The sequence below is a fragment of the Delftia deserti genome (genome assembly GCF_042653485.1).
GTDB classification, from domain to species: Bacteria; Pseudomonadota; Gammaproteobacteria; order Burkholderiales; family Burkholderiaceae_C; genus Comamonas; species Comamonas acidovorans.
The window spans coordinates 5,281,730-5,337,685 of the sequence record NZ_JBHSIH010000001.1 but is presented as its reverse complement, the minus strand read 5'-3'; the positions used below and the strand labels follow the sequence as shown (position 1 = coordinate 5,337,685).

Annotated in this window: 50 protein-coding genes (2 of these 50 only partly in view); 23 read left to right on the top strand and 27 right to left on the bottom strand. The window is 66.2% G+C overall.

The features are described 5' to 3' along the window. The 3 genes in view from ACFPFG_RS25280 to ACFPFG_RS25270 are tightly spaced (at most 17 nt apart) and all read right to left on the bottom strand, a layout consistent with a single transcriptional unit that may run on beyond the window. Positions 1-304 carry the beginning of an ABC transporter ATP-binding protein gene (locus ACFPFG_RS25280; RefSeq protein WP_012207150.1) on the bottom strand. The gene continues 491 nt to the left of window position 1, outside the view, so 304 of the gene's 795 nt are visible here — the first part of the coding sequence; it begins with the start codon at positions 302-304; its stop codon lies beyond the left edge, outside the window. 17 nt (positions 305-321) lie between these two features. Further along, a complete protein-coding gene (locus ACFPFG_RS25275; protein WP_013800924.1) occupies positions 322-1,401 on the bottom strand; it encodes an ABC transporter permease subunit in 1,080 nt (359 codons plus the stop codon). Positions 1,402-1,411: 10 nt separating this feature from the next. Next, on the bottom strand, positions 1,412-2,341 hold the full coding sequence (locus tag ACFPFG_RS25270; protein WP_012207152.1) for a branched-chain amino acid ABC transporter permease: 930 nt from the start codon (positions 2,339-2,341) through the stop codon (positions 1,412-1,414). A 305-nt stretch (positions 2,342-2,646) separates the two neighbouring features. Here ACFPFG_RS25270 and ACFPFG_RS25265 point away from each other — a divergent pair, with 305 nt between their 5' ends. Beyond that, positions 2,647-2,994 (top strand): GFA family protein, encoded by a 348-nt coding sequence (locus tag ACFPFG_RS25265; protein ID WP_183019929.1) that lies wholly within the window; start codon positions 2,647-2,649, stop codon positions 2,992-2,994. On the opposite strand, the gene ACFPFG_RS25260 is transcribed toward ACFPFG_RS25265, so the two are convergent. Together ACFPFG_RS25260 and ACFPFG_RS25255 are read right to left on the bottom strand one after the other, a co-directional pair. Then, entirely contained in the window at positions 2,973-3,608 is a 636-nt protein-coding gene (locus tag ACFPFG_RS25260) for a 2-hydroxychromene-2-carboxylate isomerase (RefSeq protein WP_183019930.1), read from the bottom strand. The two genes, ACFPFG_RS25265 and ACFPFG_RS25260, sit on opposite strands and share 22 nt — an antisense overlap. An 80-nt stretch (positions 3,609-3,688) precedes the next feature. Next, positions 3,689-4,417 carry an SDR family oxidoreductase gene (locus tag ACFPFG_RS25255; protein ID WP_183019931.1) on the bottom strand — a complete coding sequence of 243 codons (729 nt, stop codon included), beginning with the start codon at positions 4,415-4,417 and terminating at the stop codon, positions 3,689-3,691. 90 nt (positions 4,418-4,507) lie between these two features. On the opposite strand from ACFPFG_RS25255, the gene ACFPFG_RS25250 reads away from it, so the two are divergent. Then, positions 4,508-4,957 (top strand): winged helix-turn-helix transcriptional regulator, encoded by a 450-nt coding sequence (locus ACFPFG_RS25250; RefSeq protein ID WP_183019932.1) that lies wholly within the window; start codon positions 4,508-4,510, stop codon positions 4,955-4,957. Between the two features lie 32 nt (positions 4,958-4,989). On the opposite strand, the gene ACFPFG_RS25245 is transcribed toward ACFPFG_RS25250, so the two are convergent. Continuing rightward, positions 4,990-6,294, bottom strand: a complete 1,305-nt coding sequence (locus ACFPFG_RS25245; RefSeq protein ID WP_012207157.1) for a replication-associated recombination protein A — start codon at positions 6,292-6,294, stop codon at positions 4,990-4,992. 442 nt (positions 6,295-6,736) lie between these two features. On the opposite strand from ACFPFG_RS25245, the gene brnQ reads away from it, so the two are divergent. After that, positions 6,737-8,050: a branched-chain amino acid transport system II carrier protein gene (gene brnQ, locus ACFPFG_RS25240; protein ID WP_312372756.1), complete on the top strand. Its 1,314-nt coding sequence runs from the start codon at positions 6,737-6,739 to the stop codon at positions 8,048-8,050. Here the strand turns inward: brnQ and ACFPFG_RS25235 are convergent. The 3 genes from ACFPFG_RS25235 to ACFPFG_RS25225 all read right to left on the bottom strand — a co-directional run bounded on the left by ACFPFG_RS25235 (position 8,037) and on the right by ACFPFG_RS25225 (position 12,761). Continuing rightward, complete coding sequence (locus ACFPFG_RS25235; RefSeq protein ID WP_197955314.1) at positions 8,037-9,563, bottom strand: methyl-accepting chemotaxis protein; 1,527 nt, start codon at positions 9,561-9,563, stop codon at positions 8,037-8,039. The two genes, brnQ and ACFPFG_RS25235, sit on opposite strands and share 14 nt — an antisense overlap. A 169-nt stretch (positions 9,564-9,732) precedes the next feature. Beyond that, entirely contained in the window at positions 9,733-10,368 is a 636-nt protein-coding gene (gene lolA / locus ACFPFG_RS25230) for an outer membrane lipoprotein periplasmic chaperone LolA (protein ID WP_183019935.1), read from the bottom strand. 29 nt (positions 10,369-10,397) lie between these two features. Then, entirely contained in the window at positions 10,398-12,761 is a 2,364-nt protein-coding gene (locus tag ACFPFG_RS25225) for a DNA translocase FtsK (RefSeq protein ID WP_183019936.1), read from the bottom strand. Positions 12,762-13,022: 261 nt separating this feature from the next. Here ACFPFG_RS25225 and trxB point away from each other — a divergent pair, with 261 nt between their 5' ends. The 3 genes from trxB (at position 13,023) to rpmG (ending at position 14,668) form a co-directional block, all read left to right on the top strand. Further along, a complete protein-coding gene (gene trxB / locus ACFPFG_RS25220) occupies positions 13,023-13,976 on the top strand; it encodes a thioredoxin-disulfide reductase (RefSeq protein ID WP_034396780.1) in 954 nt (317 codons plus the stop codon). A gap of 267 nt (positions 13,977-14,243) precedes the next feature. Further along, on the top strand, positions 14,244-14,477 hold the full coding sequence (rpmB, locus tag ACFPFG_RS25215; RefSeq protein ID WP_012207163.1) for a 50S ribosomal protein L28: 234 nt from the start codon (positions 14,244-14,246) through the stop codon (positions 14,475-14,477). Between the two features lie 20 nt (positions 14,478-14,497). Beyond that, positions 14,498-14,668, top strand: coding sequence for a 50S ribosomal protein L33 (gene rpmG / locus ACFPFG_RS25210; RefSeq protein ID WP_012207164.1), 171 nt, complete (start codon positions 14,498-14,500; stop codon positions 14,666-14,668). 75 nt (positions 14,669-14,743) lie between these two features. On the opposite strand, the gene ACFPFG_RS25205 is transcribed toward rpmG, so the two are convergent. After that, positions 14,744-16,228 (bottom strand): aminotransferase-like domain-containing protein, encoded by a 1,485-nt coding sequence (locus tag ACFPFG_RS25205; protein ID WP_380108738.1) that lies wholly within the window; start codon positions 16,226-16,228, stop codon positions 14,744-14,746. A 212-nt stretch (positions 16,229-16,440) separates the two neighbouring features. On the opposite strand from ACFPFG_RS25205, the gene ACFPFG_RS25200 reads away from it, so the two are divergent. Further along, positions 16,441-16,809 carry a hypothetical protein gene (locus ACFPFG_RS25200; protein ID WP_380108736.1) on the top strand — a complete coding sequence of 123 codons (369 nt, stop codon included), beginning with the start codon at positions 16,441-16,443 and terminating at the stop codon, positions 16,807-16,809. On the opposite strand, the gene ACFPFG_RS25195 is transcribed toward ACFPFG_RS25200, so the two are convergent. Both ACFPFG_RS25195 and ACFPFG_RS25190 read right to left on the bottom strand, forming a co-directional pair. Next, positions 16,784-18,007 carry a DesA family fatty acid desaturase gene (locus ACFPFG_RS25195; RefSeq protein WP_380108734.1) on the bottom strand — a complete coding sequence of 408 codons (1,224 nt, stop codon included), beginning with the start codon at positions 18,005-18,007 and terminating at the stop codon, positions 16,784-16,786. The genes ACFPFG_RS25200 and ACFPFG_RS25195 overlap by 26 nt on opposite strands. Before the next feature lie 115 nt (positions 18,008-18,122). Then, positions 18,123-19,451 (bottom strand): RsmB/NOP family class I SAM-dependent RNA methyltransferase, encoded by a 1,329-nt coding sequence (locus ACFPFG_RS25190; protein ID WP_380108732.1) that lies wholly within the window; start codon positions 19,449-19,451, stop codon positions 18,123-18,125. Between the two features lie 92 nt (positions 19,452-19,543). On the opposite strand from ACFPFG_RS25190, the gene ACFPFG_RS25185 reads away from it, so the two are divergent. Beyond that, positions 19,544-19,816: a DUF1653 domain-containing protein gene (locus ACFPFG_RS25185; RefSeq protein ID WP_183019941.1), complete on the top strand. Its 273-nt coding sequence runs from the start codon at positions 19,544-19,546 to the stop codon at positions 19,814-19,816. A gap of 7 nt (positions 19,817-19,823) precedes the next feature. On the opposite strand, the gene purN is transcribed toward ACFPFG_RS25185, so the two are convergent. Continuing rightward, positions 19,824-20,402 (bottom strand): phosphoribosylglycinamide formyltransferase, encoded by a 579-nt coding sequence (gene purN, locus ACFPFG_RS25180; RefSeq protein ID WP_012207170.1) that lies wholly within the window; start codon positions 20,400-20,402, stop codon positions 19,824-19,826. Positions 20,403-20,500: 98 nt separating this feature from the next. On the opposite strand from purN, the gene ACFPFG_RS25175 reads away from it, so the two are divergent. The 3 genes from ACFPFG_RS25175 (at position 20,501) to ACFPFG_RS25165 (ending at position 23,731) form a co-directional block, all read left to right on the top strand. Then, positions 20,501-21,184 carry a YceH family protein gene (locus ACFPFG_RS25175; protein ID WP_197955306.1) on the top strand — a complete coding sequence of 228 codons (684 nt, stop codon included), beginning with the start codon at positions 20,501-20,503 and terminating at the stop codon, positions 21,182-21,184. 114 nt (positions 21,185-21,298) lie between these two features. Continuing rightward, the gene (locus tag ACFPFG_RS25170) at positions 21,299-22,480 is read left to right on the top strand and encodes an acyl-CoA dehydrogenase family protein (RefSeq protein WP_096913863.1); all 1,182 of its coding nucleotides are present in this window, start codon (positions 21,299-21,301) and stop codon (positions 22,478-22,480) included. A 135-nt stretch (positions 22,481-22,615) separates the two neighbouring features. After that, complete coding sequence (locus tag ACFPFG_RS25165; protein WP_183019943.1) at positions 22,616-23,731, top strand: acyl-CoA dehydrogenase family protein; 1,116 nt, start codon at positions 22,616-22,618, stop codon at positions 23,729-23,731. A gap of 109 nt (positions 23,732-23,840) precedes the next feature. On the opposite strand, the gene uraD is transcribed toward ACFPFG_RS25165, so the two are convergent. Then, positions 23,841-24,389, bottom strand: coding sequence for a 2-oxo-4-hydroxy-4-carboxy-5-ureidoimidazoline decarboxylase (gene uraD, locus ACFPFG_RS25160; RefSeq protein ID WP_183019944.1), 549 nt, complete (start codon positions 24,387-24,389; stop codon positions 23,841-23,843). A gap of 79 nt (positions 24,390-24,468) precedes the next feature. Next, positions 24,469-25,401 carry a LysR family transcriptional regulator gene (locus ACFPFG_RS25155; protein WP_197955303.1) on the bottom strand — a complete coding sequence of 311 codons (933 nt, stop codon included), beginning with the start codon at positions 25,399-25,401 and terminating at the stop codon, positions 24,469-24,471. Between the two features lie 130 nt (positions 25,402-25,531). Here ACFPFG_RS25155 and ACFPFG_RS25150 point away from each other — a divergent pair, with 130 nt between their 5' ends. From ACFPFG_RS25150 to ACFPFG_RS25135, 4 genes are read left to right on the top strand one after another with little or no spacing between them, the layout of a single operon-like run. Beyond that, the gene (locus ACFPFG_RS25150) at positions 25,532-26,872 is read left to right on the top strand and encodes an MFS transporter (RefSeq protein ID WP_183019946.1); all 1,341 of its coding nucleotides are present in this window, start codon (positions 25,532-25,534) and stop codon (positions 26,870-26,872) included. Between the two features lie 11 nt (positions 26,873-26,883). Beyond that, a complete protein-coding gene (locus ACFPFG_RS25145) occupies positions 26,884-27,435 on the top strand; it encodes a hydroxyisourate hydrolase (RefSeq protein ID WP_232245728.1) in 552 nt (183 codons plus the stop codon). A gap of 51 nt (positions 27,436-27,486) precedes the next feature. Then, complete coding sequence (gene uraH, locus ACFPFG_RS25140; RefSeq protein WP_183019947.1) at positions 27,487-27,822, top strand: hydroxyisourate hydrolase; 336 nt, start codon at positions 27,487-27,489, stop codon at positions 27,820-27,822. A gap of 24 nt (positions 27,823-27,846) precedes the next feature. After that, positions 27,847-28,353, top strand: a complete 507-nt coding sequence (locus ACFPFG_RS25135; protein ID WP_183019948.1) for a nucleoside deaminase — start codon at positions 27,847-27,849, stop codon at positions 28,351-28,353. Positions 28,354-28,365: 12 nt separating this feature from the next. Here the strand turns inward: ACFPFG_RS25135 and ACFPFG_RS25130 are convergent, their stop codons facing one another. The 3 genes from ACFPFG_RS25130 to ACFPFG_RS25120 all read right to left on the bottom strand — a co-directional run bounded on the left by ACFPFG_RS25130 (position 28,366) and on the right by ACFPFG_RS25120 (position 32,060). Beyond that, positions 28,366-29,313 carry a bestrophin family protein gene (locus ACFPFG_RS25130; protein ID WP_183019949.1) on the bottom strand — a complete coding sequence of 316 codons (948 nt, stop codon included), beginning with the start codon at positions 29,311-29,313 and terminating at the stop codon, positions 28,366-28,368. 123 nt (positions 29,314-29,436) lie between these two features. After that, positions 29,437-31,068, bottom strand: coding sequence for an IPTL-CTERM sorting domain-containing protein (locus tag ACFPFG_RS25125; RefSeq protein WP_380108727.1), 1,632 nt, complete (start codon positions 31,066-31,068; stop codon positions 29,437-29,439). Between the two features lie 290 nt (positions 31,069-31,358). Next, entirely contained in the window at positions 31,359-32,060 is a 702-nt protein-coding gene (locus ACFPFG_RS25120; RefSeq protein ID WP_183019951.1) for a response regulator transcription factor, read from the bottom strand. 168 nt (positions 32,061-32,228) lie between these two features. Here ACFPFG_RS25120 and ACFPFG_RS25115 point away from each other — a divergent pair, with 168 nt between their 5' ends. The 3 genes from ACFPFG_RS25115 to ACFPFG_RS25105 all read left to right on the top strand — a co-directional run bounded on the left by ACFPFG_RS25115 (position 32,229) and on the right by ACFPFG_RS25105 (position 37,722). Then, positions 32,229-34,235 carry a sensor histidine kinase gene (locus ACFPFG_RS25115; RefSeq protein ID WP_183019952.1) on the top strand — a complete coding sequence of 669 codons (2,007 nt, stop codon included), beginning with the start codon at positions 32,229-32,231 and terminating at the stop codon, positions 34,233-34,235. Next, complete coding sequence (locus ACFPFG_RS25110; RefSeq protein ID WP_183019953.1) at positions 34,223-36,292, top strand: sensor histidine kinase; 2,070 nt, start codon at positions 34,223-34,225, stop codon at positions 36,290-36,292. Before ACFPFG_RS25115 ends, ACFPFG_RS25110 begins: the two co-directional genes overlap by 13 nt. A 113-nt stretch (positions 36,293-36,405) precedes the next feature. Then, on the top strand, positions 36,406-37,722 hold the full coding sequence (locus tag ACFPFG_RS25105) for a methyltransferase domain-containing protein (protein ID WP_197955300.1): 1,317 nt from the start codon (positions 36,406-36,408) through the stop codon (positions 37,720-37,722). Between the two features lie 21 nt (positions 37,723-37,743). Here the strand turns inward: ACFPFG_RS25105 and ACFPFG_RS25100 are convergent, their stop codons facing one another. Beyond that, positions 37,744-38,352 carry an HNH endonuclease gene (locus ACFPFG_RS25100; protein ID WP_197955298.1) on the bottom strand — a complete coding sequence of 203 codons (609 nt, stop codon included), beginning with the start codon at positions 38,350-38,352 and terminating at the stop codon, positions 37,744-37,746. A 160-nt stretch (positions 38,353-38,512) separates the two neighbouring features. On the opposite strand from ACFPFG_RS25100, the gene ACFPFG_RS25095 reads away from it, so the two are divergent. From ACFPFG_RS25095 to ACFPFG_RS25080, 4 genes are all read left to right on the top strand, one after another. After that, entirely contained in the window at positions 38,513-39,562 is a 1,050-nt protein-coding gene (locus ACFPFG_RS25095) for a bifunctional riboflavin kinase/FAD synthetase (protein WP_380108723.1), read from the top strand. Between the two features lie 105 nt (positions 39,563-39,667). After that, positions 39,668-42,523, top strand: a complete 2,856-nt coding sequence (ileS, locus tag ACFPFG_RS25090) for an isoleucine--tRNA ligase (protein WP_380108721.1) — start codon at positions 39,668-39,670, stop codon at positions 42,521-42,523. A 20-nt stretch (positions 42,524-42,543) separates the two neighbouring features. Next, positions 42,544-43,059, top strand: coding sequence for a signal peptidase II (gene lspA / locus ACFPFG_RS25085; RefSeq protein WP_183019959.1), 516 nt, complete (start codon positions 42,544-42,546; stop codon positions 43,057-43,059). Between the two features lie 258 nt (positions 43,060-43,317). Then, the gene (locus ACFPFG_RS25080) at positions 43,318-44,982 is read left to right on the top strand and encodes a Na/Pi cotransporter family protein (protein ID WP_183019960.1); all 1,665 of its coding nucleotides are present in this window, start codon (positions 43,318-43,320) and stop codon (positions 44,980-44,982) included. A 6-nt stretch (positions 44,983-44,988) separates the two neighbouring features. Here ACFPFG_RS25080 and ACFPFG_RS25075 read toward each other — a convergent pair whose 3' ends face one another. Together ACFPFG_RS25075 and ACFPFG_RS25070 are read right to left on the bottom strand one after the other, a co-directional pair. Beyond that, entirely contained in the window at positions 44,989-45,822 is an 834-nt protein-coding gene (locus ACFPFG_RS25075) for an NUDIX hydrolase (protein WP_312372724.1), read from the bottom strand. Then, positions 45,819-46,799 (bottom strand): quinone oxidoreductase family protein, encoded by a 981-nt coding sequence (locus ACFPFG_RS25070; RefSeq protein ID WP_183019962.1) that lies wholly within the window; start codon positions 46,797-46,799, stop codon positions 45,819-45,821. The genes ACFPFG_RS25075 and ACFPFG_RS25070 overlap by 4 nt, the downstream gene beginning before the upstream one ends. A 139-nt stretch (positions 46,800-46,938) precedes the next feature. On the opposite strand from ACFPFG_RS25070, the gene ACFPFG_RS25065 reads away from it, so the two are divergent. Continuing rightward, entirely contained in the window at positions 46,939-47,850 is a 912-nt protein-coding gene (locus ACFPFG_RS25065) for a DMT family transporter (protein WP_312372720.1), read from the top strand. Here ACFPFG_RS25065 and ACFPFG_RS25060 read toward each other — a convergent pair. The 6 genes from ACFPFG_RS25060 to tfpB all read right to left on the bottom strand — a co-directional run. Continuing rightward, positions 47,825-50,575 (bottom strand): bifunctional diguanylate cyclase/phosphodiesterase, encoded by a 2,751-nt coding sequence (locus ACFPFG_RS25060; RefSeq protein WP_380108718.1) that lies wholly within the window; start codon positions 50,573-50,575, stop codon positions 47,825-47,827. The two genes, ACFPFG_RS25065 and ACFPFG_RS25060, sit on opposite strands and share 26 nt — an antisense overlap. Positions 50,576-50,761: 186 nt before the next feature. Further along, on the bottom strand, positions 50,762-51,559 hold the full coding sequence (locus tag ACFPFG_RS25055; protein ID WP_197955289.1) for an SDR family oxidoreductase: 798 nt from the start codon (positions 51,557-51,559) through the stop codon (positions 50,762-50,764). Between the two features lie 162 nt (positions 51,560-51,721). Further along, positions 51,722-53,038, bottom strand: a complete 1,317-nt coding sequence (locus tag ACFPFG_RS25050) for a DUF3422 family protein (RefSeq protein ID WP_312372716.1) — start codon at positions 53,036-53,038, stop codon at positions 51,722-51,724. A 153-nt stretch (positions 53,039-53,191) separates the two neighbouring features. After that, a complete protein-coding gene (locus ACFPFG_RS25045; RefSeq protein WP_183019967.1) occupies positions 53,192-54,703 on the bottom strand; it encodes a tripartite tricarboxylate transporter permease in 1,512 nt (503 codons plus the stop codon). Between the two features lie 15 nt (positions 54,704-54,718). Then, complete coding sequence (locus ACFPFG_RS25040; RefSeq protein WP_183019968.1) at positions 54,719-55,207, bottom strand: tripartite tricarboxylate transporter TctB family protein; 489 nt, start codon at positions 55,205-55,207, stop codon at positions 54,719-54,721. Between the two features lie 196 nt (positions 55,208-55,403). Then, on the bottom strand, positions 55,404-55,956 hold the 3' portion of the coding sequence (gene tfpB, locus ACFPFG_RS25035) for a type IV pilus assembly ATPase TfpB (RefSeq protein WP_312372713.1). The gene runs 1,250 nt beyond the window's last position; the window shows 553 of its 1,803 coding nt (coding positions 1,251-1,803); its start codon lies off the right edge, out of view — the gene reads right to left on this strand; the stop codon is at positions 55,404-55,406.

Genomic DNA, 55,956 nt, shown 5'->3' with positions numbered 1-55,956 from the left:
CGGCAAACAGCCGGATGTTCTGGAAGGTGCGCGCAATGCCGGCCTTGGCCACCTTGTGTACGGCCGAGGGCTCGTAGGCCTTGCCGGCCAGCTCGAAGCTGCCGCTGTCGGGCGTGTACAGGCCCGTGATCACGTTGAAGAAAGTGGTCTTGCCCGCGCCGTTGGGACCGATCAGGCCGTAGACCTGGCCCCGGCCGATGGTCATGCCCACATCGGACAGGGCCTGCAGTCCGCCAAAGCGCTTGGAAATGCCCGAAACCCTGAGCACCGGGGAGGTGGAGCCGTTGTCTGCCGTGTTCGCCATCTGCGTTGTCTCCATGCTCAGGACTGGTGCGGCAGGTTCTTGCCATGCTCGGGCGACGGCCACAGGCCGCGCGGACGCATCAGCATGATGACGATCATGGCCAGCGCGATCAGCAACTGGCGCAGGATGGAGGCGTCAAGCCGCCCGTCGGTCATCTGCTGCAAGGGACCGGCCACATAGCGCAGCACCTCGGGCAGGGCCGACAGCAGCACCGCCCCCAGGATCACGCCCGGCAGATGGCCCAGGCCGCCCAGCACCACCATGGCCACGATCATGATGGACTCCATGAGGCTGAACGACTCGGGCGAGACGAAGCCCTGGAAGGCCGCGAACATGGCGCCCGAGACACCACCGAAGGAAGCGCCCATGCCGAAGGCCAGCAGCTTCATGTTGCGCGTGTTGATGCCCATGGCCTTGGCGGCGATCTCGTCCTCGCGGATGGCCATCCAGGCACGGCCGATGCGCGAGTCCTGCAGGCGCCAGCAGATCACGATGCTGACCAGCACCAGGAAGAGGAACAGGTAGTAGTACAGCGTGACCGAGCTGATGTCGTAGCCGAAGATCTCCTGGCGCTTGGCCAGGTCCAGGCCCAGAATTTTCACCGAGTCGATCTGGCCTATGCCCTTGGGGCCGTTGGTGATGTTGACCGGCTGGTCCAGGTTGTTCATGAAGATGCGGATGATCTCGCCGAAGCCCAGCGTGACGATGGCCAGGTAGTCCCCGCGCAGCTTGAGCACCGGGATGCCCAGCAGTATTCCCGTGATGCCCGCCAGCAGCGCCGCCAGCGGTATCACCAGCCAGATGGAGGTATGCAGCCCGTCAGGGAACATGGCGGCAAAGCCCTCGAAGGTCTCCGCCAGATGCGGCGAGGCCATCAGCGCGAACATGTAGGCGCCCACGGCGTAGAACGCCACGTAGCCCAGGTCCAGCAGGCCTGCATAGCCCACCACCACGTTCAGGCCCAGTGCCAGCAGCACATAGAGCAGGGCCAGGTCGGCGATGCGCACCCAGGCATTGCCGAAGTACTGCAGCACCAGCGGCAGCACCATCAGCGCCAGGCCGCCCAGAATCCATTGCACGGTCTTCTTGCTGTTCATGCGGGTCTCCTCAGGCGCGGTCGGCCACACGCTCACCCAGCAGGCCCGAGGGGCGCAGCGTCAGGATGATGATGAGCACGATGAAGGCGAAGATGTCGGTGTAGTGGCTGCCCAATACGCCACCCGTGAGGTCGCCGATGTAGCCCGAGCCTATGGACTCGATCAGCCCCAGCAGCATGGCGCCGACCACGGCACCGGCCAGGTTGCCGATGCCGCCGAACACGGCCGCCGTGAAGGCCTTGAGCCCCGGCAGAAAGCCCATGGTGTGGTGGGCCGTGCCGTAGTTGGAGGCGTACATGATGCCCGCGATGGCCGCCAGCACGGCGCCGATGATGAAGGTGGCCGAGATCACCACGTCGGGCTTGACGCCCATCAAGGCCGCCACGCGCGGATTCTCGGCCGTGGCCCGCATGGCGCGCCCGAGCTTGGTGTAGTTGACCAGATAGGTCAGCGATGCCAGCGCGATCGCCGTGACCACCAGCACCAGGATCTGGGTGGGCGTGATCACCGCCGTGCCGATCTCGAAGGGCGTGCTCGGCAGCAGCGTGGGATAGGCCTTGTAGTTGGGCTTCCAGATGATCATGGCCAGCGTCTGCAGCAGCAGCGAGACACCGATGGCCGTGATCAGCGGCGCCAGGCGCGGGCTGCTGCGCAGGCGGCGGTAGGCCACTTTCTCGATCACGAAATTCAGTGCCGCGGCCACCACGCAGGCGATCACGGTCGCCAGCAGCAGGATCAGCCAGCCCGGCGCACCGGGCATGGCCTCCTGCATCAGGCCTATGCAGCTCCAGCTGGTCAGCGCGCCGACCATGAGCACCTCGCCATGGGCGAAGTTGATGAGCTGGATGATGCCGTACACCATGGTGTAGCCCAGGGCGATCAGGGCGTACATGCTGCCCAGGACCAATCCGTTGATGACCTGCTGAAGCAGTATGTCCATATGCGCTCTCCCCTTTAGTCCAGGATGGAGACATTCAGCGTGCCTCGCATCCAAACGAACGGAGCCAGCAATGCCATGGTGGTGGAAGCTCTCCCGCCGCATCCTGGCTTGTGGCCCGGAAACCGCAGGGGATTGGCGATTCTAGGCACCCCCTGGCGGCCTGCAACGCCTTGTTGCAGCGGGGTTTCCCGAGGCTTTACAAGCCACGTGCTCTTATGTAGCACTGCAGCAATTTGCCGTAGCCAGCATGAACTCCTACCATCAACGGCAGTGCCGCCAGCCCGCGGCGGCCACGGAGAACCCCGATGAAATACCACGGCAGCTGCCACTGCGGCGGCATCGCTTTCGATGTGGAAGGCGAACTCACCCAGGCCATGGCCTGCAATTGCTCCATCTGCTCGCGCAAGGGCGCCCTCATGTGGTTCGTGCCCCGCGAACAGCTGCAACTGAGCACGCCCGAGGAGCAGATGCGCACCTACACCTTCCACCGGCACCTGATCCAGCACCGCTTCTGCCCGACCTGCGGCATCCATCCGTTCGGCGAGGCCATCGACCCCCAGGGCCGGCACATGGCGGCCGTCAACGTGCGCTGCCTGGAAGGCGTGGACCCCGAGGCGCTGCGCACCACGCGCTACGACGGGCGATCGGCCTGAGGCTGGCTGCAGGCCCGCAGCGCTTGCTCCTCCACATCGCGCAGGCGGTCCTTGCCGAAGTAGATCTCGTCGCCAACAAAAAAGGTGGGCGATCCGAAAGCGCCACGGTGGAAGGCCTGCTCGGTATTTGCCAGCAGCCTGGCCTTGACCTCGGGCGTCTGGCTTGCGGCGATCAGGGCCGGGGCGTCCAGGCCCGCCCCGGACAGCTCGGTGCCGATCACCTGGGCATCGTCCATCTTGCAGCCCTTCTCCCACATGCTGGAGAACACCGCATCCACATAGCGCTCGAAGCAGCCCAGGCCCTGCGCCGCCACGGCCCCGCGCATGATTTGCAGGGTGTTGACGGGAAAGTGCGGATTCATCCGGAAGCGCGTGAGCCCATGGCTTTGCACGAAACGCTGCAGTTCCAGCGCCTCATAGGCGCGCTTGTTGGGAATATCGGCATTCGCCTCGGCCGGCGAGCGGTTGTTGGCCAGCTTGAACAGGCCGCCCAGCAGGACCGGCACATAGTCGAAGCGTATGCCGCTGCGCGCCTCGATTGCGGGGATGACCTGGTGGCAGAGATAGGCGTTGGGGCTGCCGAAGTCGAAGAGGAATTGCACGTTGGGGTTCATGGCGCGGCCTGCATCAAATGGGATGGAGCATCGAAGCGAAGGGGCTGAAGGGGCTGAAGGTGCGGAAAGGGCTGAAGGGCCTACCAGGACTCCATCCAGGGGCGGATTTCGGTTTCATGCGTCCAGGCATCGCGCGGCTGCTGGTGCAGTTGCCAGTAGAGGTCGGCGATGTGGTCGGGATTGAGGATGCCGTCCTGCTGCTTGAGGGCATAGCGCTCGGGAAAATTGGTCCGGATGAACTCCGTGTCGATGGCGCCGTCGATCACGGGATGGGCCACATGGATGCCCTTGGGCCAGAGCTCGCGCGCCATGCTCTGGGCCAGCGCACGCAGGCCGTGCTTGGCACCGGCAAACGCCGCAAAGCCCTCGCGCCCGCGCAGGCTGGCCGTGGCACCCGTGAAGAGGATGGTGCCCCGGCCGCGCGGCAGCATCACCCTGGCCGCCTCCCGCCCCATCAGGAAGCCGGCGAAGCACGCCATCTCCCAGACCTTGAAGTAGACGCGCGCCGTGGTCTCGGTGATGCCGAAGCGCACGTTGGCGCCGATGTTGAAGACGGCGACCTCGATGGGTGCGATCTCGGCCTCGATCTTCTGCACCAGGGCCACCATTTCCTCTTCCTTGCGCGCGTCGCTGCCAAAACCATGGGCCTGGCCACCGGCGGCGCGGATCTGTTCGACCAGGGGCTGGAGCTTGTCCGCGTCGCGGCGCGTGACGCAGGCGATATAGCCCTCGCGCGCAAAACGCCGGGCGATGGCGCCGCCCGTGGCGTCGCCAGCGCCGATCACGAGAATGGCTTTCTTGTCGGTCATGGGATCTCCGTGGATGATTGGTCAGTTCATTTTTTGAACCCAATGCACGGTAGGTTTAAAATCAGAACCCGTCAAGCGGGGAACTGCCCAATGAAATGGAACGAACTGGAAGAGGAGCGCTGCTCCATCGCACGCACGGTCTCGGTCATCGGCGACCGCTGGACACTGCTGGTGCTGCGCGACTGCTTTCTGGGCGTACGCCGCTTCGATGAATTCCTGGGACGCCTGGGCATTTCACGCCCCATGCTGTCGGACAGGTTGGCCAGGCTGGTCGAGGCAGGCGTGCTCAAGAAGGTGGCCTACCAGGAGGCGCCCATGCGGCATGAGTACCGTCTCACGCCCAAGGGGCTGGACCTGCATCCGGTGGTCATGGCCATCGTGCACTGGGGTGATGTACACATGTCCGGCGAGCAAGGCCGGCCCCTGCTGCACCGGCATACGGTGTGCGGCCACACGTTCGACCCCCTGGTCGTCTGCTCGGAGTGCCACGCCCCCCTGCACGCGCGGGACGTGGCGGTGGAGCCCGGCCCGGGCGCCTAGTCCCGGCACCGGCCCGCCCTCACCGGCTTCGGCTATGCGCCGCCAGCCTCTTCGTCCCACTTGCGCAGCACGGCCAGCTTCTCGCCGATCTTGATTTCCAGGCCCCGGGGCACGGGCTGGTACCAGCCCGGCTCAGCAATGCCCTCGGGCAGGTAGGTCTCGCCGGCCGCGTAGGCGTTGGGCTCATCGTGCGCGTAGCGGTATTCATGGCCGTAGCCCAGCTCCTTCATGAGCTTGGTGGGCGCGTTGCGCAGGTGCACGGGCACCTCGCGGCTCCTGTCCTGCTTCACGAAGGCCCGGGCCTTGTTGTAGGCGTTGTAGCCGGCGTTGCTCTTGGCGGCCATGGCCAGGTAGATGACGGCCTGGCCCAGCGCCAGCTCGCCCTCGGGGCTGCCCAGGCGCTCATAGGTCAGGGCCGCGTCGTTGGCGATCTGCATGGCGCGCGGGTCGGCCAGGCCGATGTCCTCCCAGGCCATGCGCACGATGCGCCGCGACAGGTAGCGCGCATCGGCCCCGCCATCGAGCATGCGCGTGAGCCAGTAGAGCGCGGCATCGGGATGAGAGCCGCGCACGGACTTGTGCAGGGCCGAGATCTGGTCGTAGAAGTTGTCGCCGCCCTTGTCGAAGCGCCTGGCATTCAAGGTCAGCGCGTTCTGCACGAACTCGGCATCGATCCGCGTGACGCCCGCAGCGCCGGCCGCCGTCTGGCATTGCTCCAGCAGGTTCAGGAAGCGCCGGGCATCGCCATCGGCATAGCCGACGATGGTGTCGCGCGCCAGGTCGTCGAACTCCAGGCCGCCCAGGGCCTTTTCCTGCGCCCGCAGCAGCAGTTGCCTGAGTTCATCGTCGGTCAGCGACTGCAGCACATAGACCTGAGCGCGCGACAGCAGGGCCGAGTTCACCTCGAAGGACGGGTTTTCCGTGGTGGCGCCGATGAAGGTCACCAGCCCGCTTTCCGCATAGGGCAGCAGCGCATCCTGCTGGGACTTGTTGAAGCGATGGATCTCGTCCACGAAGAGGATGGTGTGCCGGCCCATGGCCAGGTTCTGCTGCGCCTGCTCCATGGCCGCGCGGATGTCCTTGACCCCGGAGAACACCGCAGACAGGGCGATGAACTCGCACTTGAAGGCCGTGGCCGTGAGCCGGGCCAGCGTGGTCTTGCCCACGCCGGGCGGCCCCCAGAAGATCATGGAGTGCGGCTTGCCCGACTGGAAGGCCAGGCGCAGCGGCTTGCCCTCGCCCAGCAGATGGGACTGGCCCACGACCTCGTCCAGGGTCTTGGGCCGCAGGGCTTCGGCCAGTGGTGCGGAGGGCTCCTGGGTGAACAGATCAGCCATGGGCCAGCTCCGTCGCAGGCAGCGCCGCGCAGAAGGCGTTCGGCAGCCCATGTGCCGGATTCGCTGCCGAGGGGAACAGATGCAGTTGCAAAACCATGACGCCATTGTCCACGCCATGGCGGCAGCGGGTGCGCCAGCCCCTGATGCCTGTACCTGGCCGCGGGGGATGAAGCCATGGATCGCCAGCCGGTAGCCTGGCCATCGCCTGCAGGCATGTCACTCACATGACAGGAATGGTTTGCATGCATCTCATCAAGAGCAATCACTGACATTTTTCACCCGCTTCGGGCCACCGCCCTAAAATGCTGCCCTTTGCGGAGCCGGCCGCGCGGCATGCGCGGCCATCGGGCCTGCGCCATTGCTGCCCCATCGCTCCGCGCCTCCCACCGTTTCCGGAACTGCCTGCCATGCGGCAAGGCAGGACCTTTTCATTTCTGCATCCATGCAAACACTCAAGACCCGGGACCTTATCGCCCTAGGCTTCATGACCTTTGCGCTGTTCCTCGGCGCGGGCAACATCATCTTTCCGCCCATGGTCGGCCAGGGCGCCGGCGAGCACGCGGCCGCTGCGGCCACGGGCTTTCTGCTGACGGGCGTGGGCCTGCCGTTGCTCACCGTGGTGGCGCTGGCGCGCGTGGGCGGCGGGCTCGATGCGCTGACCTCGCCCGTGGGCCGCAAGGCCGGCATGGTGCTGGGCCTGCTGATCTATCTCATCCTCGGCCCGCTGTTTGCCACGCCGCGCACGGCCACCGTGTCGTTCGAGATGGGCTTTGCGCCCTTCGTGGGCCACAGCAGCACTGCGCTGTTCATCTACTCGGCGGTGTACTTTGTGCTGGTCATGGGCCTGTCCCTGTTCCCCGGCAAGCTGATCGACACCATCGGCAAGCTGATCACGCCGGTGCTGATCCTGGCCCTGGTGGTGCTGGGTGCCGCCGCCGTGCTGCTGCCGGCCGGTGCCGCCACCAGCGCCAGCGGCGACTACCTGGTCGCGCCCCTGACCGAAGGGTTTCTGGAGGGCTACCAGACCATGGACGCGCTGGGCGCCCTGGCCTTCGGCATCGTCATCGTCAACGCCATCCGGGACCGGGGCATCTCCCACACCGGGCTGCAGACGCGCTACGCCATCATCGCGGGCGTGATCGCGGCCGTGGGCCTGGGCCTGGTGTACCTGTCGCTGATCCATCTGGGCGCCACCAGCCAGTCCATCGCCCCGCAGGCGCAGACCGGCGTGCTCATCCTCACGCGCTATGTGGATCACACCTTCGGCCCCATCGGCAGCCTGCTGCTGGCGGTGGTGATTTCCCTGGCCTGCCTGACCACGGCCGTGGGCCTGGTCAGCGCCTGTGGCGCCTACTTCAGCGAGATGCTGCGCCTGCCCTACCGCGCGGTGGTGGTGGCCATTGGCCTGGCGTGCATCCTGGTGTCCAACCAGGGCCTGGCCCAGCTGATCGCCCTTTCCGGCCCCGTGCTGGTGGGCATTTATCCGCTGGCCATCGCCCTGGTGGTGTTGAGCCTGCTGTCAGGCCTGTGGCGCAATGCGCAGCGCGTGTTCGCGCCGGTGCTGGCCGTGGCCCTGGTGTTTGGCCTCATCGATGCGGCCAAGGCGGCCGGCTGGCAGGACTGGCTGCCCGCCTTCCTGAACAGCCTGCCGGGCAACGGCATGGGCTGGGCCCTGCCCGTGGCAGCCACCCTGGTGCTGGCGGCGCTCCACGACCGGCTGCGCCCGGCCCCGGCCACCGCGTTCAGGCCGTCCTGAAACGCGCCATGAGTTCGACCAGCTGATGGGCCTGCTTGCGCAGGCTCTCGGCGGCCGAACTGGTCTGCTCCACCAGCGCGGCGTTCTGCTGGGTCCCCTCCTCGATGCGGACGATGGCGCTGTTGACGTGGCTCACGCCCGCGCTCTGTTCGCCGCTGGAGTGGCTGATGGCGCCGATCATGCGCGAGACCTTGGCAATCACCTCCTGCACCGAGGCCATGGTCGCACCCGCGCTGTCCACCTCCTCGGCACCCAGGGCCACGCGCTGGGCGTTGGCCTGGATCAGGTCACGGATTTCCCGCGCCGCGCCCGAACTGCGCTGGGCCAGCGTGCGGACCTCGGCGGCGACCACGGCAAAGCCCCGGCCCTGTTCTCCGGCCCGTGCGGCCTCCACGGCCGCATTGAGCGCAAGAATATTGGTCTGGAACGCGATGCCGTCGATCACCTCGATGATGCTGACCACGCGCTCGGATGCATCCTGGATGCTGCGCATGGTGCCCACGACGGCCGAGATGGCATCGCCGCCGCGCGTGGCGATGTCGCTGGCGGACGAAGCCAGCAGGTTGGCCTTCTCTGCGTGATCGGCATTACCGCGCACGGTGGAGTCGAGCTGGTCCATGGACGAAGCCGTCATCTGCAGGGCCGATGCCTGCTGCTCGGTGCGCTGGGCCAGGTCGCTGTTGCCGGCCGCGATCTGCGAGCTGGCGGATGCCACCTGCTCCGCATTGCCCCGCACTTCCACGACGATGCTGCGCAACTGCTCCTGCATGGCGCCCAGCGCCCGCAGCAGCTGGCCCAGTTCGTCGCGCCCGCCGCTCGCTATGGCATTGGTCAGATGGCCCTGGGCCACATTCTCGGCCAGCTGGACCGCGCTGCGCAGCGGTGCCACCACGGCACGGGTGATGAGCCAGCCAATGGCCACGCCGGCCACGGCCGCCACCAGCATCAGCACCAGGCTCAGCTCCGTGGCGTGCTTGCCGCTGCTGTAGGCATCGTCGGCCACCGCCTTGCTCTGCGCCGCAATGCCGGCCTTGAGCTGGGACAGCAGCTCGGCCGGCTCGCGGTCCACGCCGCGCACGGCCATGTCGCCCACGGAGGGGTCGAAGCCCGTGGCCTCGAATTTGTCCAGCCCCACGCGGTAGCCTTCGGCCATCTTGCGGTGCTGCGCCACAAAGCCCTGGGCGATCTCGCGCAGCGAGGCATCGTCCACCAGGGCCAGCAAGGCCACGGTCTTGTCCTGCACGGCGCGCTCATCGGCCAGAAAGCCCTTCCAGTGCTGCTCGCGCAGCGCGTTGTCCGAGCCGCGCAGCAGCACGTTCTTCCATTCCTGGACCTGGGTTTTGAAGTGGCCTTCCACCTCGGCGGCAAGGCGTTCCGCCGCCATGTGGCGCTGGACATCGCCGTGAAAGACGCCTAGGGATCGATGGGCCGACCAGAGTCCGAAGAATCCGGCAGCGAGGGTGAATAGCAGCGCCATGGCAATGGCGAGCGGCAACTTGCGACTGAGGTTCATAAAGGCATGCGAGAGCCGGCCAGCATGTCCTCGGAGGGACGTCGAAACAATCGCTGGCCGCAGGCCGCCATTGTCTCGACGATATTAGGCAAAACCATTACAAAACCTCACAAACTGCGCACTGCAGCCTGCGACTGGCCTGAAGGGTTGCCCCGCGCGGCAGCGCGGCTTACTGCTTGAGCACGTCGGCGCCCGCTGGCACCTTGAACTCGAAAGTCGAGGCCGGCAGGGACGCCTGGGTCTGCAGCCGGCTGAAGCGGATCAGCGAACGCTGGCCAAAGCTGTCAAGGATGTCCAGCGCCGAAAGCTGGCCATCGGCCGCAAAGCCCACGCGCACGCTCTTGAGCTGGCCGTTCTTGTCCTTGGGGCTGGCCTGGACCCATTGCAGGCCATCCTGCTCGGGCGCGGACTGCAGATCGAAGTCGGCGCTCAACGCCTTGAGATCGTTGGCCGACGCCAGGATGGCGGCCGGCGTGCTGCCCAGGGCCTGGGCCTGGGGGCGCTGCGTGACCTGGTTGAGGTCGGCGTCATAGAGCCACAGCGTCTTGCCGTCGGCGACGATGGTCTGCTCGAACGGCTTGGTGTAGACGAACCTGAATTTGCCGGGACGCTGGAATTCGAATTGGCCGCTGGAGTTCTTGGTGCGCGGCGGCTGGCCGTCCTTGGACGGGGCCGTGACGGCCTGGGTGAATTCGGCGCGGCCGGCCTGGGAATTCTTCATGAAGGCTTCCAGGCTCTTGAGGCCGTCGGCCCACGAGGCCGTCGCGCTTGCCGCGATCACAACTGCAGTCAACAGACGTTTCATTCTTTCTCCATGATTGCGGGGTGGCGGGCTCATTCCCCGGCGCGCGCGGGCACCAGCACTTCGCGCTGCCCGCTGGCCGTGAGACCGCTGACCAGGCCCGCCTTTTCCATATCTTCCAGCAGCCGCGCCGAGCGGTTGTAACCAATCCTGAGCTTGCGCTGCACATACGAGATGCTGGCCTTGCGGTCCTTGAGGACCACTTCCACGGCCTGGTCGTACATGGGATCCTTCTCGCCGCTGCCGCCGTCGCCGGACTCCGAGCCGAACTCGCTGTCGCCCTCGGCCGTGCCGCCTTCGAGCACGCCTTCGATGTAGTCTGCCTCGCCCTGCTCCTTGAGGTAGCCCACCACGCGGTGCACTTCCTCGTCCGACACGAAGGCGCCGTGCACGCGCACGGGCAGGCCCGTGCCGCTGGCCATGTAGAGCATGTCGCCCATGCCCAGCAGGGATTCGGCGCCCATCTGGTCAAGCACGGTGCGGCTGTCGATCTTGCTGCTGACCTGGAAGGCGATGCGCGTGGGGATGTTGGCCTTGATCAGGCCGGTGATCACGTCCACGCTGGGGCGCTGGGTGGCCAGGATCAGGTGGATGCCGGCCGCGCGGGCCTTCTGGGCCAGGCGCGCGATCAGCTCCTCGATCTTCTTGCCGACCACCATCATCAGGTCGGCCAGCTCGTCGATGACGATGACGATGTGCGGCAGGCGCTGCAGCGGCTCGGGCTCCTCGGGCGTGAGGCTGAAGGGGTTGGGAATGGATTCCTCGCGCGCCTTGGCCTCGTCGATCTTGACGTTGTAGCCCGCCAGGTTGCGCACGCCCAGCTTGCTCATGAGCTTGTAGCGGCGCTCCATCTCGGCCACGCACCAGTTCAGGCCGTTGGCGGCCTGCTTCATGTCGGTGACCACGGGGCACAGCAGGTGCGGAATGCCTTCGTAGACCGACATTTCCAGCATCTTGGGGTCGATCATCAGCAGGCGCACATCGCGGGCCTCGGCCTTGTACAGCAGCGACAGGATCATGGCGTTGATCCCCACCGACTTGCCCGAGCCCGTGGTGCCGGCCACCAGCACGTGCGGCATCTTGGCCAGATCGGCCACGACCGGATTGCCCACGATGTCCTTGCCCAGGCCCATGGTCAGCATGCTCTTGGCGTCGTGGTAGACCTGCGAGCCCAGCACCTCGGACAGGCGGATGGACTGGCGCTTGGCATTGGGCAGCTCCAGCGCCATGAAATTCTTGCCGGGAATCGTCTCGATCACGCGGATGGACACCAGGGACAGCGAACGCGCCAGATCCTTGGCCAGGTTCACGATCTGCGAGCCCTTGACGCCGGTGGCCGGCTCGATCTCGTAGCGCGTGATCACGGGGCCGGGCATGGCGGCCACCACATGCACATCGACGCCAAAGTCCTTGAGGCGCTTTTCGATCAGCCGGCTGGTCATCTCCAGCGTCTCGGGCGAGACGCTTTCCTGGCGCTGCTGCGCCGCATCGAGCAGGTCCACCTGGGGCAGCTTGCTGTCGGGCAGTTCGGAGAACAGGGGCTTCTGGCGCTCCTTGACCACGCGCACGCTGGGGGCCGCAGCCTCTTGCAACACGGGCTCGATGATCTGCACGGGCTGCGGGTGCTGCACGGCGCTTTCCGTGCGCTCCTCCTGCACCACTTCCTCGCGCTCGCGCGCAGCGCGGCGGCCTGCGGCTTCGTCCCGGGCCTTTTCACGGCGCGCAAAAAGAAAGAGCACCCAGCCGTCCAGGCGTGCGCCCATGGATTCGGCCAGATGACCCCAGGAAAAGCGGAACACCATGGCCAGGCCGATCACGGCCACGCAGATTCCGATCAGGCCCGAGCCCATGAAGCCCAGCCACTGCAGGCTGTGGTACCCCAGCATGTAACCGAAGACGCCGCCGGCCGGGCCGGGCAGCACGCTCTCGAAGCGGTACAGGCGCGTCCACTCCAGTGCGCAGCTCGCACCCAGCAGCAGCAGCAGCCCGCCCCAAAAACGCAGGCGCCGGCGCCACAGGGGCGGCAGTGGCACACCGTCGCGCGGCACGCCGCCGCGCAGCCAGCGCGCAAAGGAAGACAGCCAGGTCTGCAGCGAGGCCAGCACCAGCCACCAGACCGACATGCCGAAACCGAAATAGCAGGCGTCGGCCAGCCAGGCTCCGACGCGGCCCATCCAGTTGGCGACCAGGCGCGCGTGTCCCGCCCCGGAGGTGGACCACGCTGGATCCTGGGGCGAGTAGCTGAGCATGGAGGCAAGCCAGAACACCAGGGCCAGCAGCCCCGCCAGCAGCAGCATTTCGTGGCCGAAGCGCGCCACCATGCCGGGGCGCGCCGCAGACCTGGATTTGCCCTTGGCGGATGTGGAAGCGTTCAGAGCGTTCAATGAGTAAGTCATACGCAGGCGGGAGCTTACCCCAGCCCCCTCGGACTGGCCGCAAAAACAGCCAGGGCGACCCGCTAGCGTAATGCAAGCACTTGCAACAGAGCATGACGCCGCCGCATGACGGCGCCACGTCGATCATTTTTGACAATCCGGGCCATTGATCCATATGGCAACGGGAACCTGACTGCGGAGCGATACTCCACTGCTCTGCCCGATGTATCTTTTTTTCTGCACGCCGACTGCCGGCGTGCGCCTTTTTCAAGAACTGCATCCATGTCTTCTACGCAACACGCCAAAGTCCTGATCCTCGGCTCCGGCCCTGCCGGCTACACGGCCGCCATCTATGCCGCGCGCGCCAACCTCAACCCGCTGCTGGTGACCGGCATGGCCCAGGGCGGCCAGCTGATGACGACGACCGAGGTGGACAACTGGCCTGCAGACGTGAACGGCGTGCAGGGCCCCGAGCTGATGCAGCGCTTCCTGGAGCACGCAGAGCGCTTCAAGACCCAGGTGGTGTTCGACCACATCCACAGCGTCGATTTCTCCAAGCGCCCCTTCACGCTGACCGGCGACTCCGGCACCTATACCTGCGACAGCCTGATCATCGCCACCGGCGCCTCGGCCAAGTACCTGGGCCTGCCCTCCGAAGAGGCCTTCATGGGCCGCGGCGTCTCCGGCTGCGCCACCTGCGACGGTTTCTTCTACCGCGAGCAGCCCGTGTGCGTGGTCGGCGGCGGCAACACGGCCGTCGAGGAAGCCCTGTACCTGTCCAACATCGCCAGCAAGGTCACCCTGGTGCACCGCCGCGACAAGTTCAAGGCCGAGCCCATCCTCGTGGACAAGCTCATGGACAAGGTCCGGGCCGGCAAGATCGAACTCAAGACCCACTTCGTGCTCGAAGAGGTGCTGGGCGACCAGTCCGGCGTGACCGGCATCCGCATCAAGAGCACCCAGGACGGCCATGCCGAGGACATCCAGCTGCAGGGCTGCTTCATCGCCATCGGCCATGCGCCCAATACCGAGATCTTCAAGGGCCACCTGGAGATGGACGAGACCGGCTACATCATCACCCAGGGCGGCCTCAAGGGCTTTGCCACGCAGACCAGCGTGCCCGGCGTGTTCGCGGCCGGCGACGTGCAGGACCATGTCTACCGCCAGGCCATCACCAGCGCCGGCACGGGCTGCATGGCCGCGCTGGACGCCCAGCGCTTCCTCGAACAGGAATAAGCAGGAAGCCACCCCGCCCGCCCTGCTCTCCCGCAGGGCGGCAAAAGCCCCTGGCTCCAGCCGTGTTTGGCTGGCCCAGGGGCTTTTCTCATGGAGACGCTATAATCCGTGGCTTTGCTGAATTTGAAGCGTGCCTTGCTTGCATGGCCAGGACACTTTCAGCATGGGGTTACCGCCACCCTTTATGGCGAGGTGAGGTTGCCGGCAGGCCATGCAGCAAATGCAGGGCATCAGCGTCGGCGGCTGTACAACTATCGGAGTGTCCTCATGGCACGCGTATGTGAAGTAACGGGCAAGAAGCCCATGGTGGGAAACAATGTTTCCCACGCCAACAACAAGACCAAGCGTCGTTTCCTGCCCAACCTGCAATACCGCCGTTTCTGGGTTGAGAGCGAAAACCGTTGGGTGCGCCTGCGCGTTTCCAGCGCTGCTCTGCGCCTGATCGACAAGAACGGTATCGACTCCGTGCTCGCAGACCTGCGTGCCCGTGGCCAAGCCTAAATCCCTCAAGGAGAAACACCATGGCTGCTAAAGGCGGACGCGAAAAGATCAAGCTGGAATCCACTGCAGGAACCGGCCACTTCTACACCACGACCAAGAACAAGAAGACAATGCCCGAGAAGATGGCGATCATGAAGTTTGATCCCAAGGCTCGCAAGCACGTCACGTACAAGGAAATCAAGCTGAAGTAATTCAGCCTGTTCCCGGTACCGACAAGAACCGCCCGGCGCAAGCCCGGCGGTTTTTTTGCGTCCGTTTTATGCCAGTCACCCGCTACGCACCGGCTGGCCCAGCTGCGCACAGGCCATGGCACCCAGCTCGCGGCAGGCCTGCTCGACCACGGCATCCACCGGCAGGGTGCAGCCCAGGCGCATGCAGTGCTCGTAGCGCCCCGAGTTCGAGAACATGCTGCCCGGCGCCGTGCGGATGCCGCGCGCCAGCGCCTCGGTGAAAAGGCCGGAAGTGGAGACACCGGCCGGAAACTCCAGCCACAGGCTGAGCCCGCCGGGCGGCAGGCTCAGCCGCGTGCCCAGCGGGAAAAACCGCGCCACCAGCTGCGCCATGCCTTCACGCTGGCGCCGCAACTGCTGCTTGAGGCGCTGCAGATTGCGCAGATGCGCGGGCGAGCCCACGCAGGCGGCCGCCAGCAACTGGGCCAGGGTCTGGGTGCCCCGGCTGCGCGCGAACTTGAGCATCTGCACCCGGCCATGCCACTGGCCGGCGTTCATCCAGCCCTGGCGCAGGCCCGGCGCCATGCTCTTGTTGAAGGCCTCGCAATAGATCACCTGGCCCGGCAGGCGATCCCAGGCCTTGATGGGGCGCACGGGCTGGCTGCTTTCCACGAACAGGCCGTAGGAGTCGTCCTCGATCAGCGCCACGCCGTGGGCGGTACACAGCTCGACCAGCCTGGCCTTGTGTTCATCGGGAATGCGCGTACCCAGCGGCATCTGCAGCTCGGGCACGACCACCACGGCCTTCAGGCGCGGCTGGGTCTGCAGGGCCAGCTCCAGCGCCTCGATGGACAGGCCGGTGCGCGGGCTGCAGGGAATCTCCAGCGCCTGCATCTGCAAGGACTCCACCACCTGCAGCAGGCCGTAGTAGGTCGGCGACTCCACGGCCACCACGTCGCCGGGCGAGGCCACGGCGGCCAGCGCCAGGCTCACGGCCTCGGAATTGCCCGTGGTCGCCAGCACATCGGCCGGTGCCACATGGATGCCCGCCGCCAGCGCGCGCCGCGCCATGGCGCGCTGGAAATCAGGGTGGCTGCCCATCATGGAGCGCCCCAGCACCAACAGGTCGGGCTGCTCGCGCAGCAGCCGGGCGGCGGCCTGGTTCAGGTAGCCGCGATCGAACAGTTCGGGCGGCGGCGTGGCACCGCCCAGGTCCACGCGCACGTCGGCCTGGCGACCGCGCTCCAGCATCAGGGAAATGTGTTCATTGATACCTGCAAAGTGCGGCTGCGGCAGCGGTTGCACCGGCTGGCTCAGGTCCGGCTCGCTGGCAGGTGCCAGACCTGCAGGCCGGGCATCGCGCACGAAGTAGCCCACGCGCGGGCGGGCTTCAAGCTGGCCCAGGTCTTCCAGATGCCGCAGCGTCTGCAGCGCCGTGGACAGGCTGACCTCATGGCGGCGCATCAGCTCGCGCACGGAAGGCATGCGCTCGCCCGCCTTGAGCGTACCCAGTTCCATGGCCAGGCTGTAGTCGGCGGCCAAGCGGCGGTACAGGGTCGGAGAGGCGCTGGCAAGGGTCATGGAACAGATGGAGAACGAATCGGGGACGAGAGGACTTGCCCGCGATCTTGCCGCAAGGCGCTGTTACGCAACAGATACAGATCCATCGACCACAAAGCAGAACAGATCCACCGCCATCTGCACTGCTGCGATGCAACAAGCCGCGGGCTGTGCCTGTGCCGATGAGGGCCGCGTGCCTACGCTTGAGGGCCTGGAATCACAGGACACAGACCATGCACAACGCCGATACCCGCTCCTTCGAACTGCGCCATCTTGCTCCCGGCAGCGATCTGCACCTGCATGTGCAGGAGGGCAGTGAACTGTTCTGCCGCCACGGCCCGCTGGAAATCACCGCCCCGCAACAGGCCTGGGCGGATGGGGTGCCCGCGCCGGCCCTCAGGCTGCAGCCGGGCCAGGGCTGGCGTGCGGGCGCCGATCTGCAGATACGGGTCAGCTCCTTGTCCCAGGCCATGGCAAGCCTGGAACTGCGGCCGAGCCCCACAGCAAAAAGCCGCATCGCCTCCGAAGAGGGGATGCGGCCCCGGGCATGGTCGGCGGCCGGCTGGCTTCGCGGCCTCAGGCGTGGGCAGCGCGCAGCTTGACGGAAAACTCCTTGAGCGCGGCAATGCCGCTGGCCTCGGCGCGATGGCACCAGGCCTGCAGATGGGCCGTCAGTTGCTCGCGCGACAGCGAGGTGTTCAGCCACAGCTGGCGCAGCTCCTCGCGCATGACCAGCATCTGGTCGAGCACGGGGTGGGCGGCGCGCGCCTGGGCCAGCTGCCCCTGCGCCTGGGCGGGCACCTTGTCGGCATCGCGGTGCAGCCAGCGGCGCGCCGTCTTGAGCAGGGACAGGTCGGCCTGCCGGGCCTTGCGCTGCTTGAGCGCATCGAGTTCGATCTGCACGGCGGCGCGCACGCCGCGCGCATAGCGGGCCATGACCTCGTAGCGGTTGGCGATCACGGCCTCCAGCGTCTTTTCGTCGGCCACGGGCTTGACGGCGCCCATGACCAGCCGCGGCGCCGTCTTCTTGACCTTGGCCCAGCCCAGCCTCTGCATGGCGCTGATGTAGACCCAGCCCACGTCGAACTCATAGCGCTTGACCGAGAACTTCGCCGAGGTCGGGTAGGTATGGTGGTTGTTGTGCAGTTCCTCGCCGCCAATGATCAGGCCCCAGGGCACGAGGTTGGTGCTGGCATCCTGGGCCTCGAAGTTGCGGTAGCCCCAGAAATGGCCCAGGCCGTTGACCACGCCGGCAGCCCAGAACGGAATCCAGGCCATCTGCACGGCCCAGATCGTCAGCCCGATGGCACCGAACAGCAGTACGTTGATGATCAGCATCAGCGAAGGGCCCCAGATCGAATGCCGGCTGTAGAGATGGCGCTCGATCCAGTCGTCGGGCGTGCCGTGGCCGAACTTCCTGAGTGTCTCGGCGTTCTTCGCCTCTTCGCGGTACAGCTCCGCACCCTGGCGCATCACGGTGTCCAGGCCACGTGTCTGCGGGCTGTGGGGGTCTTCCTCGGTTTCGCACCTGGCGTGGTGCTTGCGGTGGATGGCCACCCACTGCCTGGTGACCATGCCCGTGCCCAGCCACAGCCAGAAACGGAAGAAGTGCGAAGGAATCGGCCCCAGGTCCAGCGAGCGGTGGGCCTGGCAGCGGTGCAGGAAGATGGTGACGCCCGCAATGGTGATGTGGGTGGTGACCAGGGCGTACAGCAGCAGCTGCCACCACGACAGCTGCCACAGGCCATGGGCCATCCAATCCACGGCGAGGTTCCAAACCGATCCGAAATCCAGCGACATAACCGAAGCCTTTGGCAAGGCGGCGCCCAGTGGCGCCGATGCCTCAATTTTAGGCGATGCGCCTACAAAGGCATTCGGCAATCTCCTGCGATTTACAGCTTATTGCGTCTGCAAGTTACGGCTTCCGGGTCCAAACGGCGGCAAAAAAGCCATCCGTCTCATGGCGCTGCGGCCACAGGCGCAGGTACTGCGTGCCGGTCTCTCCGCCGCTGCACAGCGCATCGCCCTGCTCCACCTTGAGCTGGGCCAGCAGTTCGCCGGCATCCATGGCCACGAAGTCAGGGTGCTCCGCCGCAAAGGCCTCGGCGATGGCTTCGTTTTCCTGGGGCAGGACCGAACAGGTGGCATAGACCAGGCGCCCACCCGGCTTGACCAGGCGCGCCGCACTGGCCAGGATGGCCGCCTGCTTTTGCGTGAGCTCCTCGATGGCCTTGGCCGACTGGCGCCACTTGAGGTCGGGATTGCGGCGCAGCGTGCCCAGGCCCGAGCAGGGCGCATCGACCAGCACGCGGTCGATCTTCCCGGCCAGGCGCTTGACGCGGTCGTCGCGCTCATGGGCGATGGCCGCAGGGTGCACATTCGACAGGCCCGAGCGCGCCAGGCGCGGCTTCAGGGCTTCGAGCCGGTGGCCGGACACATCGAAGGCGTACAGGCGCCCCGTGCTGCGCATGGACGCGCCAATGGCCAGGGTCTTGCCGCCTGCGCCGGCGCAGAAATCGACCACCATTTCGCCGCGCTTGGCGTCCAGCATCAGCGCCAGCAGCTGGGAGCCTTCATCCTGCACCTCGATGGCGCCGCGCGTGAAGGCGTCCAGCCGGGCCAGCGCGGGCTTGCCCTGCACGCGCAGGCCCCAGGGCGAGTACGGCGTGGCTTCGGCGACGATGCCGGCATCGGCCAGTTCCTTTTGCACATCGGCACGCTTGGCATTGAGCGCATTGACGCGCAGATCCAGCGGCGCGGCCTGCTCCATGCTCCGGGCAAAGGCCCAGAAATCCTCGCCCAGCTGCTGCTTGAGCGGCGCGACCAGCCACTCGGGAAGGTTGTGGCGGTGCGGCTCCATCAGCTCATCGGGGCGCACGGCATCGCAGGCGTCCAGCCATTGCAGTTCCTGGGGGGACAGCGCCGCGCGCGCAAAGCCGAGCGCCTCCTTGACGCCCTGCTCGGACTTGCCGGCCACGCGGGCCAGGGCTTCCTGGCTATGGGCAAAGCCCAGGATGGCCAGCCTGCGCTCGCGCGAGCCGCTGCCAGAACGCGCCAGGCTCTCAAAAAGCAGCTTCTTGCGCAGCACGGTGTAGGCGGTTTCGGCCAGCGCGGCACGCTCGCGCGGGCCCAGGTTGCGGTTTTCACGGAAAAAGCGTGACACCACGGCGTCGGCCGGGTGTTCGAAAGTCAGGGTGCGCTTGACCAGTTCGGCGCAGGCGTCGAGAAGCTGTTTGGGATGCATGGGCGCAATTGTCCCACCGCCTTGCAAATCCGAGAGGGCCACAGGTCGGAACCCGGAGCAACGCCGGGCCGGCACAGCTACCATGGCGCCCCATGACCGATGACGACCTGCCCCCTCTGATCACCACGCCCCCCGGCCTGTACCGCCACTACAAGGGCGCACCCTACGAAGTGCTTGCCACCGTGCGCCACAGCGAGACGCGCGAGTCCATGACGCTGTACCGCGCGCTCTATGGCGAGCGCGGCCTGTGGGTGCGTCCGGCCGCCATGTTCAATGAAACCGTGGTCATCGACGGCGTGGAGCAGCCCCGCTTTGCACGCTGCCCCGAAGTGGAGCAGCAGGCCTTTCAGAGCGAAGGCCTTTGAGCAGGCCCTAGCCCCGCATCAGCTGCGCCACGGCGCGCGGGTAGATGAGGTGCTCCTGCACCAGCACGCGCGCGGCCAGCGCCTGGGCTGTGTCGCCGGGCAGCACGGGCACCACGGCCTGCTCCAGGATGGGGCCCACATCCAGCTCGGCCGTCACGCGGTGCACGGTACAGCCGGCAAAGCGGCAGCCTGCATCGATGGCGCGCTGGTGCGTGTGCAGGCCCGTGAAGGCGGGCAGCAGCGAGGGATGGATGTTGATCATGCGTCCCTCGTAATGCGCCACGAAGCCCGGCGTGAGGATGCGCATGAAGCCGGCCAGCACGATCAGCGAAGGCGCGTGGCGGTCGATCACCTGGGCCAGCTCGGCGTCAAACGCCTCGCGGCTGGGAAACGGGCGGTGGTCCAGCACCTCGGTGGCAATGCCTTGCTCGCGCGCGAAAACAAGGCCCGAAGCCTCGGCCTTGTTGCTGACCACGGCGGCCACGCGGGCGCCGTAACGCCGCGCCCAGTCCTGTTGCTGCGAAGCACGCACAATGGCAGCCATGTTCGAGCCGCCGCCCGAGATCAGGATCACGATATTTTTCATGGGCGGCGATTGTCGCACCGCAGGCCGCGCGGCCTGCGCCAGCCCCGGCAAGGCCCATGGCCCTGCCGGGCCTTGTCACTTCTTCCGCCCAGACCCCCATGCCATTCGATCCCCGTTCCACCCCCCTGACCGCTGTCGAAGCCCGCGTGCTGGCCACCCTGATGGAGAAGGCGCGCACCGTGCCCGACAGCTACCCGCTCACACTCAACGCGCTGGTCACGGGCTGCAACCAGAAAAGCAGCCGTGATCCGGTGATGGAAGTCAGCGAAGGCGAGGCCCAGGAAGCGCTGGACAGCCTGCGCCTGCGCACCATGTCCGTACAGATCAGCAGCGCGCGCGCCACGCGCTGGGAGCACAACTTCCCGCGCGGCGTGGGCGTGCCCGACCAGAGTGCCGTGCTGCTGTCCCTGCTGATGCTGCGCGGCCCGCAGACGGCTGGCGAGCTGCGCATCAACTCCGAGCGCTGGCACCGCTTTGCCGACATCTCCTCGGTCGAAGCCTTCCTGGAAGAGCTGCGCGAACGCAGCGAGGAAAAAGGCGGCCCGCTGGTCGTGCTGCTGCCACGCGCGCCTGGCGCACGCGAGCAGCGCTGGGCCCATCTGCTGTGCGGCCCCGTGGACGTGAACGCGATCGCATCGGCACCTGCGGCAGCAGGCGCACGCGGCGATGCCCTGGCCCAGCGCGTGGTCGATCTCGAAGCCCAGGTACAGCAATTGCAGGCACGTCTTGCGCATGTCTATGCGCAGTTGGGGCTGGAGGAGGAGCCCGGCCAATCGAGCTGATCGCCTGCGCTCAGGCAGCCCCGGCATCAGGGATTGCCATAGGTTGTCACGCCCTGGACAGTCCAAAAAAGAACGTGCGTGCTACAAAAGCCGGGATTGAAGGAGACACAGTCCATGGACCTGGCATTTACCCCTGAAGAACAGTCCTTTCGCGAGGAAGTCCGCGCCTGGGTGCGGGCCAACCTGCCCCAGGACATTGCGCACAAGGTGCGCCATTCGCTGCGCCTGACGCGCGACGACCTGCAGAACTGGGCCAAGATTCTTGGCAAAAAGGGCTGGCTGGGCTACGGCTGGCCCAAGCAGTTCGGCGGCCCCGGCTGGAGCGCCGTGCAAAAGCATCTGTTCGAGGAGGAATGCGCCCTGGCCTGCGCCCCGCGCATCATTCCCTTCGGCCCCGTGATGGTGGCGCCCGTGATCATGGCCTACGGCTCGCCCGAGCAGCAGCAGCGCTTTCTGCCGGGCATTGCCAGCGGCGAAGTCTGGTGGAGCCAGGGCTACTCGGAGCCCGGCTCGGGCTCGGATCTGGCCAGCCTCAAGACCCGCGCCGAGCGCGTGGGCGACAAGTACATCGTCAATGGCCAGAAGACCTGGACCACGCTGGGTCAGTACGGCGAGTGGATCTTCTGCCTGGTGCGCACCAGCAACGAGGGCAAGCCCCAGACCGGCATCAGCTTCCTGCTGGTGGACATGAAGAGCCCCGGCGTGACCGTGCGTCCCATCAAGCTGCTCGACGGCGAGTGCGAGGTCAACGAGGTCTTCTTCGACAACGTCGAGGTGCCGGCCGAGAATCTGATCGGCGAGGAAAACAAGGGCTGGACCTACGCCAAGCACCTGTTGAGCCATGAGCGCACCAACATCGCCGACGTGAACCGTGCCAAGCGCGAGCTGGAGCGCCTCAAGCGCATCGCCAAGGCCGAGGGCGTCTACGAGGACCAGCGTTTCCGCGACGAGATCGCCAAGCTCGAAGTCGATGTGGTCGCGCTGGAAATGCTGGTGCTGCGCGTGCTGTCGGCCGAGAAATCGGGCAAGAACCCGCTGGACATCGCCGGCCTGCTCAAGATCAAGGGCAGCGAGATCCAGCAGCGCTACTCCGAGTTGATGATGCAGGCCGCCGGCCCCTTCAGCCTGCCCTTCATCGAAGAGGCCATGGAAGCCGGCTGGCAGGGCGACTTCCCCGGCGGCGTGGTGGACAACGCACCGCTGGCATCGACGTACTTCAACATGCGCAAGACGACGATCTACGGCGGCTCCAACGAGGTGCAACGGAACATCGTCGCGCAGACGGTTCTCGGCTGAGGCCGAAAACCGTCTGCGCTGTGCGCATCAGTACGACTCCCCCGTACCCCCTCCGCGAGGGGGTTCCAGCATGAGCTTCGCTGAATGCGAGGGGCGCCAGGGCGCCGTCCCCATTCGGCATCAGGAGTGAGACAAATGGACTTTGATTTTTCGGATGACCAGCAGCAACTGCGCGACGCCGTGCGCCGCTGGGTGGACAAGGGCTATACCTTCGAGCGCCGCCGCTCCATCGTCGAGGCGGGCGGTTTTTCGCGCGAGGTCTGGGGCGAGCTGGCCGAACTGGGCCTGACGGCCCTGACCGTGCCCGAGGAGCACGGCGGCCTGGGCCTGGGCGCCACCGACGTGATGGTGGTGATGGAGGAATTGGGCCGTGGCCTGGTGATGGAGCCGCTGGCGCAGGCCTTCGTGGCAGCCGGCGTGCTCGGCAAGCATGCCGACGCCACCGTGGCCGGCCAGTGGCTGCCGCGCGTGGCCAGCGGCGAGGCCCTGGTCGTGCTGGCACACCAGGAGCGCCAGGCCCGCTACCGCCTCGATGTCTGTGCAGCCAAGGCCAGCAAAAGCGGCAGCGGCTACACGGTGGATGCCACCAAGAGCGTGGTTCCCGCAGGCGATGCGGCCGACGCCTTCCTGGTGCCGGCCCAGCTGGACGGCAAGATCGCCCTCTTCCTGGTGGAGCGCGGCGCCAGCGGCGTCAGCACCCAGGGCTACCGTACCCAGGACGGCAGCCGCGCGGCCGAACTGCGCTGCCAGGCAGCCCCGGCCACGCTGGTGGCGGCCGATGGCCTGGCCGCCCTCACGCTGGCCCAGGACGCCGCCAACGCCGCGCTGTGCGCCGAAGGCGTGGGCGCCATGGAGCAGACGCTGAAGCTCACCACCGAGTACATGAACCAGCGCAAGCAGTTCAACACGGTGATCGCCAGCTTCCAGGCCCTGCGCCACCGCGTGGCCGACATGAAGATGCAGCTGGAGCTGGCCCGCTCCATGAGCTACTACGCCAGCCTCAAGATGAACACGCCCGAGGCCGAACGCCACGTGGCCATTGCGCGCGCCAAGGTCCAGCTGGGCCAATCGCTGCGTTTTGTCGGCCAGCAGTCGGTCCAGCTGCACGGCGGCATCGGCGTGACCGACGAGTACGCGGGCAGCCACTACTTCAAGCGCCTGACGCAGATGGAGATGACGGGCGGTGACACCCTGCATCACCTGGGCATCGTCTCCGCGAAGATGCAGGACACGGCAGGCGTGTTTGCCTGAGGTCTGACCTCACCGCAGCGCAGCGCACCAGGCCCCGCAGAAAACTGCGGGGCTTTTTCATCGCCGGGCAGCGGACCTTGCGCAGCAAGGGGAGCGTGGGAGCCATTTTTCATTCCACCAAGGCCGTGTCCGCACCAACGCGCTGCGCCAGCCTCAGGCCGCTGATGAAGCCGATCTGGCGCAGCGCCTCGGCGAATTCCTGCTCCGTCTCGCGCTCGGTACGCGATGCCAGTTCGGCAAACAGGCCGGCGCGCGTGTAGTGCCGCACGCAGGCGATGAACGGAAAGCCGTGGCGACTGCGGTAGCTGCGGTTCAGCCGCGCCAGCAGCTCGGCCTGCTCGCTGGGCAGCTCGCCCAGGCCCGCGCTCTGTTGCTCCTGCAGGGAGTCGCTGGTCAGCGTGCCCGAATGCACCGCGCCCGCAGACAGCTCGGGATGGCCGCAGAGAAATTGCACCACCTGATCGAGCGGACGGGAGCGCACGGCCATCAGCATGCTGCGGTGCAGGGCCTCGACGCTGGCAAAGGGCCGCTGGCGCTGTGCCGTTTCAGCGACCCAGGGCGCGTACTCGAAGACCTCGGCCAGCGCGGCGACAAAGGCCTGGGGCGCCATGGCGTTGAGTTCGGAAAGAGAGGGGCTGGAGGGGGTGGTCGTGGTCATGGCGCCAGTGTAGAAAGCGCCTCGCGCGCCACACAGTGGCGCGCTGTTATAGCCCGTATAGCAGGTTGTGCGGACTGGGTCAGGCGGGCAGCACCAGCGCCTGGGCAGCCGTGCCCAGCAGGCCGCGCAGCCAGGCATGGGATGCGCTGCGGTGCTGCGATGAATGCCACAGCTGGCAAAAGCGCATGCTGCCCGCCGCCATGGGCAGGGGCGCGATGGACAGCGGCAGACGCCTCGCATGCCAGGCCGCGAAGTGACGGCTGGTGGTCAGCAGCAGATCGGTGCCCACCAGCATGTCGGGCGCCAGGCCGAAGTAGGAGCACTGCACGCGCCGGTCGCGGCTCACTCGCATGGTGCCCAGGCTGGACTCGACAACGCCGCGCTGGTCGCGCGAATACGGGGTGAACACCACGTGGGCGGCCTGCAGATAGCGCTCCACGGTCAGCTGGCCCGGCGCCGCCAGCGGATGGCCTGCGTCCATGAGGCAGACCACCTCGTCCTCCAGCAGGGTGGACATGTGCAGGTGTTCGGGCGGGCTGGGCCAGTTGCCGATGACGATGTCCACTTCCCCGTTTTGCAGCGCCTGCTCGTAGTCGAACTGCGGGCCCAGCGGCAGCACGACCAGGCGGGCACCGGGTGCCTGCTCGCGCAACAACTGCACGGCGCGTGTGAAGAACGGCGGCGCCAGGTAGTCGGGCGTGGCAAGGGTGAAGCTCAGCTGGGTGGTCTCGGGCGCGAACTCGCGGCCCGATTCCAGCAGGCCGTCGATCAGGCCCAGCGCGGACCGCGCCTGCTCCGCGGCCTGCAGGGCCCGGGCCGTGGGCACCATGTGGTTCTTGTCGCGCACCAGCAGCGGGTCGCCGAAGACCACGCGCAGCCGCCGCAGCGCCGCGCTGATGGCTGGCTGGGACTGGTTCAGCCGTATGGCCGTGCGCGACACGCTTTGCTCGCTGATCAGGGTGCACAGCACGCGCAGCAGATAGGTGTCGAAGGGGTCGTCACTGCGCGACAAGCGGGCACCTCACAGGGATATGCAATCTGATATGCGGCCTATAGCAGCGGCCTAGTTTCGCACAAGGCCGCGACTGGCGACCATGCAGGCGTCCACACCCATACAACGATTCGGAGACAAGGACCCTGCCATGAGTGCACCCACCGTGCCGCTGAGCGGCACCGCCACCGCCGTCGATCAGGTCGACGCCACCTATTCGAAGATCTCCTGGCGCCTGCTGCCCTTTCTGGGCGTGCTGTGGGTGCTGGCCTGGCTGGACCGCGTGAACATCGGCTTCGCCAAGCTGCAGATGCTCGACGACCTGCGCTTCAGCGAAGCCGTCTACGGGCTGGGCGCCGGCATCTTCTTCCTTGGCTACTTCCTTTTCGAGGTGCCCTCCAACATGCTGCTGCAAAGGATTGGCGCCAAGAAGACGGTGATGCGCATCACCATCGGCTGGGGCCTGATCTGCATGCTGCAGGCATGGGTCAGCACGCCGGCGCAGTTCTACATCCTGCGTTTCCTGCTGGGTGCGTTCGAGGCGGGCTTCTACCCCGGCGTCATCCTCTACCTGACCTACTGGTATCCGTCCAAGCGCCGGGCCAAGGCCTTCGGCACCTTCATGTCGGCATCGGCCATCGCCGGCGTGCTGGGCGGCCCGCTGGCCGGCGCCATCATGACCGGCACGGCCGGCCTGCACGGCATGCATGGCTGGCAGTGGCTGTTCATCATCGAAGGCATTCCCTCGGTGCTGGCCGGCGTGGTGGCCTATTTCTACATGACCGACCGGCCAGAGCAGGCCCGCTGGCTCAGCGATGCCGAGCGCGCCATCGTGCGCGAGCAGCTGGAGATCGACCACCGCGCCCAGGGCGAGCGGGACAGCGACTGGCGCACGCTGTTCGGCAACCCCAAGGTCTGGCTGCTGATCGCCGTGTTCTTCTGCCTGCTGTGTGCCAATTCGACGCTGACCTTCTGGATTCCCACCGTGATCCGCGAGGCGGGCTTTCAGTCGCCCATGCAGGTCGGCTGGATTGCCGGTGCGGCCTATCTGCTGGGCGCCGCCGGCATGGTCTTCAACGGCCGCCATTCGGACCACAGCGGCGAGGTGCGCTGGCACTTTGCCGGCTCGGCGCTGCTCGGCGCCGCCGGCATGCTGGCCCTGGCGGTGACCATGGGCAGGGACAGCATTCCCGTGCTGCTGGCTCTCACGGCCATGGTGCTGGCCCTGGTGGGCACCATGAGCGCCATCCCCGTGTTCTGGCAAATGCCCAACATGCTGCTGAGCGGCGGCGCAGCCGCCGTGGGCGTGGCGCTGATCAACTCGGTGGCCAATCTGGCGGGCTTTGGCGCGCCCTATCTGATGGGACTGATCAAGACCGCCACGGGCAAGGTGGCACCAGGCCTGTACCTGGTGGCCGTCATCGAAGTGCTGGCAGCCGTGCTGGCCATCGTCTTCATCGCACGCATGCAGCAGCGCAGCAACCGCCTTTGAGGAGACATGACATGAGCAAGAACATGAACATGAACATGGACAGCCATTCGTCCGCCCCGAGGGCACCGGAACGCCGCCGGTTTGCGCTGGGCAGCCTGGCCGTGGGCGCATCGGCCCTGACGGGTGTCTGTGGCTCCAGCGAGGCACAGCCTGCTGCCGCCCTGCCCGCGCCGGCCCAGGCCTCTGGCCCCATCGTCCTGCACGGCGCCAGCCCACGGCTGACCATGCATGCCATAGACACCTTCCACGGCATGGCGGCCACGGGCCTGCGCATCGACTTCTCGCGCTTCGACGGCCAGGACTTCGTTCTGCTGCGCAGCTTCACGGTCAATGCCAATGGCCGCGCGGACGAGCCGCTGCTGGTGGACGACAGCTACCGCGCAGGCCGCTACGAGATGCTGCTGCACGTGGACGACTACTTTGCGCGCAAGGGCGCGCAGCTGCCGCGCCCGGCCTTTCTGTCCAAGGTGCCGGTGCGCTTTCAGATCGTGAACACGGCCGAGCGCATCCATCTGCCCATCCAGTTCGGCCCGTGGAGCTACACGTACTCGCGCGGCAGCTGACTGGCCCGCACGCAAATACCGCAATCCGACGAAAGCGACGAAAGGCAAGCCATGGCAGGCATCAGCACCCATGTACTCAATCTCACCACTGGCCGGCCCGTGGCCGGCATGCAGGTGGAGCTCTATGACATTGCGCAGACGCCGGCGCAGCGCATCACCAGCGCGCGAACCAATGCCGACGGCCGCACCGACGCGCCCATGCTGCCCGCTCAGCAGGCCCGCACCGGGCAGTTCGAGCTGCGCTTCCAGGTGGGCGAGCACTTCAAGGCCGCCGACGGTCTGACGGACGAGGTGCTGGTGCGCTTTTCCATCTTCGATGCAGCCCAGCACTACCACGTGCCCATGCTGTGTTCGCCGTGGTTCTTCACGACCTACCGCGGCAGCTGATTCATTGACAAGGAGAACGACCCTATGAACGACCGCAACCAGGCCCCGGCCTCCCACGACGAGCATGACCGATACCTGCTCGAGTCCATACGGCTGGCCATGGGCAATGTGCACCGCGAACATCCGACCTGGCCCTTTGGCGCCGTGCTGGTGAAAGACGGCAAGGTGCTGGCCCGCTCCGTGAACGAGGTGGAGGCGCTGTGCGACCCCAGCGCCCATGCCGAAATGCAGGCCCTGCGCGCAGGAGCCAAGGCGCAGGGCAGCACCGACCTCGGCGGCGCCGTCATGTATGCCAGCGGCTATCCCTGCACCATGTGCTACACGGCCATGCTGCTGGCCGGCGTGAAGCAGGTCTATGTGGCCTATTCCAACGAGGATGGCGAGCCCTACGACCTGTCGGCCGCACGCGGCTATGAGGAGCTGGCCAGACCGCAGGCGCAGCGCGAACTGCAACTGGTGCAGCGCCGCGTGCGCGATCAGGGCGAAGACCTCTATGAAGCCTGGCGGCAGGCCACGACGGCCCGCGCCTGAGCAGCCTCCACCTCAGGTCAGCCGATAGTCCACCGGCCTGAGCGGCGCGGGCAGATCCGTCTCGCCCAGCGTGCGGCCCAGGCTGATCTCGATGGAGCGGCAGATGGTGTCCAGCGGCAGGTCATTGCTCTCCAGGCCGAAGGGCTCTTCGAGTTCGTCGCCCAGCGCGTCCAGTCCGTAGAAGGTATAGGCCACGATGGCCACGACAAAGGGCGTCATGAACCCGGTCGTGTCCACCAGGCCGAACGGCAGCAGAAAGCAGTACATATAGGCCGTGCGGTGCAGCAGCAGCGCATACGAGAACGGCATGGGCGTGTTGCGTATGCGCTCGCACGAGGCGGCGGCGGCCGTCATGCGCGTGAAGGTCTTGTCCATGGAGGCCGCCAGGCAGGGGTCCATCTCGCCACGGCGCACGCACTGCGCCAGATCACGGCCCATGGACATCATCAGCGCGTCGCAGCGCTGCTCCAACGGAATGGCCTGGAGCTGGCGCCATTCCTCGTCCACCAGCCAGCGGCCGGCCGCCGCATCGCCAGGCAGGCCACGCAGTTGCGCCCGCAGCAGGTGAGCGAAGGCAATCGCCCGGTGCACCATGCGCACGCGCACATCGCTGTCGCGCCGGCGCGGGTCGGGAAGGGTCTCGATGGAGATGAGGCTCTGGCATTGGCGCGCCAGCGTGCGCGCGCAGATCACCATCTCGCCCCAGAGCTTGCGGCCTTCCCAGTAGCGGTCATAGGCGGTGTTGTTGCGAAAGCCCAGAAAGATGGCCAGCGGCAGGCCGATCAGCGTGAAAGGGATGGGCGTCACCGTGATCTTGACGTCGAACAGGTTGCCATGCACCAGGGTGATGATGGCGGCGAACACGATGTTCACGAGCAGCGTGACCTGGATACGCTGGAGCACCGAGCCCCGCAGAATCAGAAACAGCCTGAGGCCGGCGGGGCGATCACGGACGATCATGGGGATATCGCTAGGTACAAACCCGTATTCGATCACACATTGAGCAAGTCAATTGGCTGCAGCCACGCCCAGATGAAAAAAAAGGCGCCCCGAAGGGCGCCCTGTGTCACGACCGACTGCCGGTCACAGCGGGTTGGCGCGGCGGCGGCGCGCCATGCCCCAGCCCAGGATGCCCATCAGGCCGGACATCAGGATCAGGCCCCATTCGGAGAGCGTGGGGATGGAGGCTGGGCCCGCAGGGGACGCAATCACCACAGGAGACGCCGCCGCCTGGTTGTTGGCAGGAGTCACGTCGTTGTCCGCGCCCGTGGTGACCTGTACGTTGGAAGTGCCTGGAGCCGTCGGCGTGCCGGAGACCGGGCAGATCACCGTCTGGCCTGCAGCGACGGCATCGCCCTGGGCCCAGTCCACACCATTCACCTTGCACTGCCCCACGGCAACCCCCGGCGGCAGGCCGGTCACGCTGCAGATCGCATTGTTCGCAGTGACGGCGCCCTGGTTGGTGCAGGAGAACGAAGCCGTCGGCGGATAGGGCACGCCCACCGTGCCCTTGGGCGGCAGTCCGCTCGGGTCCGTGGTCATGTCGCTGGAGGCCGTGGCGTCCAGCAGGTTGGTCTGCACCATGGCTCCGAGCAGAGTGGCAACACCGTCGCCGCCAATGACATAGTTGCCGTTGTTGATCTGGTCCGTGGGCGTTCCGGCCGGCACCTTCACAGTCATCGTGAAACTGAGTGTCTCGCCCTTCTTCAGCAACGGGACGGAGCAAGACGCTGGCGCCGTGGGCCCTGAGACAGGTCCCACGCAATATCCCTTCGTATCCTGCAAAGAAACAAAGGTAGTCGAGTTGCCAGCGCTGTCCTGAGGCATGGAAGGCGTTACCACGACGTTGCTCACGTCGGCATCGCTGCTGTTCGTGTAGGTGTAGGTGTAGGTAATCTCAGTGGCGTCATTCCTGGGGGCACTCACCGGCCCCGATGCCGTGATCCACAGGCCCTTGGGCAAGGCCGTGGTGAAGTTGTCGACATATAGGTGGCCGGAATGACCGCCCGGGCTGCAGCCAGCGGCAATGGCTTCGAGCCGCACCTTGTCTCCTATGCGCAGCACCTCGTTGCCCGGTGCGACGTCATAGGCCTGCGGCTCCGTGAACATCAGGGTCTCGCCGCCCTTATCGGTGAAGGTCTTCCAGGCCACACCCGCCTGCCCGCCATAGTGGTACTTGAAAAACAACTCTTTGGGCGTACCCAATGTCGTGTTCGACTGCACATCGTAGGTCTTCACCAACGAGATCGCGAAGTACGGGCGCTCATTGGGAGCGTGGTTGGAGTCATGCAGCACAGGCGCTGCGATGAAGCGGATGTGGATCTTTCCGTCCTTGTCCACGTCGTCGGCCGTCAGAGTGACTTCCTGCTGGATGGAACTCACCGACTGGATCTGCTTGCTGAAACCGACGGGTGGATTGACACTGCGAGGAATCTTGCTGTCCGTCAGATTGATACGCGCAGAGTTCATGGCTCGGATTGGCAGCATCAGCTCAGGCATGCCGGGGGGGGTCGATTGCCACAGCAGGTCGTGCACGGTCGCCTCCGGAGCGTCCGGAACCACCTGGTTGAGGGGGTCCATGCTCGCAGTCGCTGGCTGGCGCTGCAGGTCCGCGAGCTTCTGGGGGTTAGTTGTGGCTGTCGCCGTCGTTCCATCGTTCGTCCAGATACCCTGGGTCCAGCCGGTGAAATCCTTGGCTTCGAAGTCGCCGTTCACGAACCCCGCATGTGCACACAGGCTGGACAACAGAGCACAGCCCACAGCCCATCTGCCGGTCCTCCTCCACGCCCCGCCATGAGGCGCGGGCTGCAAGGCATTCAATTGCTTCATGGAATCCCCTTCTTCTAGTCGAGTGGTGCCAATGCACCGTTGCACAAATCAAGAACAACTTGCGTTCTCCGGTGGGGCATGCGAAGGCGCGGTTTCCCAAAAAAAGGACGAACGAATCCCTCACGTGCCAACGGCCGTGTTCAAAAACGCTGGGAAGACGGAAAAGTGGCGGGCGCTTAAGGCACGAACACCAGCCCTCGGCCGAACACTGCCCTCACCGGCAGGGCCAGCCCAGAGATATCCAGGGTCTTGCGGCGCAGCCGCGTCAGCTGCGATTCGATGCGGTGGAAGCCGTCATCCACATCGGCGTAGCCCATGGTCTCGATCAAGGTCTGCTTGGCCACCATGGTTCCGGGGGTGGCCATCAGGCAGCCGAGCAATTCCAGCTCGCGACTGGTCAGGGCGATGATCTGGTGGTTGGGTGCGACCATGCAGGCCGACAGGGGGTCAAGGCGCCAGGTCAGGAAGGGCGCCGGCGCCCGGGCTGGCTGGCCGGTGTTGCGGCGCAGCTGTGAGCGGATGCCGGCCACCAGCTCGTTCATGTCGGTGGGCTTGACGAAATACTGCAGGGCGCCGGCATTGAGGCCGGCGATGCGGCTGTCCAGGTCCCCGCGCGCCGTGAGCACCACGACGGGAATTTCCTGCTCGGCCAGGCGCTTGACCAGGCTCAGGCCGTCCTCGCCGGGCAAGCCCAGGTCGACAACGACCAGATCAGCCTTCTCACGCAGTAGCTTTATGTAGAAGTCTTCTGCAGAATCCGTGCCCCAGGCATGCAGGCCAGACTTTGTCAAAAAACGACACACATTGATACGAATATCCTCGTCATCCTCTACGACGGCGACAGTGAACTCGATCGATGGCTCTAGTGTCTGCTGCATGATGTTTGCCTATTGGTGCGCGGATTTTCATTGGGGCGAACGTCCGCCGCCATGCACGAACACTCTCGAATGCTCACAGTTCCGAGAAACACACAAAAATTTACGTTTATTGCATGGATCACGGTCTCACTCGGGCTGCTTGCATTTTTCGTGCTGAGCCCGGCGTCCATGCCCCCCCCTGACAAGGGACTGCGTCTTGGCAAGGACCTGCCCATGCAAGTGCTTGCCGATGCGGGCCGCAGCATGACCATTGAACAGGTCGCGGCCCTGCCCGATGATGCCTTCGAAACCCGGCGCACGCCTCTGAACGAGGGCTATACCCGCCAGGCTTACTGGGTGAGGATCGCCACGCCCGCCCTTGCGCCCGCAAGCGGGCTGGCCGACAACGATGCGCTGTGGCTGGAGATCACGCCCACCTATCTGGACAGGGTCACGCTCTACCAGCAGGCGCACGGCCTGTGGCAGGCGAGGGAAAGCGGTGACACCGTGCCCATGGCTCAGCGCATCCATGTGCGCCAGCTGGTGTTTCCACTGCGCTCTGGCCAGCCCTTTGTGCTGCGCATCGAGACCAGCAGCGCCATGCAGCTGTACGCCACGGTCTGGCGCAGCACGGGGCTGATGGCCTGGTTGTCCAGCGTGGAATGGGCCTCGGGCGTGCACCAGGGTGTGAACCTGGTGCTGACCCTGCTGATCGCGGGCGCGGCCCTGGCCCTGCGCATGCGCAGCCTGATGGCCATGACCTTGCTGGCCTTCGTGGTGCTGACCCACAACGCCAATGTGCGCGGCTATGCCCAGCTGTGGCTGCCCGAGCCCTGGGCGCCGCATGCCGATCTATGGGTCAGCGTGGGCGTCTTCCTGCTGCCCGCCGCCTTTGCCTGGCAGGCACGCGAGACCTTGACGCGCGGCACGGCATGGCGCCGCATAGATCGCATGCTGGTGCTGCTGACCGTGGCGCCGCTGCTGGCCGTGCTCAGCATACCGACGGGGCACTACACGCAATGGGCCTGGCTGGGTGTCAGCGTGCCCTGGATGGCCAGTCTGCTGAGTGCGCTGGTAGCCTGGCAGAACCTGTTCCGCCAGGGGCCCAGCATCGTCAACCTGCTGGTGCTGATTCCCTACACGCTGCACACGGTCATGGGCATCCACGTGGCTGCGGCCTATACGGGACTGGTGTCTTCCGACATCGAGGCAGGCATGTACTGGCAGCTGGAATCGCTGCTGCTGTACATCCTCATCATCATTGCCGTGGGCGCCAGCCTGGTCGAGAAATTCCAGAACTCCATGGACAGGCAGGCGCAGCTGGTGGAGTCGCTGGCCCGGTCGGAACATGCGCTGGAAGGACGGGTGCGCACACGCACGGCGGAGTTGCTGCATGCGCAAAACGCGCTGCAGGCCGCACTGCATGGCGAGCGCACCCTGCGGCTGGAGCAGCGTCAGTTCTTCAACATGGTCAACCATGAATTCCGCACGCCGCTGGCCGTGGTGGACAGCGCCGCCACCGAGCAACTGACCTTTCCGTCCACCGACATCGATTCCCAGCTGGAACGCGCAGCCCAGATCCGCCGCGCCTGCAGGCGCCTCACGGCCCTGGTGGACAACTGTCTGGTCAGCGACCGCCTGGACGCGGCTGCGTTCCGGCTGCAGCTCGACCGGGTCCCCGTGATGGACTTGATCGACGATGCCGTGCAGCTCGTGCATTGGTCGCGCCGTCACCATCTGAAGCTGGAGACTGCCGGTGTCCCCGCTTCCTGGAAGTGCGATCCCACGCTGGTGCGCATTGCCCTGTCCAACCTGGTGGACAACGCCGTGAAATACGCCCAGGCCGGAGAGATCGCCGTGCGCGCCCGCATGGACGAGCAAGCTCGCCTGGAACTCACTGTCAGCGACGAAGGCCCGGGCCTTGCACCCGAACTGGCGCAGCGCATCTTCGAGCTGCACGAGCGTGGAGAACGCGCGGACCAGACCCGAGGCTTCGGCCTGGGGCTGTGGGTGGCACGGCGCGTGGCCCGGATGCATGGCGGCGATGTGCAGGTCACGCCAGCCCCGGGCGGCGGCACCTGCTTCACGCTGACGCTGCCCAGCCACATTCCCGGAGACAGCGGCCTTGCCACGGAGGCCACGCCCTGCGTTTCGCCCCCCTCGCCGACCTTGCCCCCCTCGCCATGCGTATCCTGAATCTGCTGCGCGTACTGAACCGGCTGGCGCTGCCGGGCTGGCTGGTGTTTTCGCTGCTCCTGGTGGTCTGCTTCATCCTCAGCCCGGCCTGGCAATCCCTGCCCGCCAAGCGCCTGCAGTTGGGCACGGACCTGCCCATGCTGGCGCTTGTCGATGCACAGGGCAGCCTCACCATCGATCAGGTGGCCGCCCTGCCGGACACGGACTTCACCCTGCTCGATACACCGCTGAACAAGGGCTATACGCGCGATGTGTATTGGCTCAAGGTGCAGGTGCCTTACATCGCAGCTGGCAAGGCAGACCCCGAGCACGATCCGCTGTGGCTGGAAATCCTGCCCAGTTATCTGGACCGCGTTGTGCTCTACCAGCACGTGGACGGCGCATGGCGCATGCGCAGCAGCGGCGATATGGCCAGCGACGAACCGCGCGTGCATGTTCGGCAGCTGGTGTTTCCGCTGTACTCGGGCCAGCCCTTCATCCTGCGCGTGCAAACCTCCAGCCCCATGCAGCTGGACGCCACGATCTGGCGCAGCAGCGGCCTGTTGACGCAGTTCTCTGCCGTGGAATGGGCCTCGGGCATCCATCAGGGCATCAACCTCATGCTGGCCCTGCTGATCATCGGCGCGGCCCTGGCCCTGCGCCTGCGCAATCTGGCCGCCATGGCCGTGGCCGCCATCGCCGTGCTGATCCACGGAGCCAGCGACCGGGGCTACCTGCAGATCTGGCTGCCTGAGCATCTCGCCTCCTGGGGCCATCTGTGCGTCAGCCTGGGCACCTTGATGCTGCCCGCCGCGCTGGCCTGGCAGATGCGCGAACTGCTGACCCGCGACACGCGCTGGCGGCGCATGGACCGGGCCTTGCTCGTCCTGGGAATCATCCCGCTGCTGTGCCTTCCCAGCATTCCGCTGGGCCGCTATCAGGATTGGGCCTGGATAGGGGTGGGCGCGCCCTGGGCCATCAGCGCCCTGTTTGCCGTGGTGGCCTGGAGCAACCTGCTGCGCGAGCGTGCCAGTCTGGTCCATGTGCTGATGGTGGTTCCCAGCACCATGTACGGGCTGATGGGCCTGTATGTGACGGCGGCCTATGTCGGCCTGGCCAGCCTGCCCACCATAGAGACCAGCGTGTTCTGGCAGCTCAACACCTTGCTGGTCAACATCGTGATCACCGTGGCTGTCGGCGCCAGTCTGATCCAGAAATTCCGCGACTCCATGGCACGCCAGGCACAGCTGCTCGAGTCCCTTGCCAAGTCCGAGCATGCGCTGGAGGAGCGTGTACGCCTGCGCACGGCCGAGCTGTTGCGCGCACAGAACGCGCTGCAGGCAGCGCTGCACAGCGAACGCAGGCTGCGGCTGGAGCAGCGCCAGTTCTTCAATATGGTCAACCATGAATTCCGCACGCCGCTGGCCGTGGTGGACAGCGCGGCCACCGAGCAGTTGTCCTTTCCCTCGTCCGACATCGACTCCCAGCTGGAGCGCGCCGCCCAGATCCGGCGTGCCTGCAGGCGCCTGACGACCCTGGTGGACAACTGCCTGATCAGCGACCGCCTGGATGCCCCGGCCTTCCGGCTGCAGCTACACAAGGCTCCCGTCTTGGAGCTGGTGGACGACGCCGTGCAGCTCGTTCACTGGTCGCGCCGCCACCATCTGCGCCTGGACAGCGCCCACGCGCCCGCCACCTGGGAGTGCGACTCCACACTCATCCGCATCGCCCTGTCCAACCTCGTGGACAACGCCGTGAAATACGCCAAGGCCGGAGAGATCGCCGTACGCGTACGCACCGACGAACACGACCAGCTCGAACTCACCGTCAGCGACCACGGCCCTGGCCTTGCGCCCGAGCTGGCACAGCGCATCTTCGAGCGTTTCGAACGCGGCCACCGCTCCGACCAGGCCCGCGGCTTCGGCCTGGGCCTGTGGGTCGCCCGGCGCATTGCACGCTTGCACGGCGGCGACATACAGGCAGCGCCATCAGCGCAGGGCGGCACCAGCTTCACGCTCACGCTGCCGCCGCGCCTCCTGCCTTCACCACAGGCCAAGACCTTGCCGGCATCGACTTGAAACATGGCTGGGCGAAGAATCCACGATAATGAAAAGTTCGCCACTGGCGTGGCCTGCCGGCACATGCCGCAATCACCGCCCGCCTCTCCTTGGCCATAAACACACACCTGTCCATGAGCGCTACCTCCATCCCCGCCGACATCAACCGCAAGCACCTGGAAATGGCTCGCCAGCAGATCGCGAAAGGCGACCTGCAAAAAGCCGCCCAGACTCTGAACAAGGCTCATCGCCAAGTGCCTGGTGACGCTCGCGTCTTCATGCTGGGCGGACTGATGGCTGAAAAGGCAGGGAACATCGGCAAGGCAGGCGAAGCTTTCGAGCGCTGCCTCGAACTTGCCCCCATGTGGGGACCTGGCATTCTTGAGACAGCACTGTTTCGTGCGCGGCATAACGAATTCGAATCGGCCGTGGAACTTGCGGAAAAAGTGGCCCGGATTGAACCCCACAACTCACAAGTGCTGGCAGGGGTCGTTGACATCTCGCATCGCGCAGGCCATCTGGAAATGGCTGTCAGGCACCTGCGCCGCGGCCTTGAGTTGCATAAGGGCGATCCCATGCTGCGTCAATACCTTGCCAGTGACCTGGACAGCCTTGGGCAAAAATCCGAAGCACAGCAGCTCTGGGACGAACTGGTAACCGAATTCCCGGAACAGCCCGCTTATCGCCTTGGCCGCGTCAAATCACATATTTCCGGCGGCACGGCCACTTCGGCATTGGCAGACATACTTCTTTTGCAAGAACAGTTCCCCGAGGATGAGTCGCTCGCTCACTATGCGTCTCTGGCCAAGGGAGAAACTCCTTCGCATCAACCCGTGGCAATACACATGACCATGTTCGACAACATGGCGAAACAATTCGACAAGCACCTCGTGCTTGAACTCGGCTATCAATTGCCCAAGCTCGTCGCCCAGCAACTGATTGAACGTCACCCCAACAAGGATTTCAACCTGCTCGACCTGGGCTGCGGCACAGGACTGTTGGGGGCGTGCCTCAAGCCAATGCAAGGTTTCCTGATCGGCGTGGACAGTTCGCTCAAGATGATTGAGGAAGCCGCCAAGCATGGGGTCTACGATCGGTTCCACAATGTAGACCTGCTGGGTGCGCTGCAGAACACGCCAGCCAATGAATACGATGTATTGACTCTTCTGGATGTGCTGATCTATGTCGGCGATGCTCAGATGGTCATCCCTAATGCCGCACGCATTCTCAAGACGGGTGGCGAGTTCATCTTCTCCTGCGAGACAGCCCCGGAAGAAGGCCCCGACCTGGTCCTCCAATCCAGCCAGCGCTATGCCCACAAGCGCAGCCATATCGAAACACTGTGCAAGCAAGCCGGCTTCAGCGTCTCGACGGAGGAGTTGGTGCTGCGCCAGGAAGGTGGCGAGCCGGTTCAGGGCTTTGTCGTGACGGCAACCAAGACCGCTGCCTGACGCGCTGCCTGACGGGCTTCATCAAGCCCACGCCACCTCGTGCGTGGGCGCACCACCGCCCTCGGCGAAGCCATCCCGCGCCCAGCGCGAACTCCGGGGCACGTGCAGCAGCAGAAACTCCATCTGATCGGCCAGGATCCGCCGGTTGCGCAGGATGAAGTCCTCCCAGAGGCTGGGTATATAGGGCGTATAGAGCAGCGGCATGCGCGCCTGCTCGGGCGTGCGGGCACCCTTGCGGTGGTTGCAGGAGCGGCAGGCCGTCACCAGGTTCATCCACTGGTGGCCTCCCCCTGCGGAGATGGGCACGATGTGCTCGCGCGTGAGGTCGTTTTCGTGGAACAAGCGGCCGCAATAGGCGCAGATGCAGCGGTCGCGTGCAAACAGCTTGCCATTGGTCAAGCCGGGCTGCAGGCTGTGCGGATTGATGGAAGGCGCACCGCGCGTGCCGATGATGCTGTTGATGTGGATGACCGACTGGCAGCCCGTGACGGCATTGTGGCCACCGCGGAAACAGGCGACCTCTCCGCCGGACTCCCAGCGCACATCGTCCGCCGCGTAATGCAGCGCCGCCTGCTCCAGAGTGATCCAGGATTGGGGCAGCCCTTGGGCCGACAGCTTCAAGACCTTCACGACACGCCTCCTCTGACACCAAGGTGAACGGGAATGCAGCCACCAGTGCACAGGGCCTGCAAGGCAGGCCTTATCGAGGCAATATACTCTGTTTCCATGTCGGATTGACAGCCTGCGCTGGCTGCGCGCGTGCCAGCCGCTATTGAAAACAAAGCGTCCCATGAAGATTTTTCGAGGCTTCAACCATCCAGGGCGGGAATCGGCCTGCGCCGTGACCATCGGCAATTTCGATGGTGTCCACCGCGGCCACCAGGCCATGCTGGCTCTGCTGTCCGCCGAGGCGGCGCAGCGAGGCGTGCCCACCTGCGTGCTGACCTTCGAGCCCCATCCGCGCGACTACTTCGCCCAGACCCTGGGACGGCCTGAAATCGCTCCGGCGCGCATAGGTACGTTGCGCGACAAGCTGTCGGAGCTGGAACGCTGCGGCGTGGACCAGACCGTGGTGCTGCCCTTCAACCAGACGCTGGCCAGCCAGTCCCCGCAGGCCTTCATCGACGAAGTGCTGGTGGCGGGCCTTGGCGCGAAATACGTGCTGGTTGGCGACGACTTCCGCTTCGGTGCCCAGCGTGCAGGCGACTACGCCATGCTGGATGCTGCAGGCCAGCGCCAGGGCTTTGACGTGGCCCGCATGAACAGCTACGAGGTGCACGGCCTGCGCGTGTCCAGCACCCATGTGCGCGCAGCCCTGGCCGAGGGGCGCATGCAGGACGCCGCGCGGCTGCTGGGCCATCCCTACACCATCTCCGGCCATGTGGTGCACGGCCGCAAGCTGGGCCGCAGCCTGGCCGAAAGCCGCCAGGGCGCGGGCGACGGCTTTCGCACGCTGAACCTGCGCTTCAACCACTGGAAGCCTGCGGCCAGCGGCATCTTCGCCGTGCTGGTCCATGGCCTGAATGAACGACCGCTGCGCGGCGTGGCCAACCTCGGCGTGCGCCCTTCCCTGGACCCGACGGATGTCAACGGCGGGCGCGTCCTGCTGGAGACGCATTGCCTCGATTGGCCCGGCGCGCCGGGAGGCGAAGAGGCCTACGGTAAAATCATCCGCGTGGAACTTCTGCACAAACTGCACGACGAGTTGAAGTACAACAGTCTCGACGCCCTCACCGCCGGCATCGCCAAGGACTGCGATGACGCGCGCGCGTTCTTCGCGACCATCCACACCCCCATCTACACCGAGACCCGTCGCCAGACCACGCGCGACCGAATTTGACGCTCTCCGTCACCTGCCCGGGCGCGGGTGCGCACCAGGCTTTCCTCCCCTTTTTCCGTGCCTGGACCAGACGGTCCGGGCTCTGGCCTGCTTTCAAGGTTCTCCATGTCTGATTCGAAAGTCTCTCCCAACGCCAATGCGGGCTACCGCGCCACGCTGAACATGCCCGACACGCCCTTCCCCATGCGCGGCGACCTGCCCAAGCGCGAGCCGGGCTGGGTCCAGGAATGGGAGGACAAGGGGCTCTACAAGAAGCTGCGCGACGCGCGCCACGGTGCGCCCAAGTTCATCCTGCATGACGGCCCGCCCTACGCCAACGGCAAGATCCACATCGGCCATGCGGTGAACAAGGCACTCAAGGACATGATCGTCAAGAGCCGCCAGCTCGAAGGCTTCGACGCTTTGTACGTGCCGGGCTGGGACTGCCACGGCCTGCCCATCGAGAACGCCATCGAAAAGCTGCATGGCCGCAACCTGCCGCGCGACGAGATGCAGGCCAAGAGCCGCGCCTTCGCTACCGAGCAGATCGCCCAGCAGATGGTGGATTTCAAGCGCCTGGGCGTGCTCGGCGACTGGGACCATCCCTACAAGACCATGAACTACGCCAACGAGGCCGCCGAGCTGCGCGCCCTGAAGCGCGTCATGGAGCGTGGCTTCGTCTACCGCGGCCTCAAGCCCGTGTACTGGTGCTTTGACTGCGGCTCCTCGCTGGCCGAGTTCGAGATCGAGTATGCCGACAAGCAAAGCCAGACGCTGGACGTGATGTTCCCCACGGCCGAGCCGGACAGGCTGGCGACCGCCTTCGGCCTGCCCTCGCTGGCCAAGCCCGCCTTCATCGTCATCTGGACGACGACGGCCTGGACCATCCCCGCCAACCAGGCCCTCAATGTCAACCCCGAGCTGGAATACAGCCTGGTGGATACCGAGCGCGGCCTGCTGATCGTGGCCTCGGCCCTGGTCGAGAAATGCCTGGCACGCTGGAAGCTCGAAGGCCAGGTCATCGCCACAGCCGTGGGCAGGAAGCTGGACCACCTGCAGTTCAAGCACCCGCTGGCCGATATGGACAAGGGCTTCGACCGCGTCTCGCCCGTGTTCCTGGCCGACTACGCCACGGCCGATGACGGCACCGGCATCGTGCACTCGGCACCCGCCTATGGCGTGGACGACTTCAACAGCTGCATGAACAACGGCATGGCGCGCGAAGACATCCTGAGCCCCGTGCAGGGCAACGGCGTCTACGCACCCGAGCTGCCGCTGTTCGGCGGCCAGCACATCTGGAAGGCCACGCCCGTCATCATCGACGCGCTCAAGCTGGCCGGCCGCCTGATGGACACCAAGACCATCACCCACAGCTACCCGCACTGCTGGCGCCACAAGACGCCCGTGATCTACCGCGCCGCAGCCCAGTGGTTCATCCGCATGGACGAGGGCGAGGGCGTGTTCACCAAGCCCGGCGACAAGCCCGCGCAGACGCTGCGCCAGATCGCGCTGGAAGCCATCGAGCACACCCAGTTCTACCCGGAAAACGGCAAGACCCGCCTGCGCGACATGATCGCCGGCCGCCCCGACTGGTGCATCTCGCGCCAGCGCAGCTGGGGCGTGCCCCTGCCCTTCTTCCTGCACAAGGACAGCGGCGAGCTGCACCCGCGCACCATGGAGATCATCGACCAGGCGGCTGCCATGGTCGAGCAGGGCGGCATCGAGGCGTGGAGCCGCGTGACGGCCGAGGACATCCTGGGCGCCGAGGAAGCCGTGCGCTACACCAAGAGCACCGACATCCTCGAAGTCTGGTTCGACTCCGGCTCCACCTTCTGGCACGTGATGCGCGGCACGCACGCCGACATGCACCACGACCAGGGCCCCGAGGCCGACCTCTACCTGGAAGGCCATGACCAGCACCGCGGCTGGTTCCATTCGTCGCTGCTGCTGGCCTCGGCCATCTTCGGTCGCGCGCCCTACCGCGGCCTGCTGACCCACGGCTTCACCGTGGACGGCCAGGGCAAGAAGATGTCCAAGTCGCTGGGCAACACCGTCGCCCCGCAGGACGTGAGCAACAAGATGGGTGCCGAGATCATCCGCCTGTGGGTGGCCTCGACCGACTACTCGGGCGACCTGGGCATCGACGACAAGATCCTGGCCCGCGTGGTGGATGCCTACCGCCGCATCCGCAACACGCTGCGCTTCCTGCTGGCCAACGTCAGCGACTTCGACGCTGCGCAGGACTCGGTTCCCACCGAAGAGCTGCTGGAGATCGACCGCTGGGCCCTGGCCCGCGCGGCCCAGTTCCAGGCCGAGCTGCTGGCCCACTACAAGGTCTACGAATTCCACCCCGTGGTGGCCAAGCTGCAGTTGTTCTGCTCGGAGGACCTGGGCGGCTTCTACCTGGACGCGCTCAAGGACCGCCTGTACACCAGCGCGCCCAAGAGCCTGGCACGCCGCAGCGCCCAGACCGCCCTGCACCAGATCACGCATGCCATGCTGCGCTGGATGGCGCCCTTCCTGTCCTTCACGGCCGAAGAGGCCTGGAAGGTCTTCGGCGACAGCGAGTCCATCTTCCTGGAGACCTACACCGACCTGCCGGCCGGTGACGAGGCCCTGCTGGCCAAGTGGGCGCGCCTGCGCGAGATCCGCGACGTGGTGAACAAGGACATCGAGGCCGTGCGCACCGAAGGCCGTGTCGGCTCCTCGCTGCAGGCCGAAGTCAGTGTCTCGGCCCAGCCCGAAGACCTGGCCCTGCTGCAAAGCCTGGGCGACGACCTGAAGTTCGTCTTCATCACCTCGGCGGCCGAGGCCCTGGCGGGCGAGGCGCTGCAGGCCGCCGTCACGCCCAGCAGCCATGCCAAGTGCGACCGCTGCTGGCACTACCGCGCCGACGTGGGCATCAACCCCGAGCACCCCAGCCTGTGCGGCCGCTGCGACAGCAACCTGCACGGTGCTGGCGAAGAGCGCCACAAGGCGTAATCAACCCCTGAGGCGCTGCCATGACCCCTACCTTTGCTGCGGTCCCCGAATCCCGCAACATCCGCATCTGGCCCTGGCTGGCCTGGTCGCTGGCCATCATCGCCATCGACCAGCTCACCAAGCAGTGGATCCTTGGTGCCTACCAGCTGGGCGACTGGACGCCGATCACGGGCTTCTTCAACATCGTGCGGGCCCACAACACGGGCGCTGCCTTCTCGTTCCTGGCCGGAGCGGGCGGCTGGCAGCGCTGGCTGTTCGTGGGCATAGGCGTGGCAGCCACGCTGCTCATCGTCTGGCAGTTGCGCAAGCATCCGGGGCAGAAGCTGTTTTGCTTCTCGCTGGCCAGCATCCTGGGCGGCGCCATCGGCAACGTGGTGGACCGCCTGCAGCACGGCTACGTGGTGGACTTCCTGGACTTCTACTGGGGCCGGTCGCACTTTCCGGCCTTCAACGCCGCCGACATCGCCATCAGCGTGGGCGCAGCCCTGCTGATCCTGGACGAGGTGCTGCGCGCACGGCGAGCCAAAAGCACCTGATCCCCGCCGGGACGCAAGCCACGACAGCCAGCCCCTCCTGCGAGGGGCTTTTTCATGGAGGCTGCCGCCAACTGCGCGCCGACGGGTTTTCCCTTCGGGTTTTCCTGAGTGCGTTTTTGGTCAACTGAAATTCTTTTTGATTCGTTTTATTTCTACAATTTTCCTTATTTCGCACCAAACTGTGCGCTCATGCGGCCGACTCTCCTGCGCGCAAGCGGGGACCGGGGTTATATTGGTCCGCTTCTCCGCTCACAGCACATGAAGCACTTACTCAATCTACTGGCCGCCATCGCCCTGCTGGTCTGGGGCACGCACATGGTCCGCACCGGCGTGCTGCGGGTGTTCGGCGCCAACCTGCGCGACCTGCTCGCCCACAGCATGAGCAACCGTTTCTCGGCTGCGCTGTCGGGCCTGGGCGTGACTGCGCTGGTGCAGTCGAGCACCGCCACCTCGCTGATGACCTCGGCCTTCGTGGGCCAGGGCCTGATCTCGCTGCCGGCCGCGCTGGCCGTGATGCGCGGCGCAGACGTGGGCACGGCGCTGATGGCCGTGCTGTTCTCCACCGACCTGTCCTGGCTGTCGCCGCTGTTCATCTTCGTGGGCGTGGTGCTGTTCATCACCCGCCAGGACACCACGGCCGGGCGCATAGGCCGCGTGCTGATCGGCCTGGGCGTGATGCTGCTGGCCCTGCGCCTGGTGGTCGAGGCCACCGAGCCGCTGCTGGAAGCCCCCGCCGTGCGCACCCTGCTGGGCTCGGTCACCAGCGATATCTTCATGGAGCTGCTGCTGGGCGCCCTGCTGGCCGTCATGGCCTATTCCAGCCTGGCCATCGTGCTGCTGATCGCGGCCATGGCCAGCTCGGGGGCGATTCCCATGGAAGTGGCGCTGGGCCTGACGCTGGGCGCCAATATCGGCAGCGGCCTGGTGGCCGTGCTGACCACGGCCAAGTCCAGCACCGAAGTGCGCCAGGTCACGATCGGCAACATGCTGTTCAAGATCATGGGGGTGGCCATCGTCGCGCCCTTCCTGGGGCTGTGGGCCACCTATGTGATGCCGCTGATCGACGGCAAGGGCCAGAACATCGTGCTGTTCCACCTGGCCTTCAACATCTTCAACAGCCTGTGCTTCATCGGCCTGACGCAGACCGTGGCGCGCTGGGTGACGGCCCTGCTGCCCAAGCCGGAGGCCAGCGCCACCAGCCTGCTGCGCCCGCGCCACCTGGATCCCTCGGCGCTGAGCACGCCGTCGCTGGCCATTTCCTGCGCCGCGCGCGAGGCCCTGCACCAGGCCGACATGGTCGAGTCCATGCTGATCGGCATGCAGCGCGTGCTGGAGACCGACGACCTCAAGCTGTCCCAGGAGCTGCGCGAGCTTGAAGGCACGGTGGACGATCTGTACTCGGCCATCAAGTACTACATGACCAAGATCTCGCGCGCCGAACTCGACGAGCGCGAGGGCCAGCGCTGGACGGAAATCATCAGCTTCACCATCAACATGGAGCAGATCGGCGACATCATCGAGCGCGTGCTGCTGGACATCGAGGACAAGAAGATCAAGAAGGGCCGCCAGTTCTCCGAGGCCGGCACGCAGGAGATCCGCGAGCTGCTGCACCACCTGCTGGACAACCTGCGCCTGGCCATGAGCGTGTTCCTCAACGGCAATGTGCGCGAGGCGCAGAAGCTGCTGGAGGAAAAGGCGCGTTTCCGCGACCTGGAGCTGGCCTACTCGGCCACCCACCTGGCGCGCCTGTCCGACAACACCGTCTCCAGCATAGAGACCAGCTCGCTGCACATCGACCTGATCAGCGACCTCAAGCGCATCAACTCGCTGCTGTGCTCGGTGGCCTACCCCATCCTCGAATCGGCCGGCGCCCTGGCGCCCAGCCGGCTCAAGGAATCGGCACTGAACAAGACGGCGCGCTGAAGCGGCTCACCAGCCCAGCCAGGCCGCCAGCACCTGGGCGGCCTCGGGCGTGAAGCAGCCCTGCAGCAGCCAATCGACGAGCTGGTCGCGCTCGATCAGCGCAAAGGCCTGGACCTCGCCATCCAGGTTGCCGGGCTCCAGCGCCGGCGGCACGGTGGCGCTGAACCAGTCGATGCGCTCGCGCATGAAGCCCCGGCCCTCGGCCTCGTCGCTGGGGCGCTCGAACAGCACATGGCCGCCATGGCGCAGGCCCTGCAGCTCGGCCACGCGCAGGCCGGCCTCTTCCCAGGTTTCACGCTCCACGGCCTCGGCCACGGTATCGCACGCGGCCACCATGCCGCCCATCAGCGTGTCCCACATGCCGGGGTTGGTGGGCTTGTTGTCGGCGCGCTGCTGCACCCAGATGCGGCCATCGGCTGTCTCGCCCACCAGATGCACGGCCTGGGTGGCAATGCCCAGCGGGCGCACGGCGCCGCGCTCCACAGTGGCAATGCGCTGGCCCTGGACGTTGCACACGGCCAGTTGCTCATCGCGCCAGGGGCCGCTGTGGCCCGTGGCACGCAGCACCCGGGCCAGGGCGTTGAGCAGGACCGTGGCATCGCCCTGGCCTTGCAGATGCCATTGGCCGGCCTGCAGGCGCAGTGCCACGCCGTGGGCACGCATCACATCGTCCGGCAGCAGCGCGGCCAGGCCGTCTTCCAGCGAACCTGTCTCCTGCCCCGCCACCAGCAACGGCCGGCGCGGCTGCAGCGCGGGCTGGCGCGTGTCGGCGCGCAGGCGGCACAGCCAGGCCTTCACGGCCGGGTCGGCCGGATCAGTCAGGCGCTTTTGCACACTCATGGCAGCAGGATGGTCGAGCCGGTGGTCTTGCGCGCCTCCAGGTCCAGGTGGGCCTGGCGCACCTCGGCCAGCGGATAGCGCTGGTCGATATGGATCTTCACGGCACCGCTTTCCACCACGGCGAACAGATCGTCGGCCATGGCCTGGGTGGCCTCGCGGCTGGTGATGTGGGAGAACAGGGTCTGGCGCGTCACATACAGCGACTTGGCCGCCAGCACGGCAGGAGCGAAAGGCGCCACGGGGCCCGAGGCGTTGCCGAAGCTCACCAACAGGCCGAAGCGCCGCAGGCAGGCCAGCGAGCCTTCCCATGTGTCCTTGCCCACGCTGTCGTAGACCACCTTCACACCCTGGCCACCGGTGATCTCCTGCACGCGTTCGGCGAAGTTCTCGCTGCGGTAGTTGATGGCATGGGCTGCACCGTTGGCCAGGGCCAGCGCGCACTTCTCGTCCGAGCCCGCGGTGGCGATGAGCTGCAGGCCCAGGGCCCTGGCCCATTGGCAGGCGATCAGGCCCACGCCACCGGCCGCCGCATGGAACAGCACGGCATCGCCCGGTGCCAGGCCCTCGACCGGAATGCATTTCTTGAGCAGGTACTGCGCGGTCAGGCCCTTGAGCATCATGGCGGCAGCCGTCTCGAACGCAATGGCATCGGGCAGGCGGCACACGCACATGGCGGGCATGACGCGCACTTCGCTGTAGCTGCCCGGCGGATTGCTGGCATAGGCCACGCGATCGCCCACGCCCAGGTGCTGCACGCCGGCCCCCACGGCTTCGACCACGCCTGCGCCTTCCATGCCCAGGCTCAGGGGCATGGGCAGCGAGTACAGGCCGGAGCGCTGGTAGACATCGATGAAGTTGAGGCCCACCGCATGGTGGCGTATGCGTACCTCGCCCGGCCCGGGCTCGCCCACGGCGACCTGCACCAGTTCCAGGACTTCGGGGCCGCCGTTGCGGCGGATCTGCACTGCAATACCCATGGGAGCACTCCTGCAAAAAGCGACAAGAGCGGCATCGTGCCATGTTTCGGGAGGCCACGCGCAAGACGCTGCCCCGGGTCCGCACAGGACTGGCACAAGGCCGGCCAAGTGCGTTCGCAGCACCTATAGTGACGGGCCTATGAGCCACACGAGCCCGCCGCTGAAGCTGTCCACCGCCGCCATCCTGACGCTGCCTCCCCTGCTGTGGGCCGGCAACGCCATCGTGGGCCGCATGGTCCATGACCTGATCTCGCCGTTCGCGCTGAACTTCCTGCGCTGGGCCATTGCCTTTGTCCTGCTTGTGCCGCTGGCAGGATGGGCACTGGGCCGCCACAGCGGCACCTGGAGCCACTGGCGCCAGTTCGCCATGCTGGGCCTGCTGGGCATCGGCTGCTACAACGCGTTGCTGTATCTGGCGCTCAAGACCTCGACGCCGCTCAACGTCACCCTGGTCAGCTCCAGCATGCCGGTGTGGATGCTGGCCCTGGGCCGCATTGTCTGGGGCATTCCCGTCAGCCCGCGCCAGCTGGCGGGCGCACTGCTGTCGGTGCTGGGCGTGGCCGTGGTGCTGTCGCGCGGAGATCCCGAGCTGCTGCTGCATCTGCAGCTCGTGCCCGGCGATCTGTTCATGGTGCTGGCCACCATGGTCTGGGCCCTCTACACCTGGTTGCTGTCCAAGGCGCAGGTACCGCAGCGGCTGCGCTCGGACTGGGCAGGCTTTTTGCTGGCCCAGATGGTCTTCGGCCTGGTCTGGTCCGGCCTGTTCACCGGCGGCGAGATGGCCATGGGCCAGTTCCACATTCAGTGGGGCTGGCCGCTGGCCGGGGCACTGCTGTTCATCGCCCTGGGACCGGCCATCCTGGCCTACCGTTTCTGGGGACTGGGCGTACAGCGCAGCAGCCCGGCCGTGGCGGGCTTCTTCGGCAATCTGATCCCGCTGTTCACCGCCCTGCTGTCGATCGCACTGCTGGGCGAAGCGCCGCGCCTGTACCACGGGCTGGCGTTCGCACTCATCGTGGGCGGCATCATGGTGTCTTCGCGCCGGGGATAGCCTTGGACAGGCCGTGCGCCGCGGTGCGCACGGGCACCTTGGCCAGCAGTTGCTCGAACGCGCGTATGGGAACGGGCGGGCTGAACAGATAGCCCTGGAAGTACTCGCAGCCGTAGTGCGCGAGCAGGGCGCGCTGCTCCAGGGTCTCCACGCCTTCGGCGATCACATCCAGGTTCAGGTTGCGCGCCATGCCGATGATGGTCTGCACGATCACGTCATCGGTATGGCGCATGCCCAGGTGGCGCACGAAGGACTGGTCGATCTTGAGCTGGTTCAGCGGCAGCTGGGTGAGATAGGTCAGCGAGGAGTGCCCGGTGCCGAAGTCGTCCATGGAAAAGCACACGCCATGGCTGCGCAGCTGTTTCATCTTGTCGATGGACTCCTGCACGTTCTCGATCACCAGCGACTCGGTCAGCTCCAGCTTGAGCAGATGGGGCGCAATGCCGGCATTGCGCACCTGCTCGATGACCTGGGAGGCAAAGTCCTGGTGCCGGAACTGGCGGGCACTGACATTCACGGCCACCTGCAGATGGCGCAGCCGCGCATCCTTTTGCCAGATCGCCAGTTGCTCGCAGGCCGTGCGCACCACCCACATGCCCAGCGGCACGATGATCTCGCTTTCCTCGGCCACTGCAATGAACATGCCGGGAGGCACCAGGCCGCGTTCGGGATGGCGCCAGCGCAGCAGGGCTTCGGCGCCTATGACCTCGCCGGCCAGCGTGAACTGGGGCTGGTAGTGCAGCTCGAACTGGGACTGCGCCAGTGCCTGGCGCAGGTCGCCCTCCATGCGCACGCGCTGGTGGATTTCCACCTGCATCTGCGGATCGAAGAAGCACAGGCCGCTGCCGTTGCGCGCCTTGATCTGGTACATGGCGATATCGGCCTGCTTGAGCAACTCGGCCGCCGACTGCGGCTGGCGGCCGAACAGCGTGGCGCCAATGCTGCAGGCGCTGCGGTGCAGGTGGGCGCCCAGCACATAGGACTGGTTGAGCCGCGCCAGGATCTTCTCGCCGATGCGCTGGGCCAGCGTGGCCGCCTCGGCAGGCTCGTGCGACAGTTCGCAGAGCATGACCACGAACTCGTCGCCGCCCAGGCGCGCCACCGTGTCCGAAGATCGCACGGCGCTGCGCAGCCGGTGCGCCACCTGCTGCAGCAGCTGGTCGCCCACTTCGTGGCCCAGCGTGTCGTTGAGCATCTTGAACTGGTCCAGGTCCAGGAACAGCAGCGCCCCGGTCCAGCCTTCGCGTGCGGCCAGCACCGTGGCCTGGGCCAGCCGGTCCAGCAGCAGGCGGCGATTGGGCAGGCTGGTCAGCGGATCGTAGAAGGCCAGGCTCTCGATCTCGGCCGTGGCCAGCCGGATATCGGTGACATCGTTGTAGGTGATGACCACACCGTCCTCGGCGGCCAGCCGTGCCGTCATCTGGACAAAGCGGCCGCTGGGCAGTTGCTGCTCAAAGGGCACGCCGGGCCGCAGCACCAGCTGGCGGTGCAGGTCCTTGACCTCGTCGGCCTGCGCCGGCGCCGCCACCAGGCCCACGGCACTGGGGCAGGAATCGAGCAGCGATTGCAGGGGCCGCCCAGGCTCCAGCTGGTCCGCGTGCCAGGGGAACATTTCCTCGTAGCAGCGGTTCCAGCGCAGCACGCGCTGCTGCGAATCCAGCAGCAAAAAGCCGCTGACCATGCTGTCCAGCGCCTGGTCCAGCCACTGCTCGGACCGCTGGGCCTGGCGCCGCGCGGCATGCAGGCGGTCCATGTAGCGGTGTACGGTCCAACCCAGCACGGCCAGCAGTACGCCGAAGATCATCACGGCCAGCACCATCAGCCAGGCAGCCACGCGCCAGCCTGCCAGCACGGAGGACATGGGCAGGCTGGCCGTGATCCACAGATGCTCCTTGGGCAGCGGATGGGCAGCCACCAGCGCGGGCACGCGGCTCAGGCGCGCGGCCATGTGCATGACGCCGCTGGACGGCAGCTGCGACGTCGTCGGCAGCAGCCGCACAGCTGCGGCATCGCCATACTGGGGCATGGACAGCAGCAGCTCGCCGCTGCCCTGCTCCAGCGTGACCTCCAGGCCGTCCAGCACGCCGCCCTGGGCCAGCACGGCGCCCAGCGCCGCAGCCGGCACCTGCATCAGCACATAGCCGCCCTGCTCTGCCCGACTCAGGGGGCGCACAAGATACAGCATGCGCTCGCCACCCGGCACCTGCGGTGCGATGGCGGGCGGACTTGCCAGCAATTCAGAGCGGCTTTGGCCCGCCAGGCGCTCCCAGACCTGGGCAGGCAGGTCAATGGCCGGGCCATCGCCCGAAGCGGCCAGTTCCCGGCCCTGGATATCGTGCACCGAGGCGCGCTGCGCCAGCGTGTTCTGCCGCACCATGGTGTGCAGCATTTCCTGCAGTTGCGGCTGCGAGGCCGATGCAGGGTTGCGCGAACCCAGCAGCTCGTCCACGCCCAGCGCCAGGGCATCCAGGGATTCCAGACTGCGGCTGATGGCCGCCTCGGTGCCCAGCACAAAGCGCACAAGGCGCAGCGAGGCCTCTTCCTGCGCCGTGGTCCGCATGCCGCTGAGCAGCCAGACCATGGCGGCCGCCAGGGCCACCGTCAGCAGCACCAGCATCAGCGCCAGGGTATGTCGCATGCCCGCAGGGCTTGCGGCCGCTGCCGGGCCGGGCGCGCGGACGGGGTCGGCCGCTGCCCAGTCCGTCTGATGGGACTGGCCCGTCATCTCCGGGCTCCCTGCATGGCGTTTGGAATGGGCAGGCTGCGGCAAGGCCGCTCGCCACGATGCAGGAACGGGACTTTCAAGGCTGCCCCTGCCCATGGACCGCTCGGCACTGCGCAGCCATGCAAGGGACCATTTCCCGGGCCTTGCCGGCCCTGGACCCGTTCATGGAGGCAGTGCACCGGCGCATCAGAAGGTTCCTGCGTACAGGCCGCCGTCGGGCAGGATGTTCTGACCCGTCATGTAGCCTGCGTGCGCGCTGCACAGGAAGGCGCAGATGGCGCCGAATTCATCGGGCGTGCCGAAGCGGCGGGCCGGCACCTGGGATTGCTGCACCAGGCGCACATCGTCCGGGCTCTTGCCGCTCTTGTTGGCGGCGGCCGTGAAGGTGGTGCGCAGGCGATCGGTGTCGAACTTGCCGGGCAGCAGGTTGTTGATGGTCACGCCCTTGGCCGCGATGCCGCTGCGCGCCAGGCCAGCCACAAAGCCTGTGAGGCCGCTGCGCGCGCCATTGGACAGGCCCAGGATGTCGATGGGCGCCTTCACGGCGCTGGAGGTGATGTTGACGATGCGGCCGAATCCGCGCGCCGCCATGCCGTCCACCGTGGCCTTGATCAGCTCGATGGGCGTGAGCATGTTGGCGTCCACCGCCTTGAGCCAGGCCGCGCGGTCCCAGTCGCGGAAATCACCGGGCGGCGGGCCGCCGGCATTGGTCACGACGATGTCGAAATCCACGCCCGGGCCACCGGCTGCCGACAGCACGGCGGCGCGGCCTTCCTCGGTGGTGATGTCGGCCGCCACGGCGAGCACCTTCACCTGCGGCGCCAGGGCCGCGAGGCTGGCCGCAGCCTCCTGCAGGGCCTCGGGATTGCGCGCATTGATCACCAGGTTCACGCCCTCTTGAGCCAGCGCCTTGGCACAGCCAAAGCCCAGGCCCTTGCTGGCGCCACATACCAGGGCCCACTTGCCCGCGATTCCCAGATCCATGTCTCACTCCTGAACAAACAAAACCTTGCTCGTTCCTTGCAGAACGGCAGCGCACATTGTGCGCGAGGCTTCGATGCTTTCACGCCAAACCTGTGAAAACGTGAAAACGCCGGTGCAGGGGCGCACAGGCGCATGGGCGGGCTGCGGGGGAGCGGGCTTCCTTCAGTGCGTGCCGGTCCCGTGCTGGCCACGGAACAGCCTGTGGTGCAGCCTGCGCAGCGACCACCATACGCCCAGCGCCACCACGGGAATGGCGACGGCGGCCGTGCTCTCCGGCGACCAGGGCCAACCCAGCGTCTTGGCGCCCTTGGCCAGATAGCTGATCAGGCCCGTGAAGTAGTAGGTGATGGCGGCCACGGACAGGCCTTCCACCGTGGACTGCAACTTCAACTGCATGTCCTGGCGCTGGTTCATGGCGCCCAGCAACTGCTGGCTGCTTTGCTGCTGCTCGATCTCCACCCGTGTCCGCAGCAGGCTGCTGACGCGCGAGACGCGCTCGGACAGTGCGTTCTGCCGCCGCGCCGCCCATTCGCAGGTGCTGCGCGCCGGCGTCAGGCGCCGGTCCATGAACTCGCGGATGGTCTGTATGCCGTCGATGCGCGATTCCTGGATGTCCTGAATGCGCTTGTCCACCAGTTCGAAATAGGCCGCGCTGGCGGAAAAGCGCGAATGCGTGGTGGCGTATTCGCTCTCCACCTGCCCGGCCAGGCGTGTCAGCCGGTCCAGCAGTGCCGGCTCGGCATCGCGGTCGGCAAGACGGATGGAATGGGCCAGGGCCGCCAGATCCCGCTCGGCCGTGGCCAGCACGGCGGCGGCCTGTCGGGCGGCAGGCAGGCCCAGCAGGGCCGCCATGCGGTAGGTCTCGATCTCCAGCAGCCGCTGCACCAGCCGCCCCAGGCGGCGTGGCGACAATGACTCGCCGGCCAGCAGCAGCATGCGCGAGAAGCCATCGGCATGGATGGCGAAGTCGGTGTAGACCTTGCCCGCATCGCCGGCCACGCGCGCACCCACCAGCGTGTCCTCCTGCAGCAGGTGGCGCACCAGATGCGGCTCATTGATCGCCCGCTCCTGCAAGGCCCACAGGTGCAGGCCGCTCAGGCACTGGCCGGGCAAGGCAGCCAGCCAGTCGTGCGGCACGTAGTCGATGGCGGCCTCAGGCTCACGCACATCGTCCATGCCGGCCTGCGACATGGGCTTGCTGAAGGTCCAGCAGACGAACTCCGTGTGCAGTTCCCAGCGCAGGTGAAAGGCGCCCAGGTCGATCAGCACATGCGTGGTCGCCGCATCGGGCGGCGGCAGGTGGTGGTTGCGCAGCAGGGTGGCCACATGGGCGCGGCTGGCCTCGCGCTGGGCCGCATCGGTGAGCATCACTACGTGGGTGATGGCCAGCGGCGCCAGCATCTCCTCGGCGGGGCGGGCGTGGATCTCGTTGTGCAGCAGCACGCGCTGCGGGTGCTGGGATGACAGTAGTGGGGACATCGGAACCTCGAAAGACTGCGCGCTATTGTGCAGTCACGGGCGCGTCGGCTCCCAGGCATCCGGGATCGACAGCTTTCCACCAGGATCGCTTGTTGACCAAAAAAAAACGGCCCCGAGGGGCCGTCAAGCAACATGGTTGCAACGCTGAGGCGATCAATCCTCTACGAATGCTTCTTCGCGCTTGTTCTTCACTGCAGGCATCAGCACCACCACCAGCAGCACCACGGCGGCGAGCAGCAGGCCGGCCGAGATCGGACGGGTCACGAACACGCTCCAGTCGCCACGCGACAGCAGCAGCGCACGGCGCAGGTTCTCTTCCATCATCGGGCCCAGGATGAAGCCCAGCAGCAAGGGAGCCGGCTCGGTGCCCAGCTTGTGGAACACATAGCCCACGAAGCCGAAGATACCCACCATCCACACGTCCCAGGTGTTGTTGTTGGTACCGTACACGCCGATCGCGCAGAACAGCACGATGGACGGGAACAGCCAGCGGTAGGGCACGGTCAGCAGCTTGATCCAGACGCCGATCAGCGGCAGGTTCAGGATGATCAGCATCAGGTTGCCGATCCACATCGAGGCGATCAGTCCCCAGAACAGCTCGGGGTTGCTGGTCATCACCTGCGGGCCCGGCTGGATGTTGTGGATGGTCATCGCGCCCACCATCAGTGCCATCACGGCGTTGGGCGGAATGCCCAGCGTCAGCAGCGGGATGAAGGAGGTCTGCGAACCGGCGTTGTTGGCCGACTCGGGAGCGCACACGCCACGGATGTTGCCTTGACCGAAGGGAACTTCGCCCGGCTTGAGCTTGGTCTTCTTCTCGATCGTGTAGGCAGCAAAGGCCGACAGCATGGCACCGCCACCGGGCAGGATGCCCAGGGCAGAACCCAGGGCCGTGCCGCGCAGCATGGCAGGCAGCATGCGCTTGAAGTCTTCGGCGGTGGGCATCAGGCCCGTGACCTTGGCGGCGAACACTTCGCGCTCGTCTTCAGGCTTGGACAGGTTGGCAATGATTTCGCCATAGCCGAACACACCCATGGCGATCACGACGAAGTCGATACCGTCGGTCAGTTCGGGAATGTCGAAGCTGTAGCGGGCCACACCGGAGTTCACGTCGGTGCCGACCATGCCCAGCAGCAGGCCCAGCACGATCATCGCAATGGCCTTGAGCAGCGAGCCCGAAGCCAGCACCACGGCGCCGATCAGGCCCAGGGTCATCAGCGAGAAGTACTCGGCAGGGCCGAACTTGAAGGCGACTTCCGTCAGCGGAGGCGCGAAGGCGGCCAGGATCACGGTGCCCACGCAGCCTGCGAAGAACGAGCCTATGCCTGCGGCAGCAAGAGCGGGTCCCGCTCGCCCCTTTCTGGCCATCTGGTAGCCGTCGATCACGGTCACCACGGACGAGGACTCACCAGGCAGGTTCACCAAGATGGCGGTGGTCGAGCCACCGTACTGCGCGCCGTAGTAGATACCGGCCAGCATGATCAGCGCCGCCACCGGAGGCAGGGCGTAGGTCGCCGGCAGCAGCATGGCGATCGTTGCCACGGGGCCGATGCCTGGAAGCACGCCGATGAGCGTACCGAGCAGACAGCCGACGAAGCAGTAGATCAGGTTCTGGAAAGTGAAGGCGACGCCGAAGCCGGTCGCCAGGTTCTGAAAAAGTTCCACGGACGATGCTCCTGCTTAGCCGGTGATGAAGCTGGGCCAGACGGGGAACTGCAGATTCAGTGCCCACACGAAGGCCACATAGCTGCCCACAGCAAGGACGGTGGACAGAATTGCCACTTCCTTGAAGTTGAAGCCATGGCCGCCCAGGCTGGCGATGAACACCAGCGCGTAGATGGCGACGATCAGACCGAACTGGGGAATGCCCAGATTGGGAACGCCGACCAGCAGGATGCCGAAGGCAAAGTTCGCGGCCAGGATGAAGAACACCTGTTTCCACGCCCACTTGCCGATCTTGTCACCGCCCGAGGGACCCTTGGTCAGGCCTGTGAAGCAGATGGCCGTGCCCAGAATGGACATCAGCACACCCAGGATCAGCGGGAAGTAGCCCGGGCCCATGCGGGCACCGGTGCCGACGGTGTAGTTGGTTGCGCCGATCGCAAAAGCGAGGCCGATAACCAAAAACATCACGCCGGAAAAAAAGTCTTTCTGACTCTTGATTTTCACGAGAATGTCTCCTTACGGAATCACGACCCGGCGATTTTGCGTTCAGAAAAACTGTGTCCGAATGTGGATTCCACCTACAAAGGGCATACCCTCATGTCCTACCCGCATGAAGAAAAAAGGGTGCCAGCGAAGAGCAGGCCATCCATGAGCAGCAACGATCTGCACAAGAGCAGGCACTTACGTTTTCATGCGCAAATCAGCCCAGCAGGGGCGTGCTGGCCATGACCTCTTGCAGCGTGGTCACGCCTTCGGCCACGCGCAGGGCCCCGGCCAGGCGCAGCGGACGCATGCCGTCCTGCACGGCCTGGCGGCGCAGCGCATCCATGGACGGCGAGGTGTGGATCTGCTGCTTGAGCGCCTCGCTCACGGTCAGTAGCTCGTACAGGCCCATGCGCCCGCGAAAGCCCGTCATGCGGCAATCCACGCAGCCCACGGGCTTGTAGGGCTGGTAGCTGCCTGACAGTTTCCAGGGCCGCACTGCCTCGGCCAGCGTGGCGGCCGAAGTCTCCTCGTCGCGCTGCTTGCATTGCGGGCACAGCGTGCGCACCAGGCGCTGGGCCAGCACGCCCAGCAGCGTGGCGTTGATCAGGTAGGGCGGCACGCCCAGCTCCATCAGCCGGCTCACGGCGCTGGGCGCATCGTTGGTGTGCAGCGTTGAGAACACCAGGTGGCCGGTCAGCGCGGCCTGCACGGCCATCTCGGCCGTGGCCAGGTCACGGATTTCGCCCACCATGATGATGTCCGGGTCC

What these genes read in the sequence shown, in the direction of transcription:
- ACFPFG_RS25115 (WP_183019952.1), top strand. Translation starts at nt 32,229, where the DNA reads ATGCCCCCCCCTGACAAGGGACTGCGTCTTGGCAAGGACCTGCCCATG.
- uraH (WP_183019947.1), top strand. Translation starts at nt 27,487, where the DNA reads ATGGCAGGCATCAGCACCCATGTACTCAATCTCACCACTGGCCGGCCC.
- trxB (WP_034396780.1), top strand. Translation starts at nt 13,023, where the DNA reads ATGTCTTCTACGCAACACGCCAAAGTCCTGATCCTCGGCTCCGGCCCT.
- ACFPFG_RS25185 (WP_183019941.1), top strand. Translation starts at nt 19,544, where the DNA reads ATGACCGATGACGACCTGCCCCCTCTGATCACCACGCCCCCCGGCCTG.
- ACFPFG_RS25205 (WP_380108738.1), bottom strand. Translation starts at nt 16,228, where the DNA reads ATGACCCTTGCCAGCGCCTCTCCGACCCTGTACCGCCGCTTGGCCGCC.
- ACFPFG_RS25270 (WP_012207152.1), bottom strand. Translation starts at nt 2,341, where the DNA reads ATGGACATACTGCTTCAGCAGGTCATCAACGGATTGGTCCTGGGCAGC.
- ACFPFG_RS25170 (WP_096913863.1), top strand. Translation starts at nt 21,299, where the DNA reads ATGGACCTGGCATTTACCCCTGAAGAACAGTCCTTTCGCGAGGAAGTC.
- lolA (WP_183019935.1), bottom strand. Translation starts at nt 10,368, where the DNA reads ATGAAACGTCTGTTGACTGCAGTTGTGATCGCGGCAAGCGCGACGGCC.
- rpmG (WP_012207164.1), top strand. Translation starts at nt 14,498, where the DNA reads ATGGCTGCTAAAGGCGGACGCGAAAAGATCAAGCTGGAATCCACTGCA.
- ACFPFG_RS25130 (WP_183019949.1), bottom strand. Translation starts at nt 29,313, where the DNA reads ATGATCGTCCGTGATCGCCCCGCCGGCCTCAGGCTGTTTCTGATTCTG.
- ACFPFG_RS25060 (WP_380108718.1), bottom strand. Translation starts at nt 50,575, where the DNA reads ATGACGGGCCAGTCCCATCAGACGGACTGGGCAGCGGCCGACCCCGTC.
- ACFPFG_RS25275 (WP_013800924.1), bottom strand. Translation starts at nt 1,401, where the DNA reads ATGAACAGCAAGAAGACCGTGCAATGGATTCTGGGCGGCCTGGCGCTG.
- ACFPFG_RS25110 (WP_183019953.1), top strand. Translation starts at nt 34,223, where the DNA reads ATGCGTATCCTGAATCTGCTGCGCGTACTGAACCGGCTGGCGCTGCCG.
- ACFPFG_RS25190 (WP_380108732.1), bottom strand. Translation starts at nt 19,451, where the DNA reads ATGCATCCCAAACAGCTTCTCGACGCCTGCGCCGAACTGGTCAAGCGC.
- ACFPFG_RS25050 (WP_312372716.1), bottom strand. Translation starts at nt 53,038, where the DNA reads ATGTCCCCACTACTGTCATCCCAGCACCCGCAGCGCGTGCTGCTGCAC.
- ACFPFG_RS25225 (WP_183019936.1), bottom strand. Translation starts at nt 12,761, where the DNA reads ATGACTTACTCATTGAACGCTCTGAACGCTTCCACATCCGCCAAGGGC.
- ACFPFG_RS25245 (WP_012207157.1), bottom strand. Translation starts at nt 6,294, where the DNA reads ATGGCTGATCTGTTCACCCAGGAGCCCTCCGCACCACTGGCCGAAGCC.
- rpmB (WP_012207163.1), top strand. Translation starts at nt 14,244, where the DNA reads ATGGCACGCGTATGTGAAGTAACGGGCAAGAAGCCCATGGTGGGAAAC.
- ACFPFG_RS25250 (WP_183019932.1), top strand. Translation starts at nt 4,508, where the DNA reads ATGAAATGGAACGAACTGGAAGAGGAGCGCTGCTCCATCGCACGCACG.
- ACFPFG_RS25070 (WP_183019962.1), bottom strand. Translation starts at nt 46,799, where the DNA reads ATGGGTATTGCAGTGCAGATCCGCCGCAACGGCGGCCCCGAAGTCCTG.
- ACFPFG_RS25175 (WP_197955306.1), top strand. Translation starts at nt 20,501, where the DNA reads ATGCCATTCGATCCCCGTTCCACCCCCCTGACCGCTGTCGAAGCCCGC.
- ACFPFG_RS25120 (WP_183019951.1), bottom strand. Translation starts at nt 32,060, where the DNA reads ATGCAGCAGACACTAGAGCCATCGATCGAGTTCACTGTCGCCGTCGTA.
- uraD (WP_183019944.1), bottom strand. Translation starts at nt 24,389, where the DNA reads ATGACCACGACCACCCCCTCCAGCCCCTCTCTTTCCGAACTCAACGCC.
- ACFPFG_RS25080 (WP_183019960.1), top strand. Translation starts at nt 43,318, where the DNA reads ATGAAGCACTTACTCAATCTACTGGCCGCCATCGCCCTGCTGGTCTGG.
- ACFPFG_RS25165 (WP_183019943.1), top strand. Translation starts at nt 22,616, where the DNA reads ATGGACTTTGATTTTTCGGATGACCAGCAGCAACTGCGCGACGCCGTG.
- ACFPFG_RS25135 (WP_183019948.1), top strand. Translation starts at nt 27,847, where the DNA reads ATGAACGACCGCAACCAGGCCCCGGCCTCCCACGACGAGCATGACCGA.
- ACFPFG_RS25075 (WP_312372724.1), bottom strand. Translation starts at nt 45,822, where the DNA reads ATGAGTGTGCAAAAGCGCCTGACTGATCCGGCCGACCCGGCCGTGAAG.
- lspA (WP_183019959.1), top strand. Translation starts at nt 42,544, where the DNA reads ATGACCCCTACCTTTGCTGCGGTCCCCGAATCCCGCAACATCCGCATC.
- ileS (WP_380108721.1), top strand. Translation starts at nt 39,668, where the DNA reads ATGTCTGATTCGAAAGTCTCTCCCAACGCCAATGCGGGCTACCGCGCC.
- ACFPFG_RS25195 (WP_380108734.1), bottom strand. Translation starts at nt 18,007, where the DNA reads ATGTCGCTGGATTTCGGATCGGTTTGGAACCTCGCCGTGGATTGGATG.
- brnQ (WP_312372756.1), top strand. Translation starts at nt 6,737, where the DNA reads ATGCAAACACTCAAGACCCGGGACCTTATCGCCCTAGGCTTCATGACC.
- purN (WP_012207170.1), bottom strand. Translation starts at nt 20,402, where the DNA reads ATGAAAAATATCGTGATCCTGATCTCGGGCGGCGGCTCGAACATGGCT.
- ACFPFG_RS25265 (WP_183019929.1), top strand. Translation starts at nt 2,647, where the DNA reads ATGAAATACCACGGCAGCTGCCACTGCGGCGGCATCGCTTTCGATGTG.
- ACFPFG_RS25065 (WP_312372720.1), top strand. Translation starts at nt 46,939, where the DNA reads ATGAGCCACACGAGCCCGCCGCTGAAGCTGTCCACCGCCGCCATCCTG.
- ACFPFG_RS25095 (WP_380108723.1), top strand. Translation starts at nt 38,513, where the DNA reads ATGAAGATTTTTCGAGGCTTCAACCATCCAGGGCGGGAATCGGCCTGC.
- ACFPFG_RS25200 (WP_380108736.1), top strand. Translation starts at nt 16,441, where the DNA reads ATGCACAACGCCGATACCCGCTCCTTCGAACTGCGCCATCTTGCTCCC.
- ACFPFG_RS25260 (WP_183019930.1), bottom strand. Translation starts at nt 3,608, where the DNA reads ATGAACCCCAACGTGCAATTCCTCTTCGACTTCGGCAGCCCCAACGCC.
- ACFPFG_RS25255 (WP_183019931.1), bottom strand. Translation starts at nt 4,417, where the DNA reads ATGACCGACAAGAAAGCCATTCTCGTGATCGGCGCTGGCGACGCCACG.
- ACFPFG_RS25055 (WP_197955289.1), bottom strand. Translation starts at nt 51,559, where the DNA reads ATGGATCTGGGAATCGCGGGCAAGTGGGCCCTGGTATGTGGCGCCAGC.
- ACFPFG_RS25105 (WP_197955300.1), top strand. Translation starts at nt 36,406, where the DNA reads ATGAGCGCTACCTCCATCCCCGCCGACATCAACCGCAAGCACCTGGAA.
- ACFPFG_RS25145 (WP_232245728.1), top strand. Translation starts at nt 26,884, where the DNA reads ATGAGCAAGAACATGAACATGAACATGGACAGCCATTCGTCCGCCCCG.
- ACFPFG_RS25150 (WP_183019946.1), top strand. Translation starts at nt 25,532, where the DNA reads ATGAGTGCACCCACCGTGCCGCTGAGCGGCACCGCCACCGCCGTCGAT.
- ACFPFG_RS25235 (WP_197955314.1), bottom strand. Translation starts at nt 9,563, where the DNA reads ATGAACCTCAGTCGCAAGTTGCCGCTCGCCATTGCCATGGCGCTGCTA.